This is a genomic window from Cronobacter sp. HA18006 (assembly GCF_011605445.1).
Taxonomy (GTDB): domain Bacteria; phylum Pseudomonadota; class Gammaproteobacteria; order Enterobacterales; family Enterobacteriaceae; genus Cronobacter; species Cronobacter sakazakii.
The window spans coordinates 228,134-285,804 of sequence record NZ_JAANQB010000021.1; the positions used below are offsets into that span (position 1 = coordinate 228,134).

The 57,671-nt window shown below is 57.6% G+C and carries 51 protein-coding genes and 3 tRNA genes (2 of these 54 running past the window's edge); 35 read left to right on the forward strand and 19 right to left on the reverse strand.

Annotated features, from left to right (window positions below; translation table 11 throughout):
- Positions 1 to 763, reverse strand: the 5' portion of a protein-coding gene (locus G9X48_RS13285; protein ID WP_004387099.1) for a maltoporin. Its footprint begins 506 nt before the window's first position; the window shows 763 of its 1,269 coding nt (coding positions 1–763); its start codon is at positions 761 to 763; its stop codon lies off the left edge, out of view.
- 272 nt (positions 764 to 1,035) lie between these two features.
- Between G9X48_RS13285 and G9X48_RS13290 the strand changes: the two genes are divergently transcribed.
- The 5 genes from G9X48_RS13290 (at position 1,036) to G9X48_RS13310 (ending at position 5,371) form a co-directional block, all read left to right on the forward strand.
- Positions 1,036 to 2,109 carry a LacI family DNA-binding transcriptional regulator gene (locus tag G9X48_RS13290; protein ID WP_032972220.1) on the forward strand — a complete coding sequence of 358 codons (1,074 nt, stop codon included), beginning with the start codon at positions 1,036 to 1,038 and terminating at the stop codon, positions 2,107 to 2,109.
- A 139-nt stretch (positions 2,110 to 2,248) separates the two neighbouring features.
- Positions 2,249 to 2,719: a MarR family transcriptional regulator gene (locus tag G9X48_RS13295; protein WP_012125866.1), complete on the forward strand. Its 471-nt coding sequence runs from the start codon at positions 2,249 to 2,251 to the stop codon at positions 2,717 to 2,719.
- 2 nt (positions 2,720 to 2,721) lie between these two features.
- Positions 2,722 to 3,789: an HlyD family secretion protein gene (locus tag G9X48_RS13300; protein WP_105536306.1), complete on the forward strand. Its 1,068-nt coding sequence runs from the start codon at positions 2,722 to 2,724 to the stop codon at positions 3,787 to 3,789.
- Positions 3,790 to 3,791: 2 nt separating this feature from the next.
- A complete protein-coding gene (locus G9X48_RS13305; RefSeq protein ID WP_097641243.1) occupies positions 3,792 to 4,862 on the forward strand; it encodes a DUF2955 domain-containing protein in 1,071 nt (356 codons plus the stop codon).
- Positions 4,863 to 4,969: 107 nt separating this feature from the next.
- Entirely contained in the window at positions 4,970 to 5,371 is a 402-nt protein-coding gene (locus tag G9X48_RS13310) for a putative T6SS immunity periplasmic lipoprotein (protein ID WP_007866099.1), read from the forward strand.
- On the opposite strand, the gene G9X48_RS13315 is transcribed toward G9X48_RS13310, so the two are convergent.
- On the reverse strand, positions 5,353 to 6,375 hold the full coding sequence (locus G9X48_RS13315) for a LacI family DNA-binding transcriptional regulator (protein WP_097641244.1): 1,023 nt from the start codon (positions 6,373 to 6,375) through the stop codon (positions 5,353 to 5,355). The two genes, G9X48_RS13310 and G9X48_RS13315, sit on opposite strands and share 19 nt — an antisense overlap.
- A gap of 311 nt (positions 6,376 to 6,686) precedes the next feature.
- Here G9X48_RS13315 and ascF point away from each other — a divergent pair, with 311 nt between their 5' ends.
- The 9 genes from ascF to G9X48_RS13360 all read left to right on the forward strand — a co-directional run bounded on the left by ascF (position 6,687) and on the right by G9X48_RS13360 (position 22,557).
- Complete coding sequence (gene ascF, locus G9X48_RS13320; protein WP_097641245.1) at positions 6,687 to 8,150, forward strand: PTS cellobiose/arbutin/salicin transporter subunit IIBC; 1,464 nt, start codon at positions 6,687 to 6,689, stop codon at positions 8,148 to 8,150.
- Positions 8,151 to 8,163: 13 nt separating this feature from the next.
- Positions 8,164 to 9,594 (forward strand): 6-phospho-beta-glucosidase, encoded by a 1,431-nt coding sequence (locus G9X48_RS13325; RefSeq protein WP_097641246.1) that lies wholly within the window; start codon positions 8,164 to 8,166, stop codon positions 9,592 to 9,594.
- 223 nt (positions 9,595 to 9,817) lie between these two features.
- Positions 9,818 to 11,086 carry a cytosine permease gene (gene codB, locus G9X48_RS13330; protein ID WP_097641247.1) on the forward strand — a complete coding sequence of 423 codons (1,269 nt, stop codon included), beginning with the start codon at positions 9,818 to 9,820 and terminating at the stop codon, positions 11,084 to 11,086.
- Between the two features lie 33 nt (positions 11,087 to 11,119).
- The gene (codA, locus tag G9X48_RS13335; RefSeq protein ID WP_097641248.1) at positions 11,120 to 12,355 is read left to right on the forward strand and encodes a cytosine deaminase; all 1,236 of its coding nucleotides are present in this window, start codon (positions 11,120 to 11,122) and stop codon (positions 12,353 to 12,355) included.
- 668 nt (positions 12,356 to 13,023) lie between these two features.
- Entirely contained in the window at positions 13,024 to 16,071 is a 3,048-nt protein-coding gene (locus tag G9X48_RS13340; RefSeq protein ID WP_063265513.1) for an autotransporter serine protease, read from the forward strand.
- 164 nt (positions 16,072 to 16,235) lie between these two features.
- A complete protein-coding gene (locus tag G9X48_RS13345; RefSeq protein WP_054624519.1) occupies positions 16,236 to 17,435 on the forward strand; it encodes a hypothetical protein in 1,200 nt (399 codons plus the stop codon).
- A 295-nt stretch (positions 17,436 to 17,730) separates the two neighbouring features.
- A complete protein-coding gene (gene tsr / locus G9X48_RS13350) occupies positions 17,731 to 19,398 on the forward strand; it encodes a methyl-accepting chemotaxis protein (protein ID WP_097641249.1) in 1,668 nt (555 codons plus the stop codon).
- Positions 19,399 to 19,636: 238 nt separating this feature from the next.
- Complete coding sequence (locus tag G9X48_RS13355) at positions 19,637 to 21,424, forward strand: sensor domain-containing diguanylate cyclase (RefSeq protein ID WP_097641250.1); 1,788 nt, start codon at positions 19,637 to 19,639, stop codon at positions 21,422 to 21,424.
- 173 nt (positions 21,425 to 21,597) lie between these two features.
- Positions 21,598 to 22,557 (forward strand): sensor domain-containing diguanylate cyclase, encoded by a 960-nt coding sequence (locus G9X48_RS13360; RefSeq protein ID WP_007889311.1) that lies wholly within the window; start codon positions 21,598 to 21,600, stop codon positions 22,555 to 22,557.
- 9 nt (positions 22,558 to 22,566) lie between these two features.
- On the opposite strand, the gene opgB is transcribed toward G9X48_RS13360, so the two are convergent.
- The 7 genes from opgB to G9X48_RS13395 all read right to left on the reverse strand — a co-directional run bounded on the left by opgB (position 22,567) and on the right by G9X48_RS13395 (position 29,000).
- Positions 22,567 to 24,858, reverse strand: a complete 2,292-nt coding sequence (gene opgB / locus G9X48_RS13365; RefSeq protein ID WP_097648100.1) for a phosphatidylglycerol--membrane-oligosaccharide glycerophosphotransferase — start codon at positions 24,856 to 24,858, stop codon at positions 22,567 to 22,569.
- Between the two features lie 366 nt (positions 24,859 to 25,224).
- Positions 25,225 to 25,962, reverse strand: coding sequence for a DNA replication protein DnaC (gene dnaC, locus G9X48_RS13370; protein ID WP_004386494.1), 738 nt, complete (start codon positions 25,960 to 25,962; stop codon positions 25,225 to 25,227).
- 2 nt (positions 25,963 to 25,964) lie between these two features.
- The gene (gene dnaT, locus G9X48_RS13375) at positions 25,965 to 26,510 is read right to left on the reverse strand and encodes a primosomal protein DnaT (protein WP_038858117.1); all 546 of its coding nucleotides are present in this window, start codon (positions 26,508 to 26,510) and stop codon (positions 25,965 to 25,967) included.
- Between the two features lie 222 nt (positions 26,511 to 26,732).
- Entirely contained in the window at positions 26,733 to 27,161 is a 429-nt protein-coding gene (locus G9X48_RS13380) for an organic hydroperoxide resistance protein (RefSeq protein WP_004386492.1), read from the reverse strand.
- A gap of 80 nt (positions 27,162 to 27,241) precedes the next feature.
- Positions 27,242 to 27,694: a MarR family transcriptional regulator gene (locus G9X48_RS13385; RefSeq protein WP_029039374.1), complete on the reverse strand. Its 453-nt coding sequence runs from the start codon at positions 27,692 to 27,694 to the stop codon at positions 27,242 to 27,244.
- A gap of 65 nt (positions 27,695 to 27,759) precedes the next feature.
- Positions 27,760 to 28,233 (reverse strand): threonine/serine exporter, encoded by a 474-nt coding sequence (locus G9X48_RS13390; protein ID WP_004386489.1) that lies wholly within the window; start codon positions 28,231 to 28,233, stop codon positions 27,760 to 27,762.
- A complete protein-coding gene (locus tag G9X48_RS13395) occupies positions 28,224 to 29,000 on the reverse strand; it encodes a threonine/serine exporter ThrE family protein (protein ID WP_007847024.1) in 777 nt (258 codons plus the stop codon). Before G9X48_RS13395 ends, G9X48_RS13390 begins: the two co-directional genes overlap by 10 nt.
- A gap of 514 nt (positions 29,001 to 29,514) precedes the next feature.
- Here G9X48_RS13395 and G9X48_RS13400 point away from each other — a divergent pair.
- Both G9X48_RS13400 and bglJ read left to right on the forward strand, forming a co-directional pair.
- Positions 29,515 to 30,231 carry a LuxR C-terminal-related transcriptional regulator gene (locus G9X48_RS13400; RefSeq protein ID WP_196322647.1) on the forward strand — a complete coding sequence of 239 codons (717 nt, stop codon included), beginning with the start codon at positions 29,515 to 29,517 and terminating at the stop codon, positions 30,229 to 30,231.
- A complete protein-coding gene (gene bglJ, locus G9X48_RS13405) occupies positions 30,195 to 30,848 on the forward strand; it encodes a DNA-binding transcriptional activator BglJ (RefSeq protein WP_004386486.1) in 654 nt (217 codons plus the stop codon). Before G9X48_RS13400 ends, bglJ begins: the two co-directional genes overlap by 37 nt.
- A 36-nt stretch (positions 30,849 to 30,884) precedes the next feature.
- Here the strand turns inward: bglJ and G9X48_RS13410 are convergent, their stop codons facing one another.
- Positions 30,885 to 31,343, reverse strand: coding sequence for a YbaK/EbsC family protein (locus tag G9X48_RS13410; protein WP_007866066.1), 459 nt, complete (start codon positions 31,341 to 31,343; stop codon positions 30,885 to 30,887).
- A gap of 395 nt (positions 31,344 to 31,738) precedes the next feature.
- Here G9X48_RS13410 and G9X48_RS13415 point away from each other — a divergent pair, with 395 nt between their 5' ends.
- The gene (locus G9X48_RS13415) at positions 31,739 to 33,085 is read left to right on the forward strand and encodes a PTS sugar transporter subunit IIC (protein ID WP_007866062.1); all 1,347 of its coding nucleotides are present in this window, start codon (positions 31,739 to 31,741) and stop codon (positions 33,083 to 33,085) included.
- Positions 33,086 to 33,114: 29 nt separating this feature from the next.
- Here G9X48_RS13415 and fhuF read toward each other — a convergent pair whose 3' ends face one another.
- Both fhuF and G9X48_RS13425 read right to left on the reverse strand, forming a co-directional pair.
- A complete protein-coding gene (fhuF, locus tag G9X48_RS13420; protein WP_097563805.1) occupies positions 33,115 to 33,903 on the reverse strand; it encodes a siderophore-iron reductase FhuF in 789 nt (262 codons plus the stop codon).
- A gap of 114 nt (positions 33,904 to 34,017) precedes the next feature.
- A complete protein-coding gene (locus G9X48_RS13425; RefSeq protein ID WP_097563804.1) occupies positions 34,018 to 35,085 on the reverse strand; it encodes a diguanylate cyclase in 1,068 nt (355 codons plus the stop codon).
- A gap of 196 nt (positions 35,086 to 35,281) precedes the next feature.
- On the opposite strand from G9X48_RS13425, the gene G9X48_RS13430 reads away from it, so the two are divergent.
- Positions 35,282 to 35,563 (forward strand): DUF1435 domain-containing protein, encoded by a 282-nt coding sequence (locus tag G9X48_RS13430; protein WP_007847031.1) that lies wholly within the window; start codon positions 35,282 to 35,284, stop codon positions 35,561 to 35,563.
- A gap of 79 nt (positions 35,564 to 35,642) precedes the next feature.
- Here the strand turns inward: G9X48_RS13430 and G9X48_RS13435 are convergent.
- The 4 genes from G9X48_RS13435 to rsmC form a co-directional block, all read right to left on the reverse strand.
- Positions 35,643 to 35,728 (reverse strand) — tRNA-Leu (locus G9X48_RS13435).
- A gap of 30 nt (positions 35,729 to 35,758) precedes the next feature.
- Positions 35,759 to 35,844: transfer RNA gene (locus tag G9X48_RS13440), tRNA-Leu, on the reverse strand.
- 32 nt (positions 35,845 to 35,876) lie between these two features.
- Positions 35,877 to 35,962: transfer RNA gene (locus G9X48_RS13445), tRNA-Leu, on the reverse strand.
- Between the two features lie 130 nt (positions 35,963 to 36,092).
- Positions 36,093 to 37,121: a 16S rRNA (guanine(1207)-N(2))-methyltransferase RsmC gene (gene rsmC, locus G9X48_RS13450; RefSeq protein ID WP_007866053.1), complete on the reverse strand. Its 1,029-nt coding sequence runs from the start codon at positions 37,119 to 37,121 to the stop codon at positions 36,093 to 36,095.
- A 105-nt stretch (positions 37,122 to 37,226) separates the two neighbouring features.
- Between rsmC and G9X48_RS13455 the strand changes: the two genes are divergently transcribed.
- The 13 genes from G9X48_RS13455 (at position 37,227) to deoD (ending at position 49,782) form a co-directional block, all read left to right on the forward strand.
- On the forward strand, positions 37,227 to 37,637 hold the full coding sequence (locus G9X48_RS13455) for a DNA polymerase III subunit psi (RefSeq protein ID WP_007866050.1): 411 nt from the start codon (positions 37,227 to 37,229) through the stop codon (positions 37,635 to 37,637).
- Entirely contained in the window at positions 37,612 to 38,049 is a 438-nt protein-coding gene (rimI, locus tag G9X48_RS13460) for a ribosomal protein S18-alanine N-acetyltransferase (RefSeq protein ID WP_097641252.1), read from the forward strand. Before G9X48_RS13455 ends, rimI begins: the two co-directional genes overlap by 26 nt.
- 20 nt (positions 38,050 to 38,069) lie before the next feature.
- Positions 38,070 to 38,747 (forward strand): pyrimidine 5'-nucleotidase, encoded by a 678-nt coding sequence (gene yjjG / locus G9X48_RS13465; RefSeq protein WP_007866037.1) that lies wholly within the window; start codon positions 38,070 to 38,072, stop codon positions 38,745 to 38,747.
- A gap of 91 nt (positions 38,748 to 38,838) precedes the next feature.
- Complete coding sequence (gene prfC / locus G9X48_RS13470) at positions 38,839 to 40,428, forward strand: peptide chain release factor 3 (RefSeq protein WP_004386477.1); 1,590 nt, start codon at positions 38,839 to 38,841, stop codon at positions 40,426 to 40,428.
- Positions 40,429 to 40,834: 406 nt separating this feature from the next.
- The gene (osmY, locus tag G9X48_RS13475) at positions 40,835 to 41,449 is read left to right on the forward strand and encodes a molecular chaperone OsmY (protein WP_004386476.1); all 615 of its coding nucleotides are present in this window, start codon (positions 40,835 to 40,837) and stop codon (positions 41,447 to 41,449) included.
- Between the two features lie 127 nt (positions 41,450 to 41,576).
- Complete coding sequence (locus G9X48_RS13480; RefSeq protein ID WP_002437547.1) at positions 41,577 to 41,738, forward strand: DUF1328 family protein; 162 nt, start codon at positions 41,577 to 41,579, stop codon at positions 41,736 to 41,738.
- A gap of 115 nt (positions 41,739 to 41,853) precedes the next feature.
- The gene (locus G9X48_RS13485; protein ID WP_063264388.1) at positions 41,854 to 42,987 is read left to right on the forward strand and encodes a patatin family protein; all 1,134 of its coding nucleotides are present in this window, start codon (positions 41,854 to 41,856) and stop codon (positions 42,985 to 42,987) included.
- The gene (locus G9X48_RS13490; RefSeq protein WP_097641253.1) at positions 42,984 to 43,769 is read left to right on the forward strand and encodes a TatD family hydrolase; all 786 of its coding nucleotides are present in this window, start codon (positions 42,984 to 42,986) and stop codon (positions 43,767 to 43,769) included. Before G9X48_RS13485 ends, G9X48_RS13490 begins: the two co-directional genes overlap by 4 nt.
- Positions 43,770 to 43,892: 123 nt before the next feature.
- Complete coding sequence (locus tag G9X48_RS13495) at positions 43,893 to 45,170, forward strand: NupC/NupG family nucleoside CNT transporter (RefSeq protein WP_007847044.1); 1,278 nt, start codon at positions 43,893 to 43,895, stop codon at positions 45,168 to 45,170.
- A 337-nt stretch (positions 45,171 to 45,507) separates the two neighbouring features.
- A complete protein-coding gene (deoC, locus tag G9X48_RS13500; RefSeq protein WP_097641254.1) occupies positions 45,508 to 46,287 on the forward strand; it encodes a deoxyribose-phosphate aldolase in 780 nt (259 codons plus the stop codon).
- Positions 46,288 to 46,390: 103 nt separating this feature from the next.
- The gene (gene deoA / locus G9X48_RS13505) at positions 46,391 to 47,713 is read left to right on the forward strand and encodes a thymidine phosphorylase (protein WP_032988931.1); all 1,323 of its coding nucleotides are present in this window, start codon (positions 46,391 to 46,393) and stop codon (positions 47,711 to 47,713) included.
- 52 nt (positions 47,714 to 47,765) lie between these two features.
- Positions 47,766 to 48,989, forward strand: a complete 1,224-nt coding sequence (deoB, locus tag G9X48_RS13510) for a phosphopentomutase (RefSeq protein ID WP_007847056.1) — start codon at positions 47,766 to 47,768, stop codon at positions 48,987 to 48,989.
- A gap of 73 nt (positions 48,990 to 49,062) precedes the next feature.
- Positions 49,063 to 49,782, forward strand: a complete 720-nt coding sequence (gene deoD / locus G9X48_RS13515; protein WP_004386471.1) for a purine-nucleoside phosphorylase — start codon at positions 49,063 to 49,065, stop codon at positions 49,780 to 49,782.
- Positions 49,783 to 50,064: 282 nt separating this feature from the next.
- Here deoD and lplA read toward each other — a convergent pair whose 3' ends face one another.
- On the reverse strand, positions 50,065 to 51,081 hold the full coding sequence (gene lplA / locus G9X48_RS13520; protein ID WP_097641255.1) for a lipoate--protein ligase LplA: 1,017 nt from the start codon (positions 51,079 to 51,081) through the stop codon (positions 50,065 to 50,067).
- Positions 51,082 to 51,129: 48 nt separating this feature from the next.
- Positions 51,130 to 51,792 (reverse strand): YtjB family periplasmic protein, encoded by a 663-nt coding sequence (locus tag G9X48_RS13525; RefSeq protein WP_004385879.1) that lies wholly within the window; start codon positions 51,790 to 51,792, stop codon positions 51,130 to 51,132.
- 106 nt (positions 51,793 to 51,898) lie between these two features.
- Between G9X48_RS13525 and serB the strand changes: the two genes are divergently transcribed.
- From serB to nadR, 3 genes are all read left to right on the forward strand, one after another.
- Positions 51,899 to 52,870, forward strand: coding sequence for a phosphoserine phosphatase (gene serB, locus G9X48_RS13530; protein ID WP_004385878.1), 972 nt, complete (start codon positions 51,899 to 51,901; stop codon positions 52,868 to 52,870).
- 11 nt (positions 52,871 to 52,881) lie between these two features.
- The gene (radA, locus tag G9X48_RS13535; protein WP_004385877.1) at positions 52,882 to 54,264 is read left to right on the forward strand and encodes a DNA repair protein RadA; all 1,383 of its coding nucleotides are present in this window, start codon (positions 52,882 to 52,884) and stop codon (positions 54,262 to 54,264) included.
- Between the two features lie 85 nt (positions 54,265 to 54,349).
- Positions 54,350 to 55,582, forward strand: coding sequence for a multifunctional transcriptional regulator/nicotinamide-nucleotide adenylyltransferase/ribosylnicotinamide kinase NadR (gene nadR / locus G9X48_RS13540; RefSeq protein WP_004385876.1), 1,233 nt, complete (start codon positions 54,350 to 54,352; stop codon positions 55,580 to 55,582).
- 225 nt (positions 55,583 to 55,807) lie between these two features.
- On the opposite strand, the gene G9X48_RS13545 is transcribed toward nadR, so the two are convergent.
- The gene (locus G9X48_RS13545) at positions 55,808 to 56,809 is read right to left on the reverse strand and encodes a zinc-binding alcohol dehydrogenase family protein (RefSeq protein WP_097641257.1); all 1,002 of its coding nucleotides are present in this window, start codon (positions 56,807 to 56,809) and stop codon (positions 55,808 to 55,810) included.
- Positions 56,810 to 56,924: 115 nt separating this feature from the next.
- Between G9X48_RS13545 and G9X48_RS13550 the strand changes: the two genes are divergently transcribed.
- Positions 56,925 to 57,671, forward strand: the 5' portion of a protein-coding gene (locus G9X48_RS13550; protein WP_014729647.1) for a LysR family transcriptional regulator. 171 nt of this gene lie beyond the right edge of the window; 747 of the gene's 918 nt are visible here — the first part of the coding sequence; the start codon lies at positions 56,925 to 56,927; its stop codon lies off the right edge, out of view.

Below are 57,671 nucleotides of genomic sequence, written 5' to 3' on the forward strand. Positions count from 1 at the left end.
TGTTATAGCCGCCGAGCATGTCCTGGCTGATTTCGCCGGTCAGCATCACGCCGTTGTCGGCTTCATACAGGCCGCCGTACTCTTTCTGTTTGTCGGTCGGGTTTGGCATGGCGTAATCGATGCCAAATTCCGTCCAGGCCCCTGCCCACGGCTTCCAGCCTGCGTAACGCAGATCGAGATAGTTGATGTTCACGTCGTTATCGCCATCGACGCGGTAGTCGAGATCGTTGGCGTCGCCGCGGATCCACGCGAAGGAGATCGCGCCCGGGCCTAAGGTGTAGTTTTCGATCCCGGCACCAGAGCCGGAGATGTTCCAGTATTTGGTATCGATGATGTGCAGATCGTGGCGCTGGTAGTAGCGCTTGCCGCCCCAGATAACCGCGTTCGGATCGCCCGGGATCAACCCTTTAATTTGCAGGTTTAACTGGCGCAGGCCGAACTGGGCATCGTCGTTAAGCGTGCTTTCGTTATCGTTAGAGCCGTCGGACACCATGCTGACCATGCTGTCGACATAAAAGCTGACTTCGTCTTTTTTGTAGACTTCAGAGCCCAACTCCACTTCGCCATAGGTGTCGGTTTCGTTACCCAGACGCCCCAGCTTGTTTTTCTGCCACTCTTCCTGGCCACCATCCTGCGAGACGCCCACGCCGCCACGCAAATAGCCATGAAAATCAATAGGTACAGAAGATGAAGCGGCCAGCAGACAAGGTGAAGTCAGCGCGGCAGCTAACGCAACGGCCACTGTGCGTAGCGTAGTGTTCATAGTAACCTCTTTTATTGTTTTGTATTACGTTCACATAACCGAGGCCATAAAACGCCTTTGCAGAATTTCAGGCAATTTTGATCTTAATTAATTGTGACTCAGTGCAAATAAATCAGGCATTTTTGTAACGAACGGTGATGTTTCTCACGAGTTTTATGTATTGTGAACGTAATACTTTGTTTGGCGGGTGGATAACGGGCATTTATGCAGAAAAGGCTTTTCCGGCTGGTGCCTGTTACAATCAGCGCAGCCCATGAAAAAGGAACCGGAACATGAAGTCTAAAAGCGCCACACTGGAAGACGTCGCCCGCCATGCGGGGGTTTCCTACCAGACGGTGTCTCGTGTTTTGAATAAGTCCGCGAATGTCTCTGAAGCCACGCGCCGCAAGGTGGAAGAGGCTATTGCGCATCTGCGTTATGTGCCTAACCGGCTGGCGCAGCAGTTGGTCGGCAAGCAGAGCATGACGCTTGGCCTGGTCACCACATCGCTTGCGCTCCATGCGCCGTCACAGGTGGCGGCGGCGGTGAAACGTTACGCAAATCTGGATGGCTACCAGGTATTGATCTCGATGATCGATGAGAACGTCAGCCAGGGGATTCAGGATTCCATCAACGAACTCAAGTCCCAGCTGGTGGATAAGGTTATCATCAACGTGCCGCTGGAGACCCAGGAAGCGGAGAAAATCGCCGCCGATAACGACGACATCCTGTGTCTGTTCCTCGATGTGGACCCGTACAGCTCGGTGTTTAACGTCTCTTTTAATCCGGCGGACGGCACGCGCGCGAGCGTGAAGTATTTATACGAACTCGGGCATCGCGATATCGCGCTGCTGGCGGGCCCGGAGCGCTCGGTGTCCGCCCGGCTGCGCCTCAAAAGCTGGCTTGAGACGCTGGAGAGCTACGGCTTAACGCCGGTGACGGTGCTGCATGGCAACTGGGACGCGCAGAGCGGCTACGCGGGCGCGCTGCAAATGTTGCGTGAAGCGCCGCATTTCACCGCCGTGCTGGTGGCGAACGACCAGATGGCGCTTGGCGTGCTGAGCGCGTTTCATCAGCAGCAGCTCTCCATTCCGGGGCAGAAATCGGTGATTGGCTATGACGACACCTATGAAAGCTCGTTTTTCTACCCGGCGCTGACTACCGTCTCGCTCGATCTCGACATGCAGGGCAAAGAGGCGGTGCGGCGGTTGCTGGAAGCGAGCGAAAGCGACGCCTCACGGCTTTCTTCCATTCTCCCGGCGCGGCTGGTGATTCGCCACTCCACCGGCCCGCGTGAAGACGACGCGCCGGATATGCGCAAAATCGCTGATGAGCTGCGGCTTATCGCAAGCCGTCTCAGCCAGTAATCACGCCTGACCATCACGGGCCGCGCAGCCTGGGCCGCGGCCCGCGCCTTTCGCAATCCATGCTTTTCTGCCGCCTGTTTCTTGATACTTACCCTGATAAGTATTAATTTGCCCTCCCACTAACTGAAGGGAGCCCCCAATGACTGAAGATGAACGGTTCGCCCGCCGTCCGATGGGCATGCGCATGGCGATGATAGTGCGTCAGTGGCGCGCCATTATTGATAGTGCGATTACCGATACCGGCCTGACGCAGTCTGGCTGGACGGTGCTGATGCAGCTCGATCAGCAGGGGGATAATCTTTCGGTTAGCGAACTGGCGCAGGTGCAGGGCATTGAACTGCCGCCGCTAATGCGCACGCTGGCGTGCCTTGAAAGTAAAGGTTTGCTGGTGCGCACTACGTCACCCTGGGACAAACGCATTCGCCTGGTTTCGCTCACCGACGACGGCCGGGCGATGCTCGCCACGCTTAACACGGTGATTGCGCGCTACCAGGCGCGCGTGTCACACAATATTCCCGCGCAGGATATGGACATCTTCAGCGACACCTTAAACCAGATCGCGCGTAATCTGCGCACGATCCGCGACGAAGACGCTAACAACGCACAATAACTATGATGACTCCGGAACAAAAATTTGCCCGCTGGGTAAGGGTGAGTATTGCCACTTTCCTGGCGATGTTCGTTTACTTTATTCTCGCCGATATCTGGATCCCGCTGACGCCGGATTCCACCGTGATGCGTGTGGTGACGCCCGTCTCCTCGCGCGTGTCGGGCTACGTGGCGGCGGTGCATGTCGCCAACAACAGCCACGTGAAAAAGGGCGATCTGCTGTTTGAGCTGGATGCCGCGCCGTTTACCAACCGCGTCGAGGCGGCGGAAATCGCGCTGCGCCAGGCGCGGCTTGCCAACGAGCAACTGGACGCGCAGATCGTCGCCGCCAGGGCGAATCTCAACACCGCCCGCCTGACGGCGCGCAACGATAAAGTCACCTTTGACCGCTACCAGCGCCTGAGCACGATGCAAAACGTCTCGCAGCAGGATCTCGATAAGGTACGCACCACCTGGCAGACCAGCGAACAGGCGGTGGCGCAGCTGGAGGCGAAAATCAACGAACTGACCATCGAGCGCGGCGAACGCGACGACAGCCGCAACGTGACGCTACAGAAATACCGCAACGCGCTACAGGACGCGCAGCTCAATCTCGGCTGGACGCAGATCCGCGCCGAAGACGACGGCACCGTCAGCAACCTGCAATTAAGCCCCGGCTGGTTTGCCGCCGCCGGTACGCCCGCGCTGGCGCTGGTGAGCGAGCACACCGATATCGTGGCCGATTTTCGCGAGAAGAGCCTGCGTCACACGCACGCGGGCACCGACGCGGCGGTGGTGTTCGACGCGCTGCCAGGCCAGGTGTTCCACGCGCACGTCACCAGCCATGACGCAGGGATACTGGCGGGCCAGCAGGCGGTGAACGGCCAGCTGTCGCAGCCGGAGGAGTCGAACCGCTGGGTGCGCGACGCCCGCCGGATGCGCATTCATGTGGCGCTGGACGAGCCGTTGCCTGCCTCGCTGCCGACCGGCGCGCGCGCCACCGTGCAGCTCTACAACAGCGAAGGTCCGTTCGCCCGCTTCTTCTCGGGCGTACAGATCCACCTGATAAGCCTCCTGCACTATGTGTATTAACTATGTCCATTAATACCCTGGCGCGGGTCTTTACCCCGCACGGCAACATCGTCTATACGGCGAACGATTTCCGCCAGACGCTACGCATCATGCTGGCGGGCGTCATCGCGCTCAGCATTTCGAGTTTCTACAACACCAGTTACGGCGTCTTTTTCGTTATCTATCCGATCATGCTGCTGTCGCTGGTGCCGGTATTTAACCGCCACGTCGCAAAGCAGTTTATCTTCAGCGCGGCGCTGAACTGCGTCGAAATGGTGATTATTGTCGGTTATCTGTCGCAATGGCCGGTGATCATGACCGGCGTGGTGTTTGCGCTCTACGTAATGCGTTTTCGCTTTATGAGCAAAGGCCCGCTGTTTCTCTTCGGCTCGATGGGCGTCGTCTGCCAGAGCGTGATGCTCAACTTTATGAGCTACCCGACCAGCGACTGGCACACGCTGCTCTTTTCCAACATGGAAGCGAGCGTGATGGCCGTGGGCTTAAGCGCGCTGATGCACTATCTGCTGCCGGATGTTGAACCGCGCAAGCCGCCCCCGCTGCTCGAAAAAGACGCCGCGCGGGTGCGCCATGAATATTTGCTCTCCGGCACGGTCGCGACGCTGAATTTCGTGGTGTTTCAGATGGCGGATTTAAGCGATTCGCTCTCGGCGCTGATGGCGGGCATCCTGATCCTCTTTCCCATGCACTATCGCGGCGCGGTGCTAAGCTCGCTGTGGCGCGTGGTAGGCGTGGTGATTGGCTGTCTCTATGTGCTGCTGGTGCAACTGGTGCTCTACGATCACAGCAGCCATATGGTGCTGATGATGCCGCTTATCGCGCTCGGTTTCGCCTTCAGCGCCCGCCTGCACGTAATGGAAAAGGTCGGCGCGGGCGTCGGGTTCGCCAGTATCACCACGCTCGGCATCATGTTCGGGCAGAATCTTCACCCTGATACCGATCTCGTTTTCAGCGATCTTTACCGCATCAGCTCCGTCACCGTGTCGCTGCTTATCACGCTGACGATGGTGTTTTTAGTGCACCTGATTTTAAACCGCTTCTCCGCTACGCGTTACGTGGTGAAAAGCGAGCCGTAAGGGGTCTTGTGCAAATCTGAAAACGGTCATTTTTCGGCGCGTCGACAGACGCGCCCGCAAGCAACGCGATACTCTCGCATACCTGGGAATGCGAAAGGAAAGGGAAGATGAAACGCCTGCTTGTCGTGATGCTAACCGGTTTACTGACGGGGTGCCCTTCCGGTGCGGACAGGATATCTCTTGAAGAGCCAGCCGCGGTAATGGCGCGCGGCGATACGGTCTGTTTGCTGGTGGCGAATCAACCTGATGAGGTCATCCGTTCGGTTGAGATATACAGCGAGAGGGGAGAGTCCTTAATGGAATCGCAGTTGCCTGAGGCGAAACGCCACGTGGCGCGCGGGCAGTGTTTACCCGATTTGGGATTCAGTTACCGCCCCGGCAACCGCTATTCGGCGTACTACTATTTCCAGAGCCTTAAAGGCGGCCCGCTCCGTTTATTCGCCGCGCATTTCGCGACGGCGGAGACTTTCCCGTTAAAAATCAGCGCCACTTACGAGCGGGCGCAGTAAGGCCCATTCCCTACCGAATCGCGCAGGATAAGCTCTGAAACGAACAGGTTATCGCGTGAGAGATAGCCGCCGTCGAGCATCGCAATCAGGCGGTTTATCGTTTCATGGACCATATCCGTGACAGGGTCTTTCACGCTGGCAAGCGCCGGGCTTAAAAAGGGCGCGGTGGGGCTGTTGTCAAAGCCTATCAGCGATACCTGCTGCGGCACCGGAATGCCTGCGTCCGTCAGCGCTTTCAGCGCGCCGACCGCCATATCGTCGTTACTGGCGATAAGCCCGCTAAATGAAGCGCCGCTTTCCAGCAGCGTCTTTACCGCCTGCGCGCCGCTTGCGGGCGTCCATTTGCCTTCCACAATCAGCGACGTTGCAGGCGTAATGCCGTGCTGGCGCAGCGCCTCTTTGTAGCCTGCCAGACGCTCCAGCGCGGTAGGGGAATCAGGCGATCCGGTGATAAACGCGATCTCGCGATGCCCGCGCTCCAGCAGCGCGCGGGTGGCGTTAAAGCTCGCGGTTTTATGATCGCAGCAAACGCAGTGGCTCTGGTGTTTACGCAGCTTACGGTTCACCACCATCACCGGCTGACGGGTCTGGCTGATGATCTCGTCAATCTCGTCAACGCCGAGAAAACGCGGATAGAGGATGATGGCGTCGCAGCGTAAATCGAGCAGAAACTCAATCGCCTCGCGCTCTTCGCGGGCGCTGTGTTTACCGTCCACCAGAATCAACTGGCGGCCATTCTCTTCCAGCTTTTTCGCCGCGCGCGAGAGGATTTCGCTGAAATAGCTGCCGCTGTAGAGCGTATTGGTGACGACCATTCCGATGCACTGAGAGGTGTTGGTCGCGAGATTGCGCGCCAGCAGATTGGGGCGGTAGCCGGTGGCGTCGATAGCTTCGAATACCTGCTTGCGCGTCTCTTCGCTCACATACCCTTTGCCGGAGAGCACGCGAGACACGGTGGCCTTAGAAACGCCCGCTTTTTTAGCCACTTCCTGCATTGTCGACATGTAATCCCTCCGGCTCGGCTGATGTGCCGCACATTCTACACATTTCCCCGTAAAGCGGCAGGCACGTCGCGCACGCTTACGCGCGCCTCATGGCGATCCGCATCACAGATTTTAAAGCCCGATTAAATTTCAGTTGATCTGTTTTATGACCACAATCACTCTAATGTGGAACCGGTTACCTATTACATCATCCTGTCAGCGCGACGCGGCGTTTAGCGCCGTAACGCATGGCAAGTACCTGAATTTAAAATAATAAACGCGCAGGGGCGGCTCTGGTGCCACGGCGTGTGATAACGAGAGAGTTCACCATCATGTCAAAGAATTACGTAGCGCTGGCGGGCGCGGTCGTCGAGGCGATTGGCGGTGGCGGTAACGTGGCGGCGGTCACGCACTGCATGACGCGCCTGCGCTTTGTGCTGAACGATGACAGCGCCGTGGACATGGCGCGCCTTAAAGCCATTCCCGGCGTGCTCGGCGTGGTGCGCAATGAGAACCAGTGCCAGGTCATCATCGGCAACACGGTGTCGCAGGCGTATGCCGAAGTCCTGAAACTGCTGCCGGAGGGCGCGCGGGTTGAACGCGCGCTGCCGCGTAACGACAAAATCACCCTGCGGCGCATCGGCGCGGGCATTCTCGACGCGCTAATTGGCACTATGTCGCCGCTGATCCCGGCGATTATCGGCGGTTCGATGGTCAAACTGCTGGCGATGGTGCTGGAGATGTCGGGCGTTTATGAGAAAGGCGCGCCGACGCTTACCCTTCTCAACGTGATTGGCGATGGCGCGTTTTTCTTCCTGCCGATCATGGTGGCCGCCTCGGCCGCGTTGAAATTCAAAACCAATATGTCGCTGGCGATAGCCATTGCAGGCGTGCTGGTGCACCCGAACTTTGTTGACCTGATGGCCAAAGCCGCGCAGGGGCAACCGGTGGATTTCATTGGCATTCCGGTGACGGCGGTAAAATATACCTATACCGTGATCCCGGCGCTCTGCATGACCTGGATACTCTCCTATATTGAACGTTGGGTGGACAAAATCACGCCAGCGGTGACCAAGAACTTCCTGAAACCGATACTGATTGTGCTGATCGCCGCGCCCATCGCCATCATGCTGATTGGCCCGATTGGTATCTGGATTGGCAGCGGCATTTCGTCGGTGGTGTACACCATCCACAGCTATCTGGGCTGGCTGTCGGTAGCGATTATGGGCGCGCTCTGGCCGCTGTTAGTCATTACCGGAATGCACCGCGTGTTTACGCCGACCATCATCCAGACCATCGCCGAAACCGGCAAAGAGGGCATGGTGATGCCGTCAGAGATCGGGGCCAACCTGTCGCTCGGTGGGTCGTCGCTGGCGGTCGCGTGGCGCACCCGCAACCCGGAACTGCGCCAGACGGCGCTGGCCGCGGCGGCATCCGCGATTGTGGCGGGCATTTCAGAGCCGGCGCTGTACGGCGTGGCGGTACGGCTGAAGCGCCCGCTGGTGGCGAGCCTGATTAGCGGCTTCGTCTGCGGCGCGGTGGCGGGCCTTGCCGGGCTTGCGAGCCACTCGATGGCCGCGCCGGGGCTGTTTACCAGCGTGCAGTTTTTCGATCCGGCCAACCCGATGACGATTGTCTGGGTCTTTGGGGCGATGGCGCTGGCGGTGGTGCTGTCGTTTATCCTGACGCTGGTGCTGGGCTTTGAGGATATTCCCGTCGAAACGCCCGAACCCGCCCGCGATAACCCGCAGCCTGCGGCTTTCACCGCGCAGGCGCCCGCAGTAAAACCGAATTAATCAGAGGACGCGTATGGATAACAACACTTTTCCAGAAGGATTTTTATGGGGCGGCGCGATTGCGGCAAACCAGGCGGAAGGCGCGTGGCGCGAGGGCGGCAAAGGGCCAGCCACGGTCGATATGCTGCCGCACGGCCCGAATCGTCTGGCGGTAAAGCTTGGGCTCGATAAGCGCACCGGCTGGCGCGACGATGAATTTTACCCAAGCCACGAGGCGATCGATTTTTATCACCGCTATAAAGAAGATATCGCGCTGATGGCCGAGATGGGCTTTACGGTATTTCGCACATCGATCGCCTGGAGCCGTCTCTACCCGAACGGCGATGAACAGACGCCGAACGAAGAGGGCATCGCGTTTTATCGCGCGCTGTTCAGCGAGTGCAAAAAATACAACATCGAGCCGCTGGTGACGTTGTGCCACTTCGACGTGCCGATGCACCTGGTGACCGAATATGGCTCGTGGCGCAGCCGTAAAATGGTGGAGTTTTTCACCCGCTACGCGCGCACCTGTTTTGAAGCGTTCGACGGGCTGGTGAAATACTGGCTCACGTTCAACGAGATCAACATTCTGCTGCACAGCCCGTTCTCCGGCGCGGGCCTGGCGTTTGAGCCGGGCGAAAACCATGAGCAGGTGAAATACCAGGCCGCGCACCACGAGCTTATCGCCAGCGCTATCGCCACCCGTATCGCGCATGAAGTGAACCCGCAAAACCAGGTGGGCTGCATGCTGGCGGGCGGTAACTTCTACCCTTACTCCTGCAAGCCGGAAGATGTCTGGGCGGCGCTGGAGAAAGACCGCGAAAATCTGTTTTTCATCGACGTGCAGGCGCGCGGGGCGTACCCGGCCTATACGCAGCGCCTGTTCCGTGAAAAAGGCATCGTGATTGAAAAAGCGCCGGAAGATGATGAGATCCTTAAAGATACTGTCGATTTCGTCTCTTTTAGCTACTACGCCTCGCGCTGCGCCTCGGCGGATATGAACAGCCAGGTGACGAGTGCGGCGAACATCGTGAAATCGCTCAAAAACCCGTATATCGAGGCGAGCGAATGGGGCTGGGGGATCGATCCTCTGGGGCTGCGCATCACCATGAACATGATGTATGACCGCTACCAGAAACCGCTGTTCCTGGTGGAGAACGGCCTTGGCGCGAAAGACGCGTTTAATGAAAACGGCGAAATCGAAGATGACTACCGCATCAGTTATCTGCGCGAGCACATCCGCGCGATGCGCGAAGCCATCGAAGACGGCATTCCGGTGATGGGCTACACCACCTGGGGCTGCATCGATCTGGTGTCGGCCTCCACCGGCGAGATGAGCAAGCGCTACGGCTTCGTCTGGGTGGATCGCGACGACCAGGGTCGCGGCACGCTGGAGCGTAAGCGTAAGAAATCGTTCTGGTGGTATAAAAAAGTGATCGCCAGCAACGGGGCCGATCTCGACTGATCCCGCCATCCGTTGTACCGCGCGCGCCGTCCTGAGCGGCGCGCGTCTGTTTCTGCTCCTGCGCGTCTCCCGCCAACAGTGCAAACCGCGCCGTGTTGCACAATCGCAGGGCGTTGTTTCTCTGCTGATGCCGGATATATCCATCATTTCGCCCGCCGATTCCTGGCACATAACTTGCTGAATCTCTGTCCACCCGCGTTTTATCTTTCGCAGAGGAGTCGTTATGTCAGCCAACATCGAATTCCCGTTAAGCGAGGCACCCGCCGCCGGGCGCAAAGGCCTGCTCTCCATTTCTATGGTGCTGTTCAGCTTTACCTTTTTCACCGGCACGATGTTCGCAGGCGGCAAGCTCGGCGTCGCGTTTCCGATTGTCGAGATGCTCTGGATAGCCACTATCGGCAACCTGTTGCTGGCGCTCTATGCGGCGGCGCTTGCCTGGATAGCCGCCCGCAGCGGGCTTAACACGGTGCTGATGGGCCGCTTCTGTTTTGGCGAAAAGGGCAGCAAGCTCTCCGATTTCCTGCTCGGCTTCGCGGAGCTGGGCTGGTACGCGTGGGGCACCGCCACGGTCGCCATCACGCTCGTTAAATTACTGGCGCTGCCGGAGTGGTTCACCACGCCGCTGATGGTGTTCTTCGGCCTCGCGTTTTGCGTCACGGCGCTGGTGGGCTATCGCGGGCTGGATCTGCTCTCGCGTGTTTCGGTGCCGCTGATGTTTATTCTGCTGGTGGCCTCAATGTGGATTGCGACCCGCCACGCGGGCGGCTGGCAGGCGATGCAGCGCATTGAACCCACCGAAACGCTGGGCTGGTCGGCGGCCATCACGATGGTGTTTGGCACGTTTGCGAGCGGCGCGACTCAGGCCACCAACTGGACGCGCATGGCGCGCAGCAGCGGCACCGCCATTACCGGCAGCATGATTAGCTTTCTCATCGGCAACGGGTTGATGGTGGTGGCCGGGGCGTGGTGCGCGGTGGTCTATCAGCAGGCGGATATCGTGGCGGTCATGACGCTGCAGGGGCTGTCGGTGGCGGCGGTTATCATGTTGTGTCTGAATCTGTGGACCATTCAGGGGCCGACGATTTATAACGTTTCTGCTGCCGCCTGCCATTTACTGCGCAGCGAGCGTCGCCGCACGCTCACCGTCGCGAGCGCGGGTATCGGCATTTTGCTGGCCATCGGCGGGATGTATGAGCTGCTGATCCCGTTTCTGGTGCTGCTCGGCAGCATTATTCCGCCGGTCGGCGGGGTGATTATCGCCGACTATGTGTTTCACCGCCGCGGGCGTTACCCGGCGCTCAGCGAGGCCCGTCTGCCGCGCTTTAACTATGCCGGGCTTGCCGCTTATTCGCTCGGCGCGCTGACCGCGTACTTTTCACCGTGGGTCGCCCCGCTGGTGGGTATCGCGGTGTCGGCGGCGAGCTATCTTCTGTTTGTGCGCCTGGCGCGCGGGCGGGAGCAGCGCCGCGCGCTGGCACAGCCGCAGCCGTGAGCCACACTCACCGTCTTACTCAAAGGAGCCGTTATGAATATCGTTAATGCCCGTTTACGCCGCCGCGAAGGCTGGTTCACGCTCGTGCTGGATAACGGGATCATTAAAGCCATTACGCCGCAGGCGGCGATGCAGGCACCCCATGAAGGCGACCTGGACGCGCAGGGCGGGCTGGTTATTCCGCCGCTGGTGGAGCCGCATATTCATCTGGACGCCACCCTGACGGCGGGCGAGCCTGCGTGGAACATGAGCGGCACGCTGTTTGAAGGCATCGAGCGCTGGGGCCAGCGCAAAGCCACCATCACCCATGAGGACACCAAACGCCGCGCGCACGCGACCATCGGCATGCTGCGCGACCACGGCATTCAGCACGTGCGCACCCATGTGGATGTGACCGACCCGACGCTCGCCGCGCTGAAAGCGATGCTGGAAGTGAAAGACGAGGCGCGCCATCTTATCGATCTGCAAATCGTCGCGTTTCCGCAGGAGGGCATTGAGTCCTTCCCGCAGGGCAGGGCGCTGATGGAGCAGGCGGTGGAGATGGGCGCGGATGTGGTCGGCGGCATTCCGCATTTTGAGAACACCCGCGAGCAGGGCGTCAGCTCGGTGAAATTCCTGATGGATCTGGCCGAGCGCACCGGCTGCCTGGTGGACGTGCATTGCGATGAAACCGACGACGCGCAGTCGCGCTTTCTGGAAGTGCTGGCGGAGGAGACGCGCGTGCGCGGCATGGGCGCGCGGGTGACGGCGAGCCACACGGTGGCGATGGGCTCTTATGATAACGCCTACTGCTCAAAGCTGTTCCGTCTGCTCAAACGCGCTGGCTTAAGCTTCGTCTCCTGCCCGACGGAAAGCATTCATCTGCAGGGGCGTTTCGATACCTGGCCGAAGCGTCGCGGCGTGACGCGCGTGGCGGAGCTGGATCGCGCTGGCCTGAACGTCTGCTTCGGGCAGGATTCGATTAAAGATCCCTGGTATCCGCTTGGCAACGGCAACATTCTGCGCGTGCTCGACGCCGGGCTGCATATCTGTCACATGATGGGCTATGAGGATCTCAAACGCAGCCTGGATTTCGTGACCGACAACAGCGCGCGTGCGATGAACCTCGGCGATAACTACGGCCTCTGTGAAGGTCGTCCGGCGAATCTGGTGGTGCTCGACGCGCCGGATGATTACGAAGTGGTGCGCCGCCAGGCGAAGGCGCGTTATTCCGTGCGCCACGGCAAGGTGATTCTGCGCCGGGAGCCGGAAACGCTGCATTATGCGTAAAAGGATCTCTGCCCGGCAGTGCCGGTCACGCTCTCTTCATTTCATTAGCGCCTGCGGGCGCTTTTTTATTGCTTACGGCTGGCATTAATATGAATAAATGCAAAGTGGTTATTTTTCGATCTTTTTTAAGAAACATCCTAAAACGCTGAAAATGCGCCATAGGCTTTTTTGATTTTTATTTATGCATAATTAAGAAATGCGTCGTAAATATTATGTCAGGTAGTTTTAGGTGTTTATATTTTCATAAAAATACTATTTATCTGCTTATAGTTCATTGATGGTAATCGGTTAATTTTACATGGGTTTCTGGAAACCCGAGAAATAAGCGAAGCGGCAAAAATTGCCGATATTCGGTGAGTTGATGTGCACCGCGATTTTTTAACTGCCTGAAACCACAAAACCGATAGAAAAATAGTATGACGTAGCTCACCTTTTTAAATTTTGACCCTCTTTATTGGCACTGGCGCAAATAAATAAATTCTGCTTAACATTGATATTCGCAGCGGCCGCCGTGGCCGCGCGCAATACCTATGACAATAAGGGCTGGCGCGTCTGGCCCCTTGCAAACTCACAATCAATGGACGGTCTCTGGGATGATTAACAGAAGCAGAGCAGCAGAACCTGTTCAGGCGGGATATTCGCCTGTGCGGGGCGGGCGTCGTATTCGCATGAGCGCGGTGGCGATAGCGTTAGGTCTGGCCGGTATCGGGCAGGCGGCGGCGAGTAATTATATTGAGCAGGGCAAAGCGGGCGATGCCGCCAGCTGGCGCAGCAGCGAATTTAATGCGGAGTGGGGGCTTGGCGCTATTCACGCCGATGAAGCCTACGCGGCGGGATATACCGGGAAAGGCATTAAGCTCGGTATTTTCGATCAGCCGGTTTATGCAAAGCACCCGGAATTCTCCGGCACCGATAAAGTCATTAACCTCGTCACCGAAGGGATCCGCGAATATACCGACCCGTATATTCCGGTGAAAAAAGGCGACCCTTTCCGCTATGACGGTACGCCTTCTGTGGATTCCGATGGCGAGCTGGGCGCACACGGCACGCACGTTGGCGGTATTGCGGCGGGCAGCCGCGATGGCGGGCCGATGCACGGCGTGGCGTTTAACGCCCAAATTATCAGCGCTGAAAACGGCGACCCTGGCCCGGAAGACGGGATTATTCTCGGCAACGACGGCGCGGTGTATGAGGCGGGCTGGCACGCGCTAATGGACAGCGGCGCGCGCATTATTAACAACAGCTGGGGCATCGGCATCACCGAGAAATTCGATCAGGGCGGGAAAGATCCGGCCTATCCGCACTTCACCGTGTCTGACGCCCAGGCGCAGTTCGATCAGATCAAACAGATCCTCGGCACCAAACCGGGCGGCGCGTATCAGGGCGCTATCGACGCGGCCCGCAGCGGCATCGTCACCATTTTCGCCGCCGGTAACGACTACAACCTCAACAACCCGGACGCGATGGCGGGCCTCGCTTACTTTGTGCCGGATATCGCACCGAACTGGCTCTCTGTCGCGAGCGTGATGAAAGATCCGGCCTCCGCCAACAGCGTGCCGTACACCATCAGTACGTTCTCCTCCCGCTGCGGCTACACCGCAAGTTTCTGCGTTTCGGCACCGGGCAGCCGGATTTACAGCTCGGTGATTGAGGGCAACAGCCTGGAGACGCTGACCACCGATTACGCCAACTACAGCGGCACCTCAATGGCCGCCCCGCACGTGGCGGGCAGCGTGGCGGTGCTGATGGAGCGCTTCCCGTACATGACGGGCGAGCAGATAGCCCAGGTGCTGAAAACCACGACCGTGGATATGGGCGATCCGGGCATCGATGCGCTTTACGGCTGGGGGATGATCGATCTCAGCAAGGCGATCCACGGGCCGGGCATGTTCTACACCGTGGAAGATATTCCTGAAGAATTCCGCGTGCCGGATCCGGATGGCGTTGCCTACGGCTCCTCGCAATTTATCGCCGATATTCCGGGCATCGGCGAAGAAGTGGAAGCAGGTACCAAACTGGCGCGCACCTGTAGCGATATTCAGTGCGCGATGGATGTCTGGTCGAACGATATCTCCGGCCACGGCGGCCTGACCAAACAGGGCGCGGGCGCGCTGTGGCTCACCGGCACGAGCACCTATTCCGGCCCGACGCTGGTCAACGACGGCCTGCTGGTGGTTAACGGCTCCGTAACCTCTGACGTCACCGTGCAGCAGCAGGGCGTGCTGGCGGGTAACGGTACGGTCGGCTCGCTGACGGCGGCGCGCGGCGGTACGGTTGCGCCGGGTAACTCCATCGGCACGCTGAATGTGAATGGCGACGTGACGTTCCAGCCAGGCTCGCGCTACGCGGTGGAAGTGTCGCCGGACGGGCGCAGCGATGTGATTAACGCCACGGGCGCAATTGCGCTGAACGGCGGCGAAGTTGCGGTGTCGCTTGAGAACAGCAGCAATCTGCTAAGCCAGGCGGAAGTACGCAGCCTGCTCGGCCAGCAGTACAACATCCTGTCGGCGGCGGACGGCATCACTGGCCAGTTCGACAGCGTGGCGCCGGATTATCTGTTCCTCGGCACTTCGCTTGGCTATACGGGTGGCCAGGTGACGCTGGATGTGGCGCGTAACGACACCACGTTCGCGAGCATCGCGGATACCGCCAATGGCCGTGCGGTCGCTGGCGCGCTGGAAACGCTCGGCGCGGGCAACCCGCTGTATGAGAGCCTGCTTTCGACCGGTTCGGTAGCGCAGGCGCGTCAGGCGTTCCGCCAGCTGGGCGGCCAGATCCACGCGGATATCGCCTCGGCGCAGATTAACGACAGCCGCTACCTGCGCGATACGCTGAACGAGCGTCTGCGTCAGGCCGAAGGGCTGACCAGCGTTTCGCCAGTGGCTGCCGATGATGGCGGCGCGTGGGCGAAGCTGTTAGGCGCATGGGATCACGCCTCCGGCGATCAAAGCGCGACGGGCTATCAGGCCTCGACCTACGGCGTGCTGCTGGGGCTCGATTCCGCTTATGCCGACGACTGGCGCATGGGCGTGGCGACCGGCTACACCCGCACGTCGCTTGACGGCGGTTATGGCTCCAGTGCGGACAGCGACAACTACCATCTGGCGGTCTACGGCGGCAAACAGCTCGGCGAGCTGGCGCTGCGTGCGGGCGCGGGTTACACCTGGCACCGTTTCGACACCAGCCGTTCCGTCCGCTTTGGTTCGCAGTCTGACCGTGCTGACGCGAAATATAACGCGCGTACCGAGCAGTTCTTCGCCGAAGCGGGTTATCAGCTGGCGGCGGGGATGGTGAACGTCGAGCCGTTTGCGAATGTCTCTTACGTGAACTTTGAGAACAACCGCATTAATGAGCAGGGCGGTGCGACGGCGCTGCATGGCGACAAGCAGCATACCGACGCCACGTTCTCCACGCTGGGCCTGCGCTCCGGGCTTGAGTGGGACGCTACCGCGGAAACGACCGTGGCGCTGCGCGGCGAAGTGGGCTGGCAACATCAGTATGGCGAGCTCGATCGCGCCACCGGCCTGAAATTCCGGGGCAGCAGCACGCCGTTTGTCACCAACAGCGTGTCAGCCTCACGCGACGGCACGGTGCTAAAAGCGAGCGCCGAGGTGGCGGTGAACCGCAACGCGCATCTGTCGCTCGGCTACAGCGGGCTGATTTCCGATAACTATCAGGACAACAGCGTCAACGCGGGCTTTAGCTGGAATTTCTGATAACCCGGCATCGCGTGTAGTCATTTTGCAGTCATAAATAAAGGCGCCTGCCTGGGCGCCTTTACTGTTTAAGACATGCACAATGATAAATCACTATGCACATGCATGACGATGTTTTCCGGTATATTGCCTGCTAACGATACGGTTAGTGAAGGAACGCAGAGATGAGCACGGAGAGTGACAAGTTAAAATTACTGGCAAAGCGAGTCGGGAAATATTTCGTCGCGTTATTACCTTATTCAACCCTGTTATCTGGTGCGATTATCTGGAGTTATCTGACGAGTATTGGACGGCTCGATCTTCTGATGGGGGCGTTTTCTTTTAATATCGGTCTGGTCTCGCTTCTGATCTCCGCTGCCGTGTTTTCACTGGCGACGGCACTTACGCTGGTGCTGCCCAGTGCGATTTTACTGGCACACCGCGAAATTAATCCTGGCGATCCTGAGCGTTATTTTAATAAAGGATTGCCGTGGATCTGCTTTTCTGTCTCGTTTTTTTATCTGACGCTTGTCTTTCTGCCGCACACAACGCTTGTGAAAAAACTGACGGGGGACTATGTCTTTAGCGTTGAAAAAATACTGCTCATTACTGCCCTCTTCGCAACCTTACTGGTTATCTGTTTCAACTTCGGTTTTCTTCTTCGCCCCCTGAAACCTGGCAAATGGCAACGAGTGTGGCTGGTTTTAATGTGGGCGGGAGTCTTGATCGCCAATACGTTTTTTATCCTGTTACCAGGACTATCCATATCGATACCTGCGGGCTTTCTTATTCACTCCAGCCGCGGTGAAGGTTCATGGGCTGTGGTATTCGCATGGGTGTTTATCAGCCTGTTCTCCTTACTGGCATTTTTGCCTGCTATCGTGCATTACTCGCAAAAAAGTGACGCTCAAAATAACAGCGGGGCTATTAAAAACTTCTTTGTGACGGCCTTTATTGCCGTCGTCTTTATCGTTCTGCTCTTTCCGACCCTCTGGAGTACGCTTGTTTTTGGCTCGCTGGTCTCGATTGGTCTGGTTGATACGCAGCCGCATTACTACCGGGTCGATGACGAAAAATTCTCACCAGCGCTGTTTCCGCAAACCGTCTGGCAGACGCAGGAAATGCCGGGCCGCGATGAAAAAGCCTTTTTTATCCGCGGTGTAAATCTGTTTTCCACCGGCAGTGTCAATCTCATCTGCCCGGCTTATATTGTCAAACTGCGCGCGCAGGCCACGGCACGCGACTACGCGAATTTCATCCCCGGCAATAACGAAGCCTCGGTACGCTATTTCCGCCAGATGATGAAAGGCTGTGTCGCCTTTGAAACGGGCGAGATCCGCCGGTGGGATACGCTGTTTGACGCGAATGGCGCGATTAAAAAATAAATGCCTTTGAGGGAAAGCAGGGAACGTCTCTGTTTTTCTCTCTTCTCCCACTTTCGAGCAAACCGCTAACGTTTTGCGCTTAGGCATTATTTTGTCATGCTGAAATCAGAAATTAAGCGGCGCTTAATTTATATTCCTGACAGTCACAATATGAGCTGCGTCACACACTGCGTATTTATGGCGATTTCCCCACCAAAGTTAGTACAAAAATCGGGCCCGGGCGGGGCTTATCCTTATAAAGTTTTTGGGTTTAATGCCGAAACTCTCTCCATCTGTCGTATCGGGAAGAGAAACCATGTTAAACCGCATCAAAGTTGTAACCAGTTTGCTGTTTGTTCTGGCCCTGTTTGGTCTGTTGCAAATGGCTTCCGGTGGCCTGTTCTTTAATGCCATCAAAAGTGACAAGGAAAATTTCACCGTTCTGCAAACCATCCGTCAGCAGCAGTCCACGCTGAATGGCAGCTGGGTTGCGCTGATTCAGACCCGTAACACCTTAAACCGCGCCGGTATCCGTCACATGATGGATGCGAACAACATCGGCAGCGGCGCGACGGTGCAGGAGCTGATGCAGATCGCCAGCAGCTCGTTGAAGCAGGCGGAAACGCACTGGGCGGAATATCAGGCGCTGCCGCGCGATCCGCGCCAGAGCGAAGAGTACGCGCAGGAAATTAAGCGTAACTACGACATCTACCACGGTGCGCTGGCGGAGCTGATTCAGCTGCTCGCGGCCGGGAAAATCAACGAATTCTTCGACCAGCCGACCCAGAAATATCAGGACGGTTTCGAAAAAGCCTATACCGATTACATGGCGCAGAACGACCGCCTGTATGACATCGCCGTGGAAGGCAGCAATAGCTCCTACAGCATGGCTATCTGGATCCTGATTGGCGTGCTGGCCGTGGTGCTGGGCGTGATTGTTTGCGTCTGGTTCGGTATCCAGAACACCCTTATTACCCCGCTGAACCGCATCATTGAGAGCATTCGCCATATCGCGAGCGGTGACCTGGCGCGTCAGATTGACGTCGACGGCACGAACGAAATGGGCCAGCTGGCCGCCAGCATTAAACATATGCAGGGCGAGCTGGTGCGTACCGTGGGTGAAGTCCGTAACGGTGCCGATGCCATCTACAGCGGCGCGAGCGAAATCTCCGCCGGTAACAACGATCTCTCTTCCCGTACCGAAGAGCAGGCCGCGTCTCTCGAAGAGACCGCCGCCAGCATGGAAGAGCTGACCGCCACCGTGAAACAAAACGCCGAAAACGCCCGTCAGGCGAGCCAGCTTGCGCTGAGCGCGTCGGAAACCGCGCAGAAAGGCGGCAAAGTGGTGGATAACGTGGTGCAGACGATGCGCGACATCGCAGGCAGCTCCCAGAAAATCGCCGATATCACAAGCGTGATTGACGGCATCGCCTTCCAGACTAACATCCTGGCGCTGAACGCCGCGGTAGAAGCTGCGCGTGCGGGCGAACAGGGCCGCGGCTTCGCCGTGGTGGCCGGTGAAGTGCGTAACCTGGCGCAGCGTAGCGCCCAGGCCGCGAAAGAGATCAAAGGCCTTATCGAAGACTCCGTCAGCAAAGTGGACGTGGGCTCGACGCTGGTGGAAAGCGCCGGTGAAACCATGGGCGAAATTGTCAGCGCGGTGACCCGCGTGACCGACATCATGGGCGAAATCGCCTCGGCCTCTGACGAGCAGAGCCGCGGTATCGACCAGGTGGGCCTGGCCGTCGCTGAGATGGACCGCGTGACCCAGCAGAACGCCTCGCTGGTGGAGCAATCCGCCGCCGCCGCCGCCGCGCTTGAAGAGCAGGCGAGCCGCCTGACGCAGTCCGTCGCCGTGTTCCGCATCAGCCAGAACGCGCAGGACAAGCCGCGTAGCGTAAGCACGGTACAGGCAAGCGTCGCGCCGGTCGTCACCGCAAAGCCGGTGGTGGCCCAGGGCAGCGATAACTGGGAAACGTTCTAAGCGGTTCGTTTTTACCTGAAAAGCCCCTGTCGCTCACGCGGCGGGGGCTTTTTTATGGTCAGCGTTCATCCCCCGAACAGGCGGCTGAAAACCCGCACCCGCGCTGATGCATTTATATTAAGAATCGGTTAACGGCTTCTATAATTTATCTGTCAGTAACATAACCAAACCGGGGCGTCTTTCTTACGCAGGCACGCCATATCATCTTCGGCCCTCTTTTTAACGAACGGGATCCTCTGTGCGCATCGCAACGATGACTAACATTGCCTATGGCGCAACGGTAGCGCTCACCCTGATTTCCGGGGTCGTGCTGATGATGGCCTCCGGTGCCGACAAGGCGGAGCGGGCGGCTGTGCGCCAGAGCGCGGCATACGACAGCCTGACGGAAACGGTAGAACAGGAGACTTACGCGCTCACCGAGCTGGCGCGCGTTTACGTAGTGGATCGCAGGCCGGACGATCTCGCGGCCTGGCAGGCGAAAAAAATTCAGGACGATAAAGATGAAGCGCATCTGGCGCGGCTGCGGGATCTGGGCGCTACGCCTGAGGAGTTAGAGCATCTGCGCCAGGGCATGACGGTGGCGCATGCCCTGGAGCAGGAGCAGCAGCAGGCGATCGAGGCTGTAGCGCGCGGCGACAACGCACGCGCGCTGCAACTGCTGTTTGGCGTGAATTATGAGCATGAGCTTGACCGGGTGGACCTGCAGTTCGCGCAATTTCGCAGTCTGCTTGATTATCGGACCGGCATGTCGATTAAGGCCGCGACCGACGCCTCACTGCGGCTGCGCACGCTGTCGGAAATTATGGTCGGCCTCACCGCGCTGCTGTTTCTCTTTGTCCTCGGGTTTATTCTCAAACGCCGTATTTTGCGGCCGGTCGTAAAGCTGAGCGATGTGGTCAACCGGCTGGCGACGCAGGATTACGAAGTGGAAGCGCCGCTGTTGCAGCAGGTGGATGAGATTGGCGACATGGCGCAGGCTATCCATGTATTTCGCGAAAACGGGCTGGCGCGCCAGCGCCTTGAGCGGGAGCGCGATGCCGACTGGGCCATTCGGGGATTATTGTCACGCATGACCCAGCGGTTACAGGGGAGCGAATCGCGCGGCGATATTATCGAGCTGGTCCGGCTGTTTGCACCGCAAATTGCGCCGGGGCTCGCGGGCAGGCTCTATGTGCTGGATACGCGCGATCATCTGATGGTGTGCGCCGCTCGCTGGCCTGAAAATTCTGGCGGCGACAGCGCGTTTACGCCGGACGAATGCTGGGCGCTGCGGCGCGGGCAGATGCACAGCCCTGACCGTGATCTGGTGGATATACCCTGCAAGCATCTGCCGCCTGCCGCTGCCTTGCGGGCCATCTGCGTGCCGCTGATTGCCCAGAATGAAACCATCGGGCTGCTGTCGTTTGAAAAAATCAGCGAGGAGCTTGAGCCGCCTTACGTTTATCTGGAGCTGATGGCCGAGACGCTGGCGCTGGCGCTCGCCAACCAGAAGCTGCGCGATGAGTTGACCGAAAAAGCGATGTACGATTCGCTGACGGGTCTGCGCAACCGCTATCACCTGGAAGACGCGCTGTACGCCTGTATCAGTCAGGCGGAGATGACCGGCTCGCCGGTAAGCTGCCTGATGATTGATATCGATCACTTCAAATCGCTTAACGATCAGTACGGACATGATGCGGGCGATGCGGTGCTGAAAGAGGTGGCGCGGACGATTCGCTCCGTGCCGGGCGAGACGGCGCAGGTGTTTCGCTACGGCGGCGAAGAGTTTCTGATGCTGCTGCCCGGTATGCCACAGGCGCAGGCTCATGCGCTGGCCACGCGTATTCTGACGCAGGTCAGTGAGTTATCGCTGCGCTATAACGGCCTTGAGATTGGCCCGGTGTCGGTCTCCATCGGCCTCGCCACCTGGCCCGATCACGCGCGGCGCGAGAGCCTGATAAAAAATGCCGATATTGCGCTTTATCTTGCCAAAGAGATGGGCCGCTCGCGCATCGTGGTGGCGAACCGGCTGAAGCCGAGCGCCTGACGGCGCGGCGGCGCAACGGCTGCAAATAGGGGGCTGGTCATCAGCGGCACCGGCTGCCATGTCGCAAATCGCCCGTTTTTCCTCCTATACTCATCCGTTTACCTCAATATATTTTCTGGCAGAATGCTTCCCTTACACTGGCGGGCGCGCTGCTACTGACGCGGAGGCGGAACATGAAATTTCCTGGTATCCCTGAAAACGAAGAAGCGCGGCTGAAGTCGCTGTATATGATGGATCTGCTTGATACCAGGGATGACGAGCGTTTTGAGCGCCTGACGCGGGTGGCGAAAAAACTGTTCCGGGTGCCGGTGGCGCTGATTAGCCTGCTCGATCGCAACCGTCAGTGGCTGCTGGCCTGCCAGGGACTGAACACGCGCGAAACCACGCGCGACGTCTCATTTTGCGGGCACGCGATTTTGCAGGAAGGGCCGTTTATCGTAAATGACGCCCGCCTGGATGAGCGTTTTCACGATAATCCGTTGGTCACCGGCGAGCCGTTTATCCGTTTTTATGCGGGTTACCCGGTGCGGCTGCCGGATGGCGCGGTGGTCGGCACGCTTTGTATTATCGACGGCACGCCGCGCGATTTCAGCGATGATGATATTGCGACGCTGAAAGACCTGGCGTTTATCGTTGAAGATGAGTTTCACGTGATTAGCATGGCGATGACCGACAGCCTGACCGGAATTCCGAACCGCCGCGGTTTTTATCGCAGCGGCGAGCGGCGTTTTCGTGCCCTGAAGGAGAATCCCGAGCCGTTCAGCATTCTCTATTTCGATCTCGACCGCTTTAAGCCGATTAACGATTTGTGGGGCCACGCGGAAGGCGATGAGGTGCTGAAAGTGTTCGCCAGCCAGTTGCGTGAGCATCTGGGCCCGAAAGATATCGCCGGGCGGCTGGGTGGCGATGAGTTCGCGGTACTCCTGGCCCGGGAAAGCGACACGCAGCCGTTTCTGAACAATCTGCGCGCGAGCCTGGACGCGCATAACCAGCGCGCCGGTAAGCCTTATAACATCAACTATTCGTACGGAATGCTGCATCGCGATTCGGGCAATTACGACTCTTTGCTTGAGATGATCAAAGAGAGCGACAACGTGATGTATTCCGAGAAACGCAGAAAGCGGATCGGCTAACGAGCGGGATCACCCGCTCGCGTTAATGACTTTGATGGACACCATGCCGATGCCGAGACGGCGCGGCGAGTGACCAAGAATGTTGCCTTCGTTGGTCGACTGCGGATCTGGCGGCACAATCACCAGCGTGTTGCTGCGCGTCGGGTTTTCGAAATGCAGCGTGGTGGTGGAGACCTCGTTGCCGAGCGTCAGCGTCTGTTCGCTGTCGCCCACCTTCACGGGCACCGGTTTCCCGGCGTTCGGGCCAAACGCTTTGGCGGTGATGACTAAATCAAATTTCTCCGGCAGGGGCTGGTTATATTCGATTTTCACTTCTTCGCCGAGCTGCGCGTTGGACCAGCGGCCCCAGGATTCCGGGCGTGAAATGCCGGAGAACTGTTTGACCTCTTCCGGCGCGCCCGCCACGTTGAAGATAAAGCTGTCGGCCTGATAGCGGATGTCGTTATCCATCACTTTGAGCGTCTCGACGTTACGCTGGTAGCGCGCGGTGTCGATGACCGTATCGCGAAACGCCGCTTTGCCCTGCCAGGTGGCTTTATCCACCCGCTGCACTTTTTGCTCACCGCCGAGCTGGCCCTGCGAGACGCAGTAATCGGTGGAGAGCGCCAGCGCAGGTGCCCAGAGGCGCGCCATTTTGTAGCAGTTATCCACCCACAGAAAGTTATCGCGCGGGGCGAAATCCGCCAGCTGGAAGCGCAGCGGCGCGGAGTATTCGCTCTCCGGCAGCGGTTCGATACGTTTATCCGACACGCGTAGCAGCAGCGGCAGGCGGAAATGGCTTCCGGAGAAGGCGATGGTCTGTTTTTGCGTGTCGACCGTGAAGTTGTCTATTTTCGACGGGAATTTCCACAGGCTGATGATATCGGGCTTCCACGCCAGCACTTTTGATTTCATGTTCAGAAACACGGTCGAGAGCGACTGACCGGAAAGGCTGCTGCGCCCGAGCCCCAGGAAGTTGTCGCCGCCCAGCACATCGAGCACTGTCGCGCCGTTATCCATTGTGTTGCGTTTCACCGCCAGCACGTCCTGCTGCGGCTGATCGCCTCGCAGAATAAAGAACAGGTTATTACGATCCTGCTTGCTGAGATATTTATAGGCGGTGTTGTTCATCGCCAGATGATCCGACGACACAACGATGACCGTATTTTTGAAATATGGCGACGCTTTGATTTTGTTAATAAACGCCGCGATATGCTGCTGACTACAGGTGACCGCGCTGAAAGACTGGTTCGGTTTGCCTTCAAACGAGTAGCTCTTTCGCGTACAGGTGCGCGAGACGAAACCGTCCGGGTGGTGCGTGTCGACCGTCAGCGTAAAGAGCGAGAAGCGTTTGCCCGCTTTTGAGAGCTCTTCATATTTTTTCCACGCCTGGTCCAGCACCGTGTCGTCGTAAAAGCCCCAGTCGTTGCGATAGGTTGGGTCCGCTACCGTGTTTTTCAGCTCTTCGGCCCCGTAGAGATGATCGAAACCGTGGGATTTGAGAAACACGTCTTTTCCGGCAAAGCGCAGGTTAGCACCCTGGATGAAGTAGTTCTCATAGCCGGAGTTTTTGAGGATATCGCCCAGGCAGACGTTCTGCGGGAAGAAGCTCGACATCGAGGCAGACGCGTTGCCCTCAAAGGGCGCAAAAAGCGGAATGCCGCACTGCGAGGCGACCATACCCGCGATGGTGTAATCGGTGCCGGGCAACTGCGCGGTATGGCTGAAATCGATGCCTTCGTTTTTCAGCGCGCCCAGCTCCGGTGTCAGGTTCGGGAACGCCTGATCGTCAAAATAGGTGCGCTCCAGGCTTTCGCCGTAGATGTAAACGAGATTGAGCTGTGGATTGTCGATACGCTTTTGCGGCTCTTTATAGTACGCCGCAAAGTCGGGATCGCCCTCGGCGGTCTGGGATTTCACCAGTTCGGTTATCTGGCGAAACGCCGGGCTGGCGTCCACCGAGGCGAGCGCCAGCAGCAGCGCCACGAAGCTGTAGCCGAAGTGATAAGGCAGATGGCGGCGACGGCGCAAAATCCATGTCAGCAGGCCAAAGACCGCGAGCAGCACTGCGACCAGCCCGACGCCAGGCAGGATGTATTTGCTGACGCCCGCGCCGGTGAGACTATTGGTCAGCGTGTAGAGCACCGCGTCATTGATGCCATCGCCGGTAAAATAGTTGCTGGCAAGCAGCGTCAGATTCAGGATAACAAACAGCCCTAACACCACCAGAGTGGCGATAAACCACCAGGTGTTACGGCCCGCCTTGAAGGCGTAAATCGCCACGGAGGCGATAAAGAAAAGTATGGAAAGCCACTCTGACAACACTACATCCTCGCAGCGAAGGCGCCATGCCCGTTAGGTTAAACTGCTTTTTTAACACCGAAATATAACGCTACTGTCATACTGGTACCATTTTAGCGTCATCTTTTTATGGAGCAGTTCAGATAAGGTTTAGATATATGGAATTATGAGCCGCGTCTCATCGCCTGTGGCGCGGGGATAGCGTCGGGCAAGGCCAGAAAATAGGTGTTTAGTAATACACAGTGAGTGGAAACGCTAAAAAGCGAATTCTTTTATGAAAATTTTATGACGGCGCAGATTTCACTACAGAGGCGGAAAAATAAAACGAGACGGCAGGGAAGGGGAGTGTCGGGGCGCAGAAAACGCGCCCCGTAAAAAGTGCGGAGTTTAGTACTCTTTACCCGTGACGCGGCTGCGGTAGCTGTCCCAGTTGAAGTTCACCCACAGGCTGTTGCCAAGGCGCATACGATCCATCACGCGCTCGCCGAGCAGTTTGGTCATCTCTTCCATGTTCTGGTTGGTCAGCATGCCGGTCGGGCGCTTGGAGGACGAGCGACGATCCACCAGCTGGTTGATGATCACTTTCTCGTAGCGCGACTCACTCTGCATACCGATCTCGTCGATCACCAGCAGATCGACGCTGCTCAGATCTTTTAAAAGCTGCTCTTCGCTGGTTTCGCGGTTGCCGAACGTGTCTTTCATGGCGGACATGATATCGGCGACGGTAATGATCATCACCGATTTACCGCGCAGCAGCAGTTCATTACAGATCGCGGCGGCAAGATGGTTCTTGCCGGTGCCCGGTTTACCGGCGAAAACAAAGCTCGCGATGTTGCCGTCAAAAGCGTCGACATACTGGCGCGCTTTGTTGACAGCGTTCATCTGCCCGTCGTTTTCAACACGATAGTTATCGAACGAACAGTTCTGATGCAGCGGGCGAATGCCAGAGCGGTTGAAGGTGCGCTGCATTTTCATCGCGCGGTTTTCGCGCTCGATGGCCTCTGAGCGAATTCGCCCCTGCTCCTGCTGCCAGGCGATAAGCTCTTCGCCGGTTTTAAAGGCCGGCTTGACGTCAGGCGGCATCAGCCGCTTCAGGCGCATCATCAGGTCAGTGACGTTTTTCATTGTTACCCTCGAAAGCCGTCAGGAATATGGTCGTCCGGCTGCGCGATGGCGTTTACATCGCGGCGCGCCGATGACGTAAAGGTGGCGCGGTTCATCTGAATACTGCGCGCCAGCTTCTGCTGCCACTGGATGTGGTGGAAGACTTTGCCTTCCGCCTGCCAGTAAGCGACAAACGAGGCCAGCTCTTCGCTGGTGACCGGCTGGGCCAGCGGAATGCCCCAGAGCGCGGCCATACGCTGAAACTCCGGGTCGGGCTGCCAGCCCGGATACATGGCGAATTTGCCCATCGGCACCGGCACGGGCTGGGCGGCGTCGTTGCCTTCGTCGAAAAATTGCGCTTCCAGCGCGACATCGGAGCGGGGCGCGGCGAGCTGTTTTTCCAGCGCCAGCAGTTCCGCCATGCGCGCCGGCGTCACGGCATAAAATGCGGGCGCATTGTTATCAAACACCGCCACGGCCCCACGTTCGGCGTGCGCCAGCGCGCTGCCGGGATTGCGCCGGAAGGCGTCAATATCAACGACATCAGGGGTCAGGATTCTGGAAGACATAAAACGTTCTCAATCAAAGCGTTATCAGACACTGGCGCGAAAATCGCCAGCAGAGACGATAATTCCTTCATAGTAGCATAGTCAGAGGCGGGGTTTGAGCTTATTGGCGCATGGGATCGCACGTAAAAAAAAGAGCGCGCCATGACATCTGGCGCGCTCCGCGTCCCCTGGTGAGGGCAGTTTCGTTTTTTATTTTAAGCTTCCCCGTTAGCGGGGATAGCGTCAGGCAATGATATTCAGAGTGACGTCGATGTTGCCGCGGGTCGCGTTAGAGTACGGGCAGACGATATGCGCCGCATCGACCAGTTTCTGCGCTTCTGCCGCGTCCATCCCCGGCAGGTGAATATTCAGCTTCGCTTCGATACCAAAACCGGTCGGCAGTGGGCCGATCCCGACTTCGCCTTCAATAAACGCGTCTTTCGGCATCGCGATTTTGTCGCGGGCGGAGACGAATTTCATCGCGCCCAGGAAGCAGGCGGAGTAGCCTGCGGCAAACAGCTGTTCCGGGTTGGTGACGTCGCCGCCCATGCCGCCCATCTCTTTCGGTACGCCAAGCTTTACATCCAGCACGCCGTCAGAAGAAGTGGCGCGGCCGTCGCGGCCTCCGGTGGCTTTGGCTTTGGCGCGGTAGATGACGTTTTCTAAAGACATGTAATATTCCTTATTTAAGTTTTAGGCGATTTAATCGTGCGCTACTTATTTGGTGCTTTCACGCCATCCGCAGATGGCGCTTACGACTGATTCAGATTATGGCGTAATGCTTCAAGCTGATCTTTCAGATCCAGCAAAGTCTCTTTGTCGCACGCGGTGGCGCAGAGCACCGAGCCCGGTATGTTGTGGGCTTCGGCCTTGAGCTGCCGGCCTGCGTCGGTGAGCGTGACGATCACTTGTCGTTCATCCTGACGCGAACGCTGGCGCATCAGCAGCCCCGCGGTTTCCATCCGCTTTAACAGCGGCGTCAGCGTGGCGGAATCCAGATAGAGCCGCTCGCCAATCTCAGAAACGGTCACGTCGTCCTTCTCCCACAGCACCAGCATCACCAGATATTGCGGGTACGTCAGCCCGAGCGGCGTCAGTAACTGGCGGTAAATTTTATGCAGCGCCAGGTTTGTCGAGTAGAGCGCGAAACAGAGCTGATTGTCTAAGCCCAGCGAGAGCCCGTCGTGTTGTTGTGTCGTCTTCATGCTTTCAATATAGATAGTGCGCGATTTAATTGCAAGCCAGGTTTTATCTTTTGCTTTGATAGTCGTTATACGCGCGGACGTTTTCGATAGAGCCACAGGCCGGGCAGCGACAGCCCGATAGAGAGCGCGCCAACGGTGGACGCGGCTTTAAGGAAGTTGGTCACCAGCGAAACCATCAAGGCATCGGTATAGCCGAAGTGGCTGATCTTCACGGCGGATATCATGGCCGAATAGGCCGAGATGCCTGGGAACATCGGGATCACCGCGGCAACGGTAAACACTTTCGGATGCGCCAGATACCAGCGCGACCATTGAATGCCGATGCAGCCGACCAGCATTGCCGCGAGAAACGTGCCCCATTCGATATTCAGCCCCATCATTATCATGACGGTGCGCGAGCCGTGACCGACCGCGCCCAGCAGCGCGCACCAGGGCAGGGCGCGGCGCGGCACGTTAAACACCATCGCAAAGCCCGCCGCCGGAATCGCGGAAAGCAGCATATCTTCCAGCATCAGCGTAATAATACGAATTACATCCATCCCCGCAGCCCCCATAACGCCATCGCCATAATCACGCCAATGCAGGTGGCGAGCGTCAACATACTCGCCATCGCCCAGCGGGCAAGACCGGTATTCACGTGGCCTTTAAACATATCGGCCACTGCATTGATAAGCGGAAACCCCGGCACCAGCAGCAGGACGCTCGCGGCCATCGCCACAGTGGACGCGCCTGCGAATGGCGGTAGCGCCAGCAGCAGACCAGAGACGGTGGTCGCCACAAAGGCCGTCAGACAGAAATTAATTTGCGGGTGCAGATGGCGCTGCGTCAGCGTCTGGCGCACATACATTGCCAGGGTGCTCGCGATAAACGTCACCAGCGCGCCGTCCCAGCCGCCTTTATTCATTTTGCAAAAGCAGGCGCAGGAGAGCCCGACCATCAGCACCACCTGCCAGCGCGGGTAACGCAGCGGTTTTAATTGCGAAAAGCGTTTCGCGACGTCGTGCCGGTCCAGCAGCTTATGTTCAGTCATAATGACGATGTGCTGGACTTCGGTCACCATGTGCATGTTGATGCCGCGATCGATGTTTTTTCGCGTGGTTGTCAGGCAGTGATTATCTTTTATCGTGGTCAGCACAATGGCGTTAGCGGAGATAGAACTCTCCACGCTGTCCATGCCCAGCGCGCGGCCAAGCCGGGTAGTGAGTTCATCAATCAGCGCGCTCTCCGCGCCATGCTGCAATAAAAACAGCCCGCACTGAATACACAAACGGGTCACGTCCCGCTGCGCTAAAGCATCCGCTTCCATATTCGGTCCTGGTGAGAATAGGCGTGGGTGTCAGATGTCCATTATTACCATGCGCCGCCAGGCGCAGCCGTGGCGGTAGATCAAGATTGCTGCATTTTTCGGCGTGGCTTCAGGGGGTATGTGAGTGCGGGTAGCCAATCTCGTTCCGCAGAAAACAATCGAGGCGGGTGCTGTTATCACAGTTAATTAATGTCGTACTGGCGGAGCCGCCAAATTAATTAAACAGGTAGTTATATTGTGTCTATAAATAGACATTTTTTATCTTTTTACTATGAGAATATCCTTTAAACCGAGGTGGCGTATTTTTAGCCTTGTTTGTCGTTGACAGTAAAATAAAGGGTTCATAGAATGCCGATGTTTTGTCGGGCAGAAAATTCTTTATGTCCACTTATATACATTATCTGCTAACGCGGTCTGCGTTTTTTCTTGATTTAGATTTTGAAATTTATTTTTACGTTATTACATAAGTTGGTTTTGAAATTTGTTTGGCCGGAAGGATATAACCGGAGGAAATATGTTACCAGGACGTTGCAAACTAGGCATTATCATTAGCCAAACCCCCGTGATGCATACCGGGCTGGAGACCATTATGCGTCACCATTTTCCGGAAACCGAACTTTATCACTACAACAGCAGCGCAGAAATAACGCTGCCGCTACTAAACCCCATCGACATGGTGCTGGCAGAACTGCCCTGTGCGCCAGAGGACGCCCGTCGCGAGTGCGAAGCGTATTACTCCCTGGTGGCGCAAGCGCCAGGCGTACACTGGATTTTTCTTGTGCCTGCGGCCTCATTCAATATGGCGGTGCAGTTACTGATGCGCCCCGAGACCACGCTGCTTTCAACGGCGGAACCGGTGGAAGGTGTCGTTAATGCTGTACGACTTGGCCGTGAAAAAGCCGAGAGGGTCAGCCAGATGTTAGTCACGCCGCGCCAGGCGCAGGAGAAAGAGACGGCGTCCAGCGTGATGCTCACTACGTCGGAAAAACAGGTATTACGGTTGCTCGGTAAAGGCTGGGGAATAAATCAAATCGCCCAGATGCTGAAAAAAAGTAATAAAACCATCAGCGCGCAGAAAAACAGTGCCATGCGACGCTTATCTCTGCGCGGCAATGCTGAAATGTATGCATGGATAAGCAGCTTACAGGGATTAAAGGAATTAAATTTGCTTTCATTACATAAGGAACAGGCTGAATGGAACACGGAGTCGAAAAACGAAACATTGCGCTAATCGAAAAATGCGTAATGAGCGGCGAGGGAATACGTTCGCTGCTACAGGGAAATAATTCGACGTCATGCCGCCTGGAAATATTTTCCGACCATCACGCGTTTATTGAGGCACTGACGAAACGGAATTTTTCCGCCGTTATTTTTTCGCTTGAAGGTACGCGCGAGCACCGGCGCGACTGTCTGCAGTTCGTCAGTGAAATGGCGAAAGCCTGGCCGCGTATGAAGCGTATTGTGATGGTAAATAACGTCAATGAGGCAAAACTGATAAGCCAGCTTTCTCCGACGCCACTACAGGGGATTATTGATAAGTCGGAAACGCTGGCGCGCTTTACGGATGAACTGATGTCCGCGATGAGCGACTCCATTCGTGTGAGCGAATCGCCTAATAAAATCTGGTATGCCACGCAGGGATCGCGACTGCTGAGCCCGACCGAGCGGATTATCCTGCGCTACCTGACGGACGGCTATTCGGTGTCGCAAATTGCCAGCCGTCTGGAGCGCAATATCAAAACCATCCGCGCGCATAAATTTAACGCCATGCTGAAGCTCGGCGTGCATACCGATGCCGGATTGCTGAATGCGGCGGATATTCTTCTGCACCGGGCAGGCTTATTTTAAGCCTGCGGTAGAGGCGTTATCGCGTTACGCGCACACTTACAGACACACATCCACCCACTGCGCCTGGGTCAGCTCTGCCAGGCGAGTGGGCGAAATACGCACCGCGCTGTGAATCGCGCCTGCTGCGGGCAGCACTTCGTCATACTGACGCAGTGAGATGTCGCAGTAGACTGCCAGCGCATTTTCCAGCCCGAACGGGCAGACGCCGCCAACCGGGTGGCCGGTCCAGGTCACCACTTCATCACTGCTGAGCATTCGTGCTTTCGCACCGAATGTGTTTTTTAGCTTCTTGTTATCAAGCCGCGCGTCGCCTTTGGCGACCACCAGAATCACCTCATCTTTCACTTTCAGCGAGAGCGTTTTGGCTATCTGACCGGGTTCAACCTGATGGGCAGCGGCGGCCAGCGCGACGGTGGCGGTGCTTTGGTTAAGTTCAATGATTTCAATATCGGGGGCGTTTTCGACAAAGAATTGTCGCACGGATTCCAGACTCATTTATTTCTCCTGAAAATAGCTGTCCTAATCTGGCATACCGCACCAGGTTTTGTAAATTATCGGAAAAGCGCTTTTCTGTGGCCATCCGGTGTTTTCTGGATCTCCTTCACAATCAAAGAAACCGGTTACTGTAACCGGTTGCAGAGTGACCATCGCGGATTAATACTGGTGATGTAACCTCCCTCTGTAACCAATAATAAGAGCCGTGCATGAAACCTTTCTTTCTCAGTTACGCCGCTGGCAAGGCAGTCAGACACTGTTGCAGCCCGGAAGATTTCACTGCGCAGGAAGCAGAGCGACACACCTGGTTACGGTTTTCAGTTCAATGGATTATGGGATGATGCGCGACGGCCGCTCGCCGCGTATTCACGTTGATTGCCTGACAGGAGACCGCCATGTCTGCCAACCATGCTGCCTTTAATGTGATATTTCGCTTTGTTGAAAACTATGTCAGCCCGATAGCTTCGCGCATTTCCGCGCAGCGCCACGTAATGGCGATCCGCGACGGGTTTATCTCCGCCATGCCATTTATGATTGTCGGCTCGTTTTTACTGGTGTTTGCCTATCCGCCGTTTTCACCCGACACCACACTGGGTTTTGCCCGTGCGTGGCTGGATCTGGCGAAGCAGTTTGAAGGGCAGATCCTCACACCGTTTGATATGACGATGGGGATCATGTCTGTTTATATCTGCGCGGCCATCGCCTATAACCTCGGCAAGCACTATGTGAAGTCGCATCAACTGGATCCTTTCATGTGTGCGATGCTGTCGCTGATGGCATTTATGCTGGTGGCTGCGCCGAAAACCAAAGGGACGCTACCGGTAGACAGCCTCGGCGGCACGGGTATTTTCACGGCGATTCTGGTGGCGATTTACTGCGTGGAGATGATGCGTTTTCTGAAAGCGCATAACATCGGCATACGCCTGCCGGATCAGGTGCCGCCGATGATCAAAAACTCTTTCGATCTGTTGATCCCGGTACTGGTCGTCGTGCTGACGCTGTATCCGCTGAGCCTGTTAATTCAGTCGCAGTTCGACCTTCTGATCCCACAGGCGATCATGGCTATCTTTAAACCGCTGGTGTCGGCGGCCGATTCGCTGCCCGCCATTCTGTTAGCAGTGCTGATTGCCCATCTGCTGTGGTTTGCAGGCATTCACGGCGCGGCGATTGTCTCCGGTATGCTGCAGATGTTCTGGCTGACTAACCTCGGGCTCAACCAGACAGCACTGGCGCAGAGCGCGCCGCTGCCGCATATTTTTATGGAAGCGTTCTGGACCTTCTTTATTGTGATTGGCGGGTCCGGGGCGACGATGGGGCTGGTGTTCTGTTATCTGCGTAGCCGCTCCGCGCATCTGCGCTCGATAGGACGGCTCAGCGTGGTGCCCAGTATTTTCAACATCAATGAACCGGTGATTTTCGGCACGCCGATAGTAATGAACCCGGTTTTCTTTATTCCATTCCTGCTGGCCCCAATGCTGAACGCGGTGCTGGCCTGGGCGGCGATGAAATTTGATTTAATCGGCCGTGTGATTTCTGTCGTGCCGTGGACCGCACCAGCGCCGATTGGCGCGGCCTGGGCGCTGGGCTGGGATTTCCGCGCTGCGCTGCTGGTGATTGTGCTGGCGGTGGTCTCGGCCATCATTTACTTCCCGTTCTTTAAAGTCTACGAGAAGCAGTTGCTGGCACAGGAAGCGGAAGAGGCGCTGAAGGAGGCGCAGGGCGCGGGTGAACAGGCCGCGTGATGAAAAACGGCAGGGAAACCCGCCGTTAACTATTTCAGCGTACAGTCGCCGCACTGCTGCACGTCAGGCAGCTTATAGCGCTGGCAGCAGGTGCGGCGCACCAGTAGCCCTTCGCGCATAACGACGGTACGAAACAGCGGATTTTCCTCGCCATTAAGCAGTGTCTTTTCGAAAAAACAGCTCTGGCGCAGCGCGCTGACGGTCTCGTCGCCGAGCCACTCGCGCCATTCGCCAAAACACCAGTTAATAAGATAACCGGTGTTGCTCCAGATAAGCTTGCCGTTGATATCACCGGAGGTTTCCAGCGTCTCAACGACCGGCGTTATGACCTCCAGCACCAGCTTTTCCAGCCGCTCGCGCGCGGAAAGAGCGGTTGCGCGCACATCTTCTTTAACGGTCAGATAAAAGCAGGCCGCGCGGCCCGTTTCGTGAAACTCAACGGCGAGATTCTCTTCGTTTAAATCCAGCGCCTGCGGCTGCGTCAACAGCGCCAGCATCAGCGGCGGCACGAGTAGCCCGAGATACCACTGCGCCCAGAGCGATTTCAGCGGCTTATTTTCACGTACTGCGTGCGGCTGATTGCGGTAAATATGATCGGAATAGAGCGCCATTAATGTGGCGAGCGCCGCGGGCTGCGTCCATTCGCGAAAGGAGAGCGCTGCCGTGGGCGGCGTTTCGTCAAGCTTCATAATGTCGTGAAAATGCGCGCGGTGCGTCGTAAACGCGTCGCGCAGGCGCAACGCCAGCGTCGATGGCGAACGAGGCAGCGGGGCGCGCCAGAGTAATTCATCAACAGAATGAAGAGAGCGATAAGCCATAGCGTCTGTGAATAGCAAATCTAAATGATAATGATTGCTAATCCTAACTATAGGCAGAAACGAGTGCAAGCAGTTTGACCAGGAAACCGACGCACCGCAGCGCGCCGACGGTATTCACGCGGCGCGCAGGGCGTCGTGATAAAGGATGTGATTTCGACCCTGATTTTTGGCGGCGTAAAGCGCTTCATCGGCGCGGCGCAGCGCATCTTCAATGTCGTCGTTTTCCAGCGGCGCGATGCCGATGCTTAGCGTGACGTTGGTTGCCACGCTCTCGTTGAAAATATGAGGAATGCGCAAATCATACACCCGCTGGCGAATTCGCTCGGCGGTAAGTCGTGCGCTCTTTTCATCCGCCTGCGTCAGAAGCACCATAAATTCCTCACCGCCGTAGCGGGTAACGATATCCCGCGAACGCACGGCATCGCGGATCGCCGCCGACACCCGCGTCAGCGCCTGATCGCCCATCATATGGCCGTAGTGGTCGTTATAGGCTTTGAAATGGTCGATATCCATCAGCAGAACAAACCGCTGCCCGGCGTCTGGCGAGAGGTTAGCGAAGCGGTTTTCAAAGCCGCGGCGGTTACAAAGGCCGGTAAGTGGGTCCATCATACTGAGATCGTTGAGCGTCGCTTTTTCGTCTATCAGCGTCTGCACCATTTGCCGCGCGAGAATATCGTTGTGCCTGCCAATGAAATGCTGAATAACCAGTCCCATTAACGGTACGGTCAGCGTAAAAGCATAAAACACAGGAGGCTGGACGTTATCAAGCCACAGGATCGTCGAGATTATTGGCAGGCAAAAAGCGATACCTGGCCCGGGCATATTGATAAATGACAGCGCCGCAATAAACAGCGCGCCGAGCAAAGAAATAAGCAGGCATGTGCCATCATGAAATACGCACCACGGGCTTTTCAGCCAGAGATTGACTGACCATAACGCGCCGGTCAGTAGCGCTGTCAGCGTAATTGCTTTCAGGCTGAATGTGCGCGTCCGCGCGTGCAGCAGAAGGGTACCGCAGAGCGCAATCATGCTAAACGCCGCCCAGGGAATATGCGGGTAAGGAGAGAGCGGATCCACGAGATTAAACAGCGCGGAAAAGAGATTAAGAAACAGAAAGCATTTCAGTGAGAGCTGATATTTTTTTTCCGTCAGGGCTCGCCAGTTATTTGCAGTCATATCCATTGTGACTTATTTAGCGCTATCAGATTTTTATAAAAGCCGGATAAAACAGAGGCTTATTATACCGCGAAACAGGGAGTAAGAATTTTCTTAACCAGGGCGGCTAATTTATCACCTTCATTCGGATATGTCATTAGCTCTTAACTTAAGTAAAGCAGCGCTAAACTCATAATCGCTGACAAATGAGAATTTATATCATATGATATTGTTTATCATTATCGATGCGAGAGGCGAAACGATGTTGTACAGGCGACTGGAAAGTGGTTGGGCCGTCATTTTGCCGGGTGCGGTGGTCGCGATGCTGGCCTGGAAGGAGCTGAGCTGGGAAGCGTGGCGGGTCATTATTGTACTGGCGCTGCTGGCGACCATCGGCATGCTGTATCATCCGCGTCTGCGGCACTATGTGTTGCTGCCATCCTGCATCGCTTTCGCCAGCGGATTAATGCTGATCGTGTCGCATTTGCATCTGGCGCTGAATTAAAGCAGTACGAAAAATCGTAGAGAAATAACAGGGAATCACGATGAGGAAAAACAGAGGAAATCAGAAGTGATAAAAGAAGTGGTGCGAGGGGGGGGACTTGAACCCCCACGTCCGAAGGACACTAACACCTGAAGCTAGCGCGTCTACCAATTCCGCCACCTTCGCACTGTCTCTTTTATCGTATCGCCATCGCATTGGTGCGAGGGGGGGGACTTGAACCCCCACGTCCGAAGGACACTAACACCTGAAGCTAGCGCGTCTACCAATTCCGCCACCTTCGCGCAGTGCGAGCGATACTTTCTTGCGTGGTCTTTGGTGCGAGGGGGGGGACTTGAACCCCCACGTCCGAAGGACACTAACACCTGAAGCTAGCGCGTCTACCAATTCCGCCACCTTCGCATACCAGCAATACCGGGAAGTATTGCAACCACGGAGGCGCATTCTAGATGTTTTCTGGACTTCGTCAACACTTAATTGCATGCCGCTTTTCCAAATGATGCAAAAAGCGGCATTCGACGCGTGAATACGCTTAACGCTTCGCGTTGCGACCCATTACCGCGCGATAGACCTTAAAGCGCCCGGTCTGCGCCAGCACTTCGTGGTTGCCGAAGGTTTCGTCCAGCACGTTGGGATACGGCAGAAACGCATTCGCCACAATACGCAGCTCGCCGCCGATATTCAGGTGGCGTACGGCGCTGCGAATCAGCGTTTGCGCGGCTTCAAAACTGGTCTCCATGCCGTCGTGGAACGGCGGGTTGGAGATAATCATATCGAAGCGGCCTTTGATTTCTGAAAAGACGTTGCTTGCAACCACTTCACCTTCAAAGCCGTTCGCGGCGAGCGTCGCGCGGCTCGCTTCCACCGCTGGCGCGCTCACGTCGCACAGGGTCAGACGCACTTTCGGCGAATGGCTCGCCAGCACCGCGGCCAGCACGCCCGCGCCGCAACCCACGTCCAGCACTTTGCCTTTGGTATGCGGCGAGAGGGTCGAGAGCAGCAGATCGCTGCCGACATCCAGCCCGTCGCGGCTGAAGACGCCCGGCAGGGTTTTGATGGTCAGATCGTCGACCTGGTATTCGCCCCACCAGCCGTCGGCATTGAATTCCGGCTGTTTTTCAAGGCGACCGTGATACAGCCCGCAGCGACGCGCGCTGTCGACTTTATTAAGCGGGCAGTACGCTTCCAGCATCGCCTCGGCGCTGCGCACGCCGCTGCGGTTTTCGCCGACCACGAAAACATCGGTGCCGACCGGCAGCAGCGACAGCAGGTTCATCAGCTGGAACTGGGCTTCCGGTTTGTTTTTCGGCCAGTAGTAAATCAGGGTATCGCTGTCCGCCACGATTTCGGCGTCGGCCACCAGACCATAGCGCGCGTTATCGCCCATCGGCTTGCTCAGCACCTGCCAGTGGTGGAACTGCTGCGTATGCGCGCGGCTTTGCGCGGTGTCAAAACGCGCCGGCAGGTCATCCTGCATATCGCCGGCAAACAGAACGCGGCTTTCGGTAAAATCATCACTGTGGCGCAGCAGAACTTCGCTTGCCGGGGAAAAACCAGACATGAAACACTCCTTCGGAAACTTGAGGAGCGATTATAGTGGTTTGTTGGCGCATGTTCGACGGATTTGCTATATTTGCGGCCCTTCGGCACTGATTCAGGCATTCCTATGACATCCCGACGAGACTGGCGATTACAGCAACTGGGCATTACCCAGTGGGTATTGCGTCGCCCCGCCGCGCTGCTGGGGGAAATCGCCATTGTGCTGCCTTCTCATATTCGCCTGGTCATGGTGGCCGCCGAGCCGCCGCCGCTCACGCAGCCCTTTATTAAAGATGTGCTGCGCGCGCTGGCGCTTGATGCCGACCAGGTGATGCAGTTAACCCCCGATCGCGTGGCGATGCTGCATGACGCCCACTGCAACAGCTGGTGTCTGGGCGTGGATGCGCCACCTGAGCTGCCCGGCGCCCGGCTGGTGACGCCGGGGCTGGAAACCTTACAGCGCAGCGGCCCGGCGCGCGCTGATCTCTGGCAACAAATTTGCGAGCACGAAGATGATTTCCTTACTGCAGAGCGCTGATCTGCCGGCGGCTTTCGCGATTGAACAGCGGGCCCATGCGTTTCCCTGGAGCGAAAAAACGTTCGCCAGCAACCAGGGCGAGCGCTATCTGAATCTGCGTCTGGATGTCGACGGCAACATGGCCGCCTTCGCGATTACCCAGGTCGTGCTGGATGAAGCCACGCTGTTTAATATCGCGGTCGACCCGGCGTTTCAGCGCCGCGGCCTGGGCTGTGCGCTGCTGGAACATCTTATCGAGGCGCTTGAGGCGCGCGGCGTGCTGACGCTGTGGCTCGAAGTGCGCGCCTCCAACCACGCGGCGCGCGCCCTCTATGAAAGCCTGGGCTTTAACGAGGCGACGATTCGCCGCAACTATTACCCGACGTCCGACGGGCGCGAAGACGCCATCATCATGGCGCTACCGTTGGGCTGATAATCAAGAAAGGTGACGTGATGAAGTGGGACTGGATTCTTTTTGACGCTGACGAAACGCTGTTTACTTTCGACGCCTTTGGCGGCCTGCAGCGCATGTTCCTGGACTACAGCGTGACGTTTACCGAGCAGGATTTTCACGAATACCAGGCCGTGAATAAACCGCTGTGGGTCGATTACCAGAACGGCGCTATCAGCGCGTTACAGTTGCAGCACCAGCGTTTTCAGGGCTGGGCCGACCGTCTGAGCGTGCCGGCAGGCGATCTGAACAGCGCCTTTTTAAACGCGATGGCGGAGATCTGCGCGCCGCTGCCGGGTGCCGCGTCGCTGCTGGCGTCGCTTAAGGGTAAAGTCAAACTGGGCATCATTACCAACGGCTTTACGGCGCTGCAGCAGATCCGTCTTGAGCGCACCGGTTTTCGCGACTATTTTGATTTACTGGTTATCTCCGAACAGGTCGGCGTGGCGAAACCCGCCCCGGAAATCTTCGACTATGCGCTGGAGAAAATGGGCAACCCCGATCGCTCCCGCGTGCTGATGGTGGGCGACACGGCGGAATCCGATATTCTGGGCGGCATCAACGCCGGGCTCGCGACCTGCTGGCTCAACCACCACGGACGCACGCTGCCGGAAGATATCGCCCCGACCTGGCAGGTCACCTCGTTAAGCGAACTGGAGCAGCTGCTGTGTAAACAATGATTGTCTGACCCTGGCAGATGGGTAAAATAGCCGCATTTTTCGCTCACTCGCCGCGTGGCGCCTGGCCGCGCGCTTACACAGAAGATTGATTATGACGTTGTCTCCTTATTTGCAAGAGGTGGCCAAGCGCCGCACTTTTGCCATTATCTCGCACCCGGACGCCGGTAAAACGACGATCACTGAAAAGGTGCTGCTGTTCGGACAGGCGATTCAGGTCGCCGGTACGGTAAAAGGGCGTGGCTCCAGCCAGCATGCGAAATCTGACTGGATGGAGATGGAAAAGCAGCGCGGGATCTCTATTACCACCTCCGTGATGCAGTTCCCTTATCATGATTGTCTCGTTAACCTGCTGGATACCCCCGGCCACGAAGACTTCTCGGAAGATACCTACCGCACGCTGACGGCGGTGGACTGCTGCCTGATGGTTATCGACGCCGCGAAAGGCGTTGAGGATCGCACCCGTAAGCTGATGGAAGTTACCCGTCTGCGCGACACGCCGATCCTGACCTTTATGAACAAACTCGACCGTGACATCCGCGATCCGATGGAACTGCTGGATGAAGTGGAAAACGAGCTGAAAATCGCCTGTGCGCCGATCACCTGGCCGATTGGCTGCGGCAAACTCTTTAAAGGCGTTTACCACCTTTATAATGACGAAACCTACCTGTACCAGACCGGTCAGGGCCATACCATTCAGGAAGTCCGCATCGTTAAAGGGCTGGACAACCCGGAACTGGATCAGGCCGTGGGCGATGAACTGGCCGCGCAGTTGCGCGACGAGCTGGAGCTGGTGAAAGGCGCTTCGCATGAGTTTGACCGCGAGCTGTTCCTGAGCGGTGAAATCACGCCGGTGTTCTTCGGGACTGCGCTTGGCAACTTCGGCGTTGACCATATGCTTGATGGGCTGGTGGAGTGGGCGCCTGCGCCGATGCCGCGCCAGACCGATGGCCGCGTGGTGGAAGCGAGCGAAGAGAAGTTCTCCGGTTTCGTGTTTAAAATTCAGGCCAACATGGACCCGAAACACCGCGATCGCGTGGCATTTATGCGCGTGGTGTCCGGTAAATATGAAAAAGGCATGAAGCTGCGCCAGGTGCGTACCGGTAAAGATGTGGTTATCTCCGACGCGCTGACCTTTATGGCGGGCGACCGTTCGCATGTCGAAGAGGCGTATCCGGGCGATATCATCGGCCTGCACAACCACGGCACCATTCAGATTGGCGATACCTTCACGCAGGGTGAAAGCATGAAGTTCACCGGTATCCCGAACTTCGCCCCGGAACTGTTCCGCCGTATCCGCCTGAAAGATCCGCTCAAGCAGAAACAGCTGCTGAAAGGGCTCGTTCAGCTGTCGGAAGAGGGCGCGGTGCAGGTGTTCCGTCCGCTCTCCAACAACGATCTGATCGTGGGTGCGGTGGGTGTGCTGCAGTTTGATGTCGTCATGTCGCGCCTTAAGAGCGAATACAGCGTTGAGGCGATTTACGAATCGGTCAACGTGGCGACAGCCCGCTGGGTGGAGTGTGACGACGCGAAGAAATTCGAAGAGTTCAAGCGTAAGAACGAGGTTCAGCTGGCGCTGGATGGCGGCGACAACCTGACGTATATCGCCCCGACCATGGTCAACCTTAACCTCACGCAGGAGCGTTACCCGGACGTCACCTTCCGTAAAACGCGCGAGCACTAATCCCCTTCAGGACGCGGCAAAGCCGCGTCCTGCCTCGTTTCCCCGCCTTTTTTCCGCCATGCGGAATGTTCTTAAATTCCTGCTTTCTCAGCTGTTTTGGCGATTTTTCCCGCCGTTGCCCAGGCGTTTTTGCGAAGCTGATCTATATTTAACAATGTGATGACAACGTCGTCGGGATGAAATGCCGCTAAGCGCTTCTCATCCGGTGATTCATCATCATAAACGTTATTATTGCCATATTAATAACTGAGTTCTCGCAACGCGACGGCTGTCTGACTGACCCTCTGACGATGCCTTGCCGGCGCGGCGCGAATAACTCATCAGCGGTGCTTATGCCTGCTGTTAGGAAAGCCGCTGACGTGGCGGCTTGCGGCTCAAATTCTGAGCAAACTACAGGAACGAATCGATGAACAAGACTAAGATTTCAAAAACTCTGCTGGCTGTTGTATTGGGTTCTGTCATGGCGTCCTCTTCTGCATTCGCAGAGAACTCCGCCGTTGAAAGCACCAAATCTACCGCGGATAGCGCAGGGCAAAAAATCGATAGCTCTATGAATAAAGTCGGTAACTTCATGGACGATAGCGCCATCACCGCTAAAGTTAAAGCGGCGCTGGTAGATGACGAACAGATTAAGAGCACCGACATCTCTGTTAAAACCGAGAAAAGCGTTGTAACGCTGAGCGGCTTTGTTGAAAGCCAGGCTCAGGCCGAGGAAGCGGTGAAAATCGCCAAAGGCGTTGAAGGCGTTACTTCTGTCAGCGACAAGCTGCACGTACGCGACGGTAAAGACAAGTCGGTGAAAGGTTATGCGGGTGACGCGGCCACCACCAGCGAAATCAAAGCGAAACTGCTGGCGGATGACATCGTTCCTTCGCGTAATGTGAAAGTCGAAACCACCGACGGTGTGGTGCAGCTTTCCGGTCACGTCGAGTCTGAAAAACAGTCTCAGCGTGCTGAAAGCATCGCAAAAGCAGTTGATGGCGTGAAAAGCGTCAAAAACGATCTAAAAGTGAAGTCGTAACAGGCAAGCCCCTCTCCCGGTTTGCGCCGGGAGGGAAGGTAAGCACTATCAGCTGGATGACACCGCCAGTGGACGCTGCGTTCATTAAGAAGCGGTATAAAGATTAACTATGGTAAAGGAGAGTCTTATGTTTCGTTGGGGCATTATCTTTCTGGTTATCGCGTTGATTGCGGCCGCTCTGGGCTTTGGTGGCCTGGCAGGTACCGCAGCAGGCGCAGCGAAAATCGTATTTGTTGTAGGTATTATTCTGTTCCTGGTTAGCCTTTTTATGGGCCGTCGACGCCCATAGTGTGATAAAAAGATAACTGACAGACGGCAAAGCCAGTCCCTGTGACTGGCTTTGCTGGTTTATGGCACCGAAAAACGTTCGCGCGGCGCGCGACGGATAACAACAGGAAAGCAGGGTGGGACAACGTATTCCCGTAACGCCGGGCAGCATAGCGCCGCTGGCGGTGAAACCGTTTCGTCCCGGTAAGCTGGCTATCGTCTGTGAAGGTGGCGGTCAGCGCGGGATCTTTACTGCCGGCGTGCTGGACGAATTCATGCGCGCGCAATTCAACCCGTTCGACTTCTTTCTCGGCACCTCTGCCGGAGCGCAAAACCTCTCAGCCTACGTCTGTAACCAGCCCGGTTACGCCCGGCGCGTCATTACCCGCTTTACCACCTCTCGCGATTTCTTTGACCCGGTGCGCTTTGTGCGCGGCGGTAATCTTATCGATCTCGACTGGCTGACCGAGGCCACGTCTGCGCGTATGCCGCTCAATATGGGCAACGCGATGCGGCTGTTTGACGACGGCAAAGCGTTTTATATGTGCGCCTGCCGCCGTGATGACTATTCGCCTGGCTATTTCGCGCCGCAGGAGCACAACTGGCTGGAGATTGTTCGCGCCTCTAGTGCTATTCCGGGTTTTTACCGGCCCGGCGTCGATATCGACGGCGTAAACTATTTTGACGGCGGCGTGAGCGATGCGATCCCGGTGCGCGAGGCGGCGCGCCTCGGTGCCACGACGCTTGTCGTTATCCGCACCGTACCGTCGCAGATGTACTACACGCCGCAGTGGTTTAAGCGTATGGAGCGCTGGTTGACCGACAGCAGCCTGCAGCCGCTGCTCAATCTGGTGCAGCACCACGAAAAAACCTACCGCGAGATTCAGGAATTTATCGAAAACCCGCCTGGCAAACTGCGCGTTTTTGAAATCTCGCCCCCCCGCGCGCTGACCAGCATGGCGCTCGGCAGCCGTCTTCCGGCGCTGATGGAAGATTACAAACTGGGGCGTCTGTGCGGGCGCTATTTCCTGGCCACCGTCGGCAAACTGCTGGTGAACAAACCGCCGCTGCGCCGTTACGGTACGCGCCCTGTGCTGCCGGTGGCTGAACCGGCCGCGGTTGCCGCGGCGGCTGAGGTGCTGGCACCTGTCGTACCGGAAACCACCATCGTGGTGCCGCCGGCGACCGTCGCTAACGACGCGCTGGACGCGCCGCTGGTCAAAACCGAGCAGGCGAACGACGCGACGTTCAGCGATGAGGATCTGGCATGACGCGGCGCTTCATCGACACCCACTGCCATTTTGATTTCCCGCCGTTTACCGGCACCGAGGCTGAAAGCCTGGCGCAGGCGGCGTCGGCAGGCGTTGAGCACATCATTGTGCCTGCGGTGGAAGCCGCGCGCTTCGCGACGGTACTGGAGCTTGCCGCACGTTTCCCGGCGCTGTGGGCGGCCATCGGTTTGCATCCGATTGTCATCGGCAACCATAACGACGCGAGCCTCGCGCTGCTGGAGCATCATCTGCAACAGCAGGTGGACAAACTGGTGGCGATAGGCGAGATCGGGCTTGATCTCTATATGGAAAACCCGCTGTTTGAGCGCCAGGAAGCGATACTCGACGCCCAGTTGCGGCTTGCGAAACGCTATGATTTGCCGGTGATTCTGCACTCGCGCCGCACGCACGATAAGCTCGCGATGCATCTTAAGCGCCACGCGCTGCCCTGTACCGGCGTGGTGCACGGCTTCGCGGGCAGCCTGCAACAGGCGCAGCGCTTCGTGGATCTCGGCTACCGCATCGGCGTCGGCGGCACGATTACCTACCCGCGCGCGCAAAAGACGCGCGACGTCATCGCGAAGCTGCCGCTGTCTGCGCTGCTTCTGGAAACCGACGCGCCCGATATGCCGCTGAACGGCTGGCAGGGGCAGCCGAACCGCCCGGAGCGGGTTACCGGCGTGTTTGACGTTCTCTGCGAACTGCGCCCCGAGCCGCCGGACGTTATCGCTCATACCCTCTTTGAAAACACCCGCGCGCTGTTTCCGCGCCTCAAAATGTGACCCACTGTCCACGCTTGTTTAAAAAAGCGTAAAGCGTCTGGATTTCAACAGATTCCCTGTCGTTAAATCGCGCCGCCTGCCTGCGCGGGACAACATAATTCACTCATATCTCAGGGATACTGTATGCAAATATTGATGGGCCTGGTGGGAATGCTGGCGCTGCTTCTCATCGCGGTCGCACTCTCCAGTAACAGAAAGGCGATTAATCTTCGCACCGTCGTGGGTGCATGGCTGATTCAGGTTGCTATCGGCGCGCTGGTGCTCTATGTGCCCGCCGGGCGCAAAGTGCTGCTGGCGATGTCTGAAGGCGTGGCGAATGTCATCGCTTACGGCAATGACGGCATCTCGTTCCTTTTTGGCGGGCTGGTGTCCGACAAAATGTTTGAGGTGTTCGGCGGCGGCGGGTTTATCTTCGCGCTGCGCGTTCTGCCGGTTATCGTCTTTTTCTCCTCGCTTATCGCGGTGCTCTATTATCTCGGCATCATGCAGCTGGTGATCCGCCTGCTGGGCGGCGCGCTGCGCAAAGTGCTGAAAACCTCCCGTACTGAATCGCTCTCGGCGACCGCCAATATTTTTGTCGGCCAGACCGAAGCGCCGCTCGTGGTGCGCCCGTATATCGCCACGATGACCCGCTCTGAACTCTTTGCCGTGATGTGCGGCGGCCTGGCGTCGGTGGCAGGCTCAGTACTGGCGGGCTATGCCCAGATGGGCGTACCGCTGGAATACCTGATTGCCGCATCCTTTATGGCAGCCCCTGGCGGCCTGCTGTTCGCCAAAATCATTATTCCGGAGACGGAAACCCCGCACGACGCGCCGCAGCTTGATACCACGCAGCGCGATCCCGACAGTCCGTCGAACGTGCTGGACGCCGCCGCCTCCGGTGCGTCCGCCGGGATGCAGCTGGCGCTTAACGTCGGCGCGATGCTGCTGGCGTTTGTGGCGCTTATCGCCCTGCTGAACGGCATGCTCTCGGGCATCGGCGGCTGGTTTAATCACCCGGAGCTGTCGTTGCAGCTGATCCTCGGCTGGCTGTTCTCGCCGGTGGCGTGGCTGATTGGCGTGCCGTGGGATGAGGCGATGGTCGCGGGCTCGTTTATCGGCCAGAAGCTCATCATTAACGAATTCGTGGCATATATGAATTTCGGCGAATACCTGAAAGAGGACGCGCTAGTCGCGGCGGCGGGCTTGCAGGTGCTCTCTGATCACACCAAGGCGATTATCTCTTTCGCGCTGTGCGGATTTGCTAACCTTTCTTCTATCGCCATCCTGATTGGCGGGCTGGGCAGCATGGCACCCAACCGCCGCCACGAAGTCGCGCAGCTCGGGCTTAAGGCCGTAGCGGCCGGTACGCTCTCTAACCTGATGAGCGCGACGATTGCCGGACTGTTTCTCGCGCTGTAGCAGGATGTGAGAATGTTATTATTTTCACATTGTCGGTGATATTCAGGCTGGCGTCGCGCCAGCCTTTTTTCTTTCCGGCGCACGTTTCTGACTGTCATAATGTTGTGTTAATCACATATAATGGCGCAAAGTATGCAATGATGACTTTGCAATTTGTGAAACAAGGCACAAAAACATCCTGCCTGTCGGTGTTAGAATTTTAACATTGATGGCAATGATGTGCGGTGAGACGGATCTCAGCGTGACGGCGGAAAACGCCGCTCTTCTTCACGGAACCACGACCGCTCCAACGTGTTGAGTTTCTCACCCGAGATGCATTTTTTTGTTGGAGAAAGTTATGATCGATTTAACCAAAAGCAGCCTGCGTGCGCTGCAACTGATGGACCTCACCACCCTGAATGACGACGACACCAATGAAAAAGTGATCGCCTTATGTCATCAGGCCAAAACCCCGGTGGGTAACACCGCCGCAGTCTGTATCTACCCGCGCTTTATCCCGATCGCCCGTAAGACGCTGAACGAGCAGGGGACGCCGGATATCCGTATCGCCACCGTCACCAACTTCCCGCACGGCAACGACGATATCGATATCGCGCTGGCGGAAACCCGTGCGGCGATCGCCTACGGCGCAGACGAAGTGGACGTGGTTTTCCCGTATCGCGCGCTGATGGCGGGCAACGAGCAGGTGGGCTTTGATCTGGTGAAAGCCTGTAAAGACGCCTGCGCGGCGGCGAATGTACTGCTGAAAGTGATTATCGAAACCGGCGAGCTGAAAGAAGAAGCCCTGATCCGCAAGGCGTCTGAAATCTCCATTAAAGCGGGTGCCGATTTCATCAAAACCTCAACCGGTAAAGTGCCGGTGAACGCGACGCCGGAAAGCGCCCGCATCATGCTGGAAGTGATCCGCGATATGGGCGTGGCGAAAACCGTAGGCTTTAAACCGGCTGGCGGCGTGCGCACGGCGGAAGATGCGGCCAAATATCTGGCGGTTGCCGATGAGCTGCTGGGTGCCGACTGGGCCGATGCCCGTCACTACCGCTTTGGCGCGTCCAGCCTGCTGGCGAGCCTGCTTCAGGCGCTCGGCCACGGCGACGGCAAAAGCGCCAGCAGCTACTAAGCCACGTTGTGCCTGATGGCGCTTCGCCCATCAGGCCGACTGAATCACCGGGCGGGAGCTTCGCGTGACCCGCCATCGTTCTTCCTTATTCACGGGGGGTACCGTGTTCCTCGCTCAAGAAATTATTCGTAAAAAGCGCGACGGCCATGCGCTCAGCGACGAAGAGATCCGCTTTTTTATTAACGGCATTCGCGATAACACTGTGTCCGAAGGCCAGATCGCCGCGCTGGCGATGACGATTTTCTTTCACGACATGACCATGCCGGAGCGAGTCTCGCTGACGATGGCGATGCGTGATTCCGGCACCGTGCTGGACTGGAAAAGCCTGAACCTCAATGGCCCGGTCGTGGATAAACACTCTACCGGCGGCGTGGGCGACGTGACCTCGCTGATGCTGGGCCCGATGGTCGCGGCCTGCGGCGGTTACATTCCGATGATTTCCGGGCGCGGGCTGGGCCATACCGGCGGCACCCTCGATAAACTGGAAGCGATTCCGGGGTTTGATATTTTCCCGGACGACAATCGCTTTCGCGACATTATTAAAAACGTGGGCGTGGCGATTATTGGCCAGACCAACTCGCTGGCGCCGGCGGATAAACGCTTCTACGCCACGCGCGATATCACCGCGACTGTCGATTCTATTCCGCTGATCACCGCTTCGATCCTCGCGAAAAAACTCGCCGAAGGGCTGGACGCGCTGGTGATGGACGTGAAAGTGGGCAGCGGTGCGTTCATGCCGACTTATGCGCTCTCTGAAGAGCTGGCGCAGGCGATCGTTGGCGTGGCGAACGGCGCGGGCGTGCGCACGACCGCGCTGCTGACCGATATGAACGAAGTGCTGGCCTCCAGCGCCGGTAACGCGGTGGAAGTGCGTGAAGCGGTGCGGTTCCTGACCGGCGATTACCGCAACCCGCGTCTGCTGGAAGTGACGATGGCGCTGTGCGTCGAGATGCTGATCTCCGGGGGGCTTGCGAAAGACGAGACAGAAGCGCGCGCGAAGCTGCAACAGGTGCTGGACAACGGCCAGGCGGCGGAGATTTTCGGACGTATGGTGGCGGCGCAAAGCGGCCCGGCGGATTTTGTCGACAACTACGAGCGCTACCTGCCCGCGGCCACGCTCAGCAAAGCGGTCTACGCCGACCGTTCCGGCTTTGTCACGCAAATGGATACCCGCGCGCTCGGTATGGCGGTCGTCGCCATGGGCGGCGGTCGCCGTCAGGCGTCCGACAGCATTGATTACAGCGTCGGCCTGACCGATATGGCGCGCCTCGGCGAACAGGTTGACGGCGAGCGTCCGCTGGCCATCATCCACGCGAAGAGCGAAGCAAGCTGGCAGGAAGCGGCGGCGGCCGTTAAAGCGGCCATCAACGTTGACGAGACGGCGGCGAAAACGTCACCGGTTGTCTATCGCAGAATCAGCGAATAAGTGGCATACTGATCTGATCACTTTTTTACAGCGCAATAGGTACGGAGAAAATATGAAACGTGCATTTATTATGGTGCTGGACTCCTTTGGTATTGGCGCGACAGAAGACGCGGAACGCTTTGGCGACGCGGGTTCTGACACCCTTGGCCACATTGCCGAGGCCTGCGCCAAAGGTGAAGCAGACATCGGCCGTAAAGGCCCGCTGCATCTGCCGAATCTGACGAAGCTGGGCCTTGCAAAAGCGCATGAAGGCGCGACGGGCTTTATTCCTGCCGGCATGGACGGCAACGCGGAAATCACCGGCGCGTACGCCTGGGCGCATGAACTTTCCTCCGGTAAAGATACGCCGTCAGGCCACTGGGAAATCGCCGGTGTGCCTGTGCTGTTCGACTGGGGTTATTTCACCGACGAGAAAAACAGCTTCCCGCAGGAACTGCTCGATAAGCTGGTGGAACGCGCCAACCTGCCGGGCTATCTCGGCAACTGCCACTCCTCCGGGACGGTGATTCTGGACGAACTGGGCGAAGAGCATATGAAAACCGGCAAGCCGATTTTTTACACCTCCGCCGACTCCGTATTCCAGATTGCCTGCCATGAAGAGACGTTCGGCCTGGACCGCCTCTATGAGCTGTGCGAAATCGCGCGTGAAGAGCTGACCGAAGGCGGCTACAACATCGGCCGCGTTATCGCGCGTCCGTTTGTCGGCGACAAAGCGGGCAACTTCCAGCGTACCGGCAACCGTCACGACCTGGCCGTTGAGCCGCCGTCGCCGGTCGTGCTGAAAAAGCTGGTGGACGAGAAGGGCGGCCACGTGGTGTCTGTCGGTAAAATCGCGGATATCTACGCCAACATGGGCATCACCAAAAAAGTGAAAGCCACCGGGCTGGATGCGCTGTTTGATGCCACCATCAAAGAGATGAAAGAAGCAGGCGACAACACCATCGTCTTCACCAACTTCGTGGACTTTGACTCCTCCTGGGGCCATCGCCGCGATGTCGCGGGCTACGCGGCCGGGCTTGAGCTGTTTGACCGCCGTCTGCCGGAGCTGCTGGAGCTGGTCGGCGAAGATGACATTATCATCTTTACCGCTGACCACGGCTGTGACCCGACCTGGAAAGGCACCGATCACACCCGTGAGCACATTCCGGTGCTGGTCTACGGCCCGAAAGTGAAACCGGGCTCGCTTGGCCACCGCGATACCTTTGCTGATATCGGCCAGACCGTCGCCAAATACTTTGGCCTGTCTGACATGGAATACGGCAAGGCGTTATTTTAACTGACGATAGTCAGTTGCAGGCCGGGTGTGCCGCCGCCGCCCGGCAACATAAAAAACTAAAAAGGAAACAGAGATGGCAACCCCACATATTAACGCTGAGATGGGCGATTTCGCGGACGTTGTGCTGATGCCGGGCGACCCGCTGCGTGCGAAACACATTGCAGAAACCTTCCTGGAAGACGTGCGCGAAGTGAACAACGTGCGCGGCATGCTGGGTTTCACCGGGACTTACAAAGGCCGTAAGATTTCCGTTATGGGCCACGGCATGGGTATCCCGTCCTGCTCTATTTACACCAAAGAGCTGATCACCGATTTCGGCGTGAAGAAAATTATCCGCGTGGGCTCCTGCGGCGCGGTGCGTGCAGACGTTAAGCTGCGCGATGTGGTTATCGGCATGGGCGCGTGCACCGATTCCAAAGTGAACCGTCTGCGTTTTAAAGATCACGATTTCGCGGCAATCGCGGATTTCGACATGGTGCGTAACGCGGTAGATGCGGCGAAAGCGTTGGGCGTGGAAGCGCGCGTGGGTAACATTTTCTCCGCAGACCTGTTCTATACGCCGGATCCGTCGATGTTCGACGTGATGGAAAAATACGGCATCCTGGGCGTGGAAATGGAAGCGGCAGGCATCTACGGTGTGGCGGCAGAATTCGGTGCGAAAGCGCTGACCATCTGCACCGTGTCCGACCATATCCGTACCCACGAGCAGACCACCGCGGCAGAGCGTCAGACCACGTTTAACGACATGATCAAGATTGCGCTGGAATCCGTGCTGCTGGGCGATAAAGAATAAGTTTTCGCGTGTTTAAAGTGAAAGAAAAGGGCGCTGCAGCGCCCTTTTTTATTGGGCGGGAAAAGGCAAAGGAAACGGCGGGTGCGCTTCGCTTACCCGCCCTACGCACGGAAAGGCTATGTTTTGTAGGGTGGGTAAGCGCAGCGCACCCACCATCGGTTCAGGGTTTTGTGATTTCGTAGGGTGGGTAAGCGAAGCGCACCCACCATCGGCGCAGGGTTTAGTTGTTTCGTAGGGTGGGTAAGCAAAGCGCACCCACCAGTGGTTTTTAACGCACAATGGTTAACGCACCGCCTGCGCCATCCACGCGCCCACTTCGCGCAATTCCGCGGCCTGGGCGGGAAACTCACTCACTAACGCCTCGCAGGCCTCCTGCAACGCGCCGGCCTGATACACGCAGCCTTGCAACCGGCTCGCCAGCGCCTCCAGCGGCGCGGGGTTCAGGCTGTCGGTAAAAAGCTGTGTGCGGGTGATATGCCCCTTTTCCACGTCGAAATGCAGCTCCACGCCGCCCCAGACAAAACGCTCGTCCAGTTGATGCGTAAAGGCGGGCGCCTGGCCGAAATTCCACTCCCAGCTGCTCTGACGCGCGAACGTTTCGGCAAAGCCGGGCAGATCCGGGAACGCGTCCGGGGAAATCACCTCGGCGGCCACCCGTTCGCCGTAATACGCGAAAAACGCCTCCGTCACGGCCTCGCAGATCTGCGCATGCGTCACGCCGGGTTTGAGATCGTGAATATTGGCGACGCGCCCGCGCACAGAGGTGATCCCTTTCGCCTGGAGCTTTTTCTTATCCGGGTTCAGGTAATTCGCCAGCCGGCTTAAATCGGCGTTCAGCAAGAGCGTGCCGTGGTGAAAACCGCGATCCATCGTCTCGCGGTAGGCGGAGCCGGAAATTTTGCGCGGCCCGTCGGCGGTTTCCACTACCAGATCGTTGCGCCCGGAGGCCGACGCCGGAATACCAAGCTGCGCCAGCGCGTTAATCACAATCGCGGTCGAGACGCTTTTGTCATACTCCGGTTTGCCCGCCATAAAGGTAAAACAGGTATTGCCGAGATCGTGGAACACCGCACCGCCGCCGCTACTGCGCCGCGCCAGACGCACATTATCCTCCTCCATCCGGCGCGTATTGCACTCTTTCCACGGGTTCTGCGCCCGGCCAATTACGACGGTATCGGCGTTGCGCCAGAGGAACAGCACGCGCTGGGTGGCAGGCATCTGGCGGAAGATGCACTCTTCCACCGCCAGGTTAAACCAGGGATCGTAAGAATCGGAAATAAGCAGGCGTAAAGAGGACACAGGCGTTTTCCCTAAGGCATTGAAGAACGCCCATTATATCACGCGGCGTCAGGCGCGTTTGTCGTCTGCGGGCGTTTCAGGCTCGCTCTCTTCTTCCGGCACCGATCTGCTGGCGGTGAGCAGGAACGGCGACTGTTGCCAGCGCGTGCGTTTGCCCTGAAGCAGCGTGCGGGTCAGCACGATGCCGATAGCGAGCGCCAGCAGCATCATCAGACGCAGAATATTGGTGGTGTTATCCACCTGGCGCGCTTCGGTCGGCAGGCTGTGGGTGTCGAGCGTGAGCCGCAGGTAGCCCACCGGGCCGCTCTTATCCTGCACCGGCTGAACGATCTGCTGGTTGAAGTAACTGCCCGCTTTTTTGCCGTCGAGCGCCAGCCGGTCGCGCACGTTGACGCTCTCGCCCGCGCGGGCGATCAGTTCGCCCTGCTGGTCATAGACGCTGGCATCCAGAATGCGGCTCTCGTCGGTCAGTTGGTTCAGCATGGCCGCGACGCGTTTTTCATCCGGGTTTTCGCCCTTAATCAGCGGCGCGAGGCTGTAGCTGACCTGGCGGGCCAGCGTGCGGGCGAGCTCTTCCATCTGGATATTGCGCGACTGCTGATGGCTCTGGCTAAACCAGGACGCGCCCTGCATCAGCGCCACCAGCAGCGCCAGACAGATAAGTACAATCACTGCGCGATGCAGCCGAAATTTGAGTTTTGCCCGGGCCATAAAGTACCTGCTTAAATTTTGAAGCTTAATGTTGCCAGAAGCGCCGCAGACAAGGTAGCCTCATGCGTTGTTTTGTCCCGCCCCGATATTATTTACAGGAGCCTGAATGCCGAACAGTCTTACCTGGTGCGACCTGCCAAACGAGGTCTCCCTCTGGCCTGGATTGCCCCTTTCTTTAAGCGGTGATGAAGTGATGCCGCTGGATTACCACGCTGGCCGCAGCGGCTGGCTCCTGTACGGACGGGGTTTAAATAAGCAAAGCCTGACCCAATATCAGCACAAGCTCGGCGCGGCGATGGTTATCGTTAACGCGTGGTGCGTGGAAGATTATCAGGTGATCCGCCTTGCGGGTTCGCTGACGCCGCGCGCGACGCGCCTGGCGCATGATTCCGGTTTAGATGTCGCGCCGCTTGGCAAAATTCCGCACCTGAAAACGCCTGGCCTGCTGGTAATGGATATGGATTCCACCGCGATTCAGATTGAATGCATTGATGAAATCGCAAAGCTTGCCGGTACGGGCGATGAAGTGGCGGACGTCACCGAGCGCGCCATGCGCGGCGAACTGGATTTCGCGGCCAGCCTGAAAGCGCGCGTCGGCACGCTGAAGGGGGCGAGCGCGGAGATCCTGCATCAGGTGCGCGACGCGCTCCCGTTAATGCCAGGCCTCACCTCGCTGGTACTGAAGCTGCATGCGCTGGGCTGGAAAGTGGCGATCGCCTCCGGCGGTTTTACGTTCTTCGCGCACTATTTGCAGGACAAACTGCATCTGGACGATGTGGTCGCCAATGAACTGGCGGTGGAAAACGGCGTCTTTACCGGTGAAGTGACCGGCCAGATCGTCGACGCCCAGTTTAAGGCGCAGACCCTGCAACGCCTTGCTGAAAAATATGAGATCCCGACGGGCCAGACCGTCGCGATTGGTGATGGCGCCAACGACCTGCCGATGATCCAGACGGCGGGGCTGGGTATCGCCTATCACGCCAAACCGAAAGTGAATGAAAAGACGGAGATCACTATCCGTCACGCTGACCTGATGGGGGTTTTCTGTATCCTTTCGGGCAGCCTTAACCAGAAATAAAGAGGTAAAAGGTGGCGAAAGCTCCAAAACGCGCATTTGTCTGTAACGAGTGTGGTGCGGATTATCCGCGCTGGCAGGGGCAGTGCAGCGCCTGTCATGCCTGGAATACCATCACGGAAGTGCGCCTCGCCGCCTCGCCGCAAGCGGCGCGCAATGAACGTCTCTCCGGCTACGCGGGCAGCGCAGGCGTGTCGAAAGTGCAAAAGCTTTCCGACATCAGCCTGGAAGCGCTGCCGCGCTTCTCCACCGGTTTTAAAGAGTTTGACCGGGTGCTTGGCGGCGGCGTCGTGCCGGGCAGCGCCATTCTGATTGGTGGCAACCCCGGCGCCGGGAAATCCACGCTGTTGCTGCAAACGCTCTGCAAGCTCGCCGAGCAGATGAAAACGCTCTACGTCACCGGCGAAGAGTCGCTGCAACAGGTGGCGATGCGCGCGCATCGTCTCGGCCTGCCCACCACCAATCTCAACATGCTTTCGGAAACCAGCATTGAGCAGATCTGCCTGATTGCGGAAGAAGAGCAGCCGAAACTGATGGTGATCGACTCCATTCAGGTGATGCACATGGCTGACGTGCAGTCGTCGCCGGGCAGCGTCGCGCAGGTGCGTGAAACCGCCGCTTACCTGACGCGCTTTGCGAAAACCCGCGGCGTGGCGATTGTCATGGTCGGCCATGTGACCAAAGACGGTTCGCTGGCGGGCCCGAAAGTGCTGGAGCACTGCATCGACTGTTCCGTCCTGCTGGACGGCGACGCCGATTCCCGTTTTCGCACGCTGCGTAGCCATAAAAACCGTTTCGGCGCGGTCAATGAGCTCGGCGTTTTCGCCATGACGGAACAGGGGCTGCGTGAAGTCAGCAACCCGTCGGCCATCTTCTTAAGCCGTGGCGATGAAGTCACCTCTGGCAGCTCGGTGATGGTGGTCTGGGAAGGAACGCGCCCGCTGCTGGTGGAGATTCAGGCGCTGGTGGACCATTCGATGATGGCGAACCCGCGGCGCGTGGCGGTGGGCCTTGAGCAGAACCGTCTCGCAATCCTCCTCGCCGTGCTGCACCGTCACGGCGGCCTGCAAATGGCGGATCAGGATGTCTTCGTCAACGTCGTTGGCGGGGTAAAAGTGACTGAGACGAGTGCCGACCTGGCGCTGCTGCTGGCGATGGTGTCAAGCCTGCGCGACCGGCCGCTGCCGCAGGATCTGGTGGTCTTTGGCGAAGTGGGCCTCGCGGGTGAAATTCGCCCGGTGCCGAGCGGCCAGGAGCGTATTTCCGAGGCGGCGAAGCACGGTTTTCGCCGCGCGATTGTTCCTGCCGCTAACGTGCCGAAAAAGGTACCGGAAGGCATGCAAATTTTCGGCGTGAAAAAGCTGGCGGATGCGCTGGCCGTTTTTGACGACCTATAATCAGTAAATCCCTGTTTTCTGGCGGGTAGCGCACGGCTGACCCGCCCTTTATCTGTCCGGCACGCTCATTCAGCAGGAGGCTCTTGTGTCATCATTCGACTATCTCAAAACCGCGATCCGTCAGAAAGGCTGCACGTTGCAGCAGGTGGCGGATGCCAGCGGCATGACCAAGGGTTATTTAAGCCAGCTTCTCAACGCCAAAATCAAAAGCCCGAGCGCGCAAAAGCTTGAAGCGCTGCACCGTTTTCTGGGGCTGGAGTTTCCGCGCCGCCAGAAGCGCGTCGGCGTCGTCTTTGGCAAATTTTATCCGCTGCATACCGGCCATATCTATCTGATCCAGCGCGCCTGTAGCCAGGTCGATGAGCTGCATATCATCATGGGCTATGACGAAAAGCGCGACCGCACGCTGTTTGAAGAAAGTGCGATGTCGCAGCAGCCGACCATCAGCGACCGTCTGCGCTGGCTGTTACAGACGTTTAAATACCAGAAAAACATCCGCATTCACGCCTTTAATGAAGAGGGCATGGAGCCGTATCCGCACGGCTGGGACGTCTGGAGCGAAGGCATTAAAGCATTTATGGAGGAGAAGGGGATCGAGCCGGATTCCATCTATACCTCCGAGGAGGCCGACGCGCCGCAGTACCGCGAACATCTCGGCATCGAGACCGTGATTATCGATCCGAAACGCACCTTTATGAATATCAGCGGCGCGCAGATCCGCGCTAATCCGTTCCGCTACTGGGAGTACATCCCTACCGAAGTGAAGCCGTTCTTTGTACGCACGGTGGCGATTTTGGGCGGCGAGTCGAGCGGGAAATCAATGCTGGTGAATAAGCTCGCCAATATTTTCAACACAACCAGCGCCTGGGAATATGGCCGCGATTATGTGTTTTCGCATCTCGGCGGCGACGAGATGGCGCTGCAATATTCCGATTACGACAAAATCGCGCTCGGTCACGCGCAATATATTGATTTCGCGGTGAAATACGCTAATAAAGTGGCGTTTATCGACACCGATTTCGTGACCACGCAGGCGTTTTGCAAAAAGTACGAAGGACGTGAGCACCCGTTTGTGCAGGCGCTGGTGGATGAATACCGTTTCGACCTCGTTATCCTGCTGGAAAACAATACGCCGTGGGTGGCGGACGGGTTGCGAAGCCTCGGCAGCTCGGTGGATCGCAAAGAGTTTCAGTCGCTGCTGGTGTCGATGCTTGAAGAGAACAACATCGAGTATGTGCATGTCGAGGAGCCGGATTACGACTCCCGTTTTCTGCGCTGCGTGGAGTTAGTGAAGCAGCTGATGGGCGAGCAGGCGTAGCGGGCGGTTGTTGTTGGGTGGGGAAGGCGTTACTGGTGGGTGCGCTGCGCTTACCCACCCTACAAAGATGCTCACGTTTCCCGTAGGGCGGGTAAACGGAGTGCACCCGCCGAGAGAGTTGACGTTCAAAGGTGGGGGCGCTGCGCTTACCCACCCTACGTTTTCTGTAAGCAACGAGCCATGTAGGGCGGGTAAACGGAGTGCACCCGCCGTGGCCCACCGACATTAAAACTCTACCACTACCTTGCCGCGCATATGGCCTTCCAGCACCTTCTCGTGCGCCTTGCTGATGCTCTCAACGCTCAGGCCGTGGAACGTTTCGCTCAACGCGCTCTCCACTTCGCCCGCATCCACAAGCTTCGCCACTTCATTGAGGATCTCGCCCTGACGTGCCATATCGGCGGTCTGATACATGCTGCGGGTATACATAAACTCCCAGTGCAGCGCGGCGGATTTCGATTTCAGCGCATCCTGATCCAGCGGGTGCTCATTCTCCACGATGCTGCAAATATGCCCCTGCGGCGCGATAAGCTGGCTCACCGCTGCCCAGTGGCCGTCGGTGTCATTCAGGATGAAAATATAATCGACAAATTTAATCCCGTGTTTCGCCAGCTCGCCCGGCAGGTCATGATAATTCACCACCAGATCCGCGCCGCGATCGCGGCACCACTGCGCGGAATCTTCACGCGAGGCGGTGGCGATAATTTTGACCTTGCTGTGCAGACGCGCGAACGGAATGGCAAGCGAGCCCACGCCGCCTGCGCCGCCGATAATCAGCAGGGTTTTGTCTTCACCGGCGTCCTGAATCGCCAGACGCTCGAATAAGCCTTCCCACGCGGTCAGCGCCGTCAGCGGGATGGCCGCCGACGCCGCCCAAGAGAGCGTGCGCGGCTTATGCCCCACAATGCGGGAATCGATCAACTGATGGCTGGCGTTGCTGCCAGCGCGGGTAATATCGCCAGCGTAATAGACTTCATCGCCCGGTTTAAAGCCGCTGACTTTGCTGCCCACTGCCGTCACCACGCCGCTGGCGTCCCAGCCCAGCACGCGCGGCTCCTGCAATCCATTCTTTTTGAGGCTGGCGTGTACTTTGGTATCCACCGGGTTGATGGACACAGCTTTGACCTCTACCAGCAGGTCGTACTCGCCGGGCTGCGGCATCGGCTGGGTAATTTCAATAAAGCTTTCCGGGGCGTTCGGATTCACAGCAATCGCTTTAACAGACATATCAGGTTCCTTTCGTGTATTCAGAGGAGGATGTGTTGACTGTAGTCTATGCAGCCTGAAAGAGGGTGATAAGATGGACAATCCAGAACGGCGTGTTCGTGAGAGATGAACAATCATGTTTAAGCAACTGCAGGATATGGCGCTTTTCGCGCTGGTGGCGGAGACAGGCAGCTTCACGGCGGCTGCGCAAAAAGCGGGGCTGCCGAAGTCCAGCGTCAGCCAGCGCATTAGCCAGCTTGAGGCGCATGTCGGGTTGCGGCTGCTTAATCGCACCACGCGCAAGCTCAGTCTGACCTTTGCGGGTGAGCACTATCTGGTGCATTGCCGTGAAATGCTGGATGCCAGCGAACGCGCCGATCTTGCCATCCAGCGCCTGCGCGATAACCCCAGCGGTCGGCTGCGCATCACCAGCCCTGCCGGGATCGGCGCGACGCTGCTGGCGCGCATGAACGCCGAGTTTCTCGCGAAATACCCGGAGATCACGCTGGAGGTGTTTATCTCCGACGACGTGCGGGATCTGGTGATGGAAGGGTTTGACGTGGCGCTGCGTACCGGCAAACCGCAGGATTCCTCGCTGATTGGCCGCAAGATAGGCCATTGCCCGCGCTATCTGCTCGCTTCGCCAGCGTACCTGGCGCGTCACCCTGCGCTGACGCACCCGTCACAGCTGGTGGATCACCGCGTGATTGTTCATCGCGCCTGGTCGGAGTGGCTGCTCCAGCGCGACCGCGAGCTTTACCGCTGCCATCTGAATCAGATGCACCAGACCGATAATCTTCTTTATGCCCGTGAAAGCGCGCTGGCAGGTGCCGGGATCACGCTGCTGCCTGCCTTTCTGCTTGATGATTCGCTCGCACAAGGC

Bases quoted from the DNA above. Each gene is read 5' to 3' on its own strand.
- G9X48_RS13525 (WP_004385879.1), bottom strand. From the start codon at position 51,792: ATGGCCCGGGCAAAACTCAAATTTCGGCTGCATCGCGCAGTGATTGTA.
- tsr (WP_097641249.1), top strand. From the start codon at position 17,731: ATGTTAAACCGCATCAAAGTTGTAACCAGTTTGCTGTTTGTTCTGGCC.
- dnaT (WP_038858117.1), bottom strand. From the start codon at position 26,510: ATGTCTTCCAGAATCCTGACCCCTGATGTCGTTGATATTGACGCCTTC.
- G9X48_RS13300 (WP_105536306.1), top strand. From the start codon at position 2,722: ATGATGACTCCGGAACAAAAATTTGCCCGCTGGGTAAGGGTGAGTATT.
- G9X48_RS13385 (WP_029039374.1), bottom strand. From the start codon at position 27,694: ATGAAGACGACACAACAACACGACGGGCTCTCGCTGGGCTTAGACAAT.
- ascF (WP_097641245.1), top strand. From the start codon at position 6,687: ATGTCAAAGAATTACGTAGCGCTGGCGGGCGCGGTCGTCGAGGCGATT.
- G9X48_RS13480 (WP_002437547.1), top strand. From the start codon at position 41,577: ATGTTTCGTTGGGGCATTATCTTTCTGGTTATCGCGTTGATTGCGGCC.
- G9X48_RS13545 (WP_097641257.1), bottom strand. From the start codon at position 56,809: ATGTCTGTTAAAGCGATTGCTGTGAATCCGAACGCCCCGGAAAGCTTT.
- serB (WP_004385878.1), top strand. From the start codon at position 51,899: ATGCCGAACAGTCTTACCTGGTGCGACCTGCCAAACGAGGTCTCCCTC.
- G9X48_RS13395 (WP_007847024.1), bottom strand. From the start codon at position 29,000: ATGGAAGCGGATGCTTTAGCGCAGCGGGACGTGACCCGTTTGTGTATT.
- codA (WP_097641248.1), top strand. From the start codon at position 11,120: ATGAATATCGTTAATGCCCGTTTACGCCGCCGCGAAGGCTGGTTCACG.
- G9X48_RS13410 (WP_007866066.1), bottom strand. From the start codon at position 31,343: ATGAGTCTGGAATCCGTGCGACAATTCTTTGTCGAAAACGCCCCCGAT.
- G9X48_RS13415 (WP_007866062.1), top strand. From the start codon at position 31,739: ATGTCTGCCAACCATGCTGCCTTTAATGTGATATTTCGCTTTGTTGAA.
- bglJ (WP_004386486.1), top strand. From the start codon at position 30,195: ATGGAACACGGAGTCGAAAAACGAAACATTGCGCTAATCGAAAAATGC.
- G9X48_RS13400 (WP_196322647.1), top strand. From the start codon at position 29,515: ATGTTACCAGGACGTTGCAAACTAGGCATTATCATTAGCCAAACCCCC.
- G9X48_RS13315 (WP_097641244.1), bottom strand. From the start codon at position 6,375: ATGTCGACAATGCAGGAAGTGGCTAAAAAAGCGGGCGTTTCTAAGGCC.
- deoB (WP_007847056.1), top strand. From the start codon at position 47,766: ATGAAACGTGCATTTATTATGGTGCTGGACTCCTTTGGTATTGGCGCG.
- G9X48_RS13360 (WP_007889311.1), top strand. From the start codon at position 21,598: ATGAAATTTCCTGGTATCCCTGAAAACGAAGAAGCGCGGCTGAAGTCG.
- G9X48_RS13345 (WP_054624519.1), top strand. From the start codon at position 16,236: ATGAGCACGGAGAGTGACAAGTTAAAATTACTGGCAAAGCGAGTCGGG.
- prfC (WP_004386477.1), top strand. From the start codon at position 38,839: ATGACGTTGTCTCCTTATTTGCAAGAGGTGGCCAAGCGCCGCACTTTT.
- G9X48_RS13325 (WP_097641246.1), top strand. From the start codon at position 8,164: ATGGATAACAACACTTTTCCAGAAGGATTTTTATGGGGCGGCGCGATT.
- codB (WP_097641247.1), top strand. From the start codon at position 9,818: ATGTCAGCCAACATCGAATTCCCGTTAAGCGAGGCACCCGCCGCCGGG.
- G9X48_RS13295 (WP_012125866.1), top strand. From the start codon at position 2,249: ATGACTGAAGATGAACGGTTCGCCCGCCGTCCGATGGGCATGCGCATG.
- G9X48_RS13290 (WP_032972220.1), top strand. From the start codon at position 1,036: ATGAAGTCTAAAAGCGCCACACTGGAAGACGTCGCCCGCCATGCGGGG.
- rsmC (WP_007866053.1), bottom strand. From the start codon at position 37,121: ATGTCTGGTTTTTCCCCGGCAAGCGAAGTTCTGCTGCGCCACAGTGAT.
- G9X48_RS13425 (WP_097563804.1), bottom strand. From the start codon at position 35,085: ATGGATATGACTGCAAATAACTGGCGAGCCCTGACGGAAAAAAAATAT.
- deoD (WP_004386471.1), top strand. From the start codon at position 49,063: ATGGCAACCCCACATATTAACGCTGAGATGGGCGATTTCGCGGACGTT.
- G9X48_RS13390 (WP_004386489.1), bottom strand. From the start codon at position 28,233: ATGGATGTAATTCGTATTATTACGCTGATGCTGGAAGATATGCTGCTT.
- G9X48_RS13305 (WP_097641243.1), top strand. From the start codon at position 3,792: ATGTCCATTAATACCCTGGCGCGGGTCTTTACCCCGCACGGCAACATC.
- yjjG (WP_007866037.1), top strand. From the start codon at position 38,070: ATGAAGTGGGACTGGATTCTTTTTGACGCTGACGAAACGCTGTTTACT.
- G9X48_RS13380 (WP_004386492.1), bottom strand. From the start codon at position 27,161: ATGTCTTTAGAAAACGTCATCTACCGCGCCAAAGCCAAAGCCACCGGA.
- G9X48_RS13340 (WP_063265513.1), top strand. From the start codon at position 13,024: ATGAGCGCGGTGGCGATAGCGTTAGGTCTGGCCGGTATCGGGCAGGCG.
- G9X48_RS13495 (WP_007847044.1), top strand. From the start codon at position 43,893: ATGCAAATATTGATGGGCCTGGTGGGAATGCTGGCGCTGCTTCTCATC.
- G9X48_RS13455 (WP_007866050.1), top strand. From the start codon at position 37,227: ATGACATCCCGACGAGACTGGCGATTACAGCAACTGGGCATTACCCAG.
- fhuF (WP_097563805.1), bottom strand. From the start codon at position 33,903: ATGGCTTATCGCTCTCTTCATTCTGTTGATGAATTACTCTGGCGCGCC.
- dnaC (WP_004386494.1), bottom strand. From the start codon at position 25,962: ATGAAAAACGTCACTGACCTGATGATGCGCCTGAAGCGGCTGATGCCG.
- G9X48_RS13430 (WP_007847031.1), top strand. From the start codon at position 35,282: ATGATATTGTTTATCATTATCGATGCGAGAGGCGAAACGATGTTGTAC.
- G9X48_RS13310 (WP_007866099.1), top strand. From the start codon at position 4,970: ATGAAACGCCTGCTTGTCGTGATGCTAACCGGTTTACTGACGGGGTGC.
- G9X48_RS13490 (WP_097641253.1), top strand. From the start codon at position 42,984: ATGACGCGGCGCTTCATCGACACCCACTGCCATTTTGATTTCCCGCCG.
- rimI (WP_097641252.1), top strand. From the start codon at position 37,612: ATGATTTCCTTACTGCAGAGCGCTGATCTGCCGGCGGCTTTCGCGATT.
- deoC (WP_097641254.1), top strand. From the start codon at position 45,508: ATGATCGATTTAACCAAAAGCAGCCTGCGTGCGCTGCAACTGATGGAC.
- osmY (WP_004386476.1), top strand. From the start codon at position 40,835: ATGAACAAGACTAAGATTTCAAAAACTCTGCTGGCTGTTGTATTGGGT.